A 57,016-nucleotide genomic window follows, 5' to 3' on the forward strand; every position below is an offset into this window, starting at 1 on the left:
TGAGTCCCATTTCTGGAACTCATCTGCGTCTTTCTTGTTTCGGTTTTTCTCTCACCAACACTATTTTTGAAAGAGCCAGAATATTATATCCTAACTTCTGATACTCTCGATGAGATACTAAGATTAACTGAACATCACCTGTATGATTTCTTCTCAATCTCAATATTTTATACTCATCTAATTCTATATCGAGTAGGATACTTTATTCCTACTTCTATAATACGAAAAGCGCTGTCCCATCCAGCAAGAAGTGTCAGCGCTCATCTGTCCAACGCCACCGTAAACGGTAGCTCATGACGGGTGCCGCCTTTCAGCAACACCTTACACCTTTAGTATAGACATTCCTGACGGAATTTCAACTCTTTTCTCTTCTTTCTGAGTTAATTGAGCTTCTGAGTCATCAATCCCAGAATCACAGCTCCATTTATTTTTCATTACGCCTGCCTTTAAAATCCGCCGCTTAAAATAAAAACGCGAAGAGAACTTTCCCTCCGCGCTGAAATCCAAATACGATGCGCCGATCAGGCGTCTTCATCCTCGTCCGCCGCCGGCTCCTGAACCGCAGGCGTCAGATCGTCCTCCGCCATGCTTTCCAGCTGATTCAGGTTTTCGACCATGATCGACAGATAATCCTTATTATCCTCGCGCTGATCCGCCGATAAACTCGACAGATTGCTCAAATCCACCCGCTGCAGGTTCAGCTCAGCCGAAAGCTGATCGAACAAAGCGAGCATATCCTCCGTCATGTTCGGTTCATATGCGATATACTTCACGTTGTCCTCCACGATCTTGGTCTTGATGATATCCAGCTGCTTTTCATTCGGCAGCACACCGTATTTTGACAGAATCACCGGATAGACCTGAATGCCGTACGTCTTCTGCCAGTTGCCGAAGCTGGCGGTCATCGAAACGAATTTAATCGTTTTCTTCTCATTTTTCAGCGTGCTGGACAGACTTTGATATTCGGCGTCCAGACGCACCAGCTCGCTTTCCAGCTGGCTGTAATTTTCTTCAAAGTAGCGGCTTTCCTCGACGTAATTCTCGCACAGCCAGTCGCGGATTTCCTTCGCCATGCTCGTCATCGCGATCGGATCCATCCACAACGCCAGATCCTTTTCATTCACGTCGATCGAATCGAAGGCGTCGCCCTTGTAATACGCGCTTTCGACAAACTGCTCGACATCGTTGGCGATGACGCGGGTATAACGTTTAAACGAATAAATCGAATTATTGACGGACAAATCCTTGACCGCCGCCGAACTGGCCGAACGGATTTCCGGCAGCACAAGCTGGAAATACGGCTCAAGCTGGCCGATGTGCAGCACTAAATCGGCGTCCTTGACGCGTTCTTTCAAATCGCCGGCCGCCGTCGCGCGCTGGACGATCATATCGTCCTGCAGACTTTGGATCTCAATCCGGTCCCCGCCGATCTTTTCCAGCAGATATCCTAACGGATAAACCGTATATACTACCTTTTTCTTATCGGTTGCGCAGCCGGTTAAAGAGGTCAGCAGCAAGCCCAGAAGAACTAGAAGAGTAATTTTCTTTCGCATGGATGTTCCTCGCTTCCTTTTAGGATTATAGCATATTCCGGCCTTGAAAAAAACCCTCTTTCCGACAGCCTTTCCTCGTCTGAACTCCCTGTTTAAATCAACCAGCTACGCGGTTGGGATGGAAGCGGCTCGACCTTGCCAAAGCGCCGCGCCAGCCATTGTTTTTCATCAAGCAGTCCCCCCGGCTCCAGGATGACGTTATGCCGCTGGCGGTATAAATCCTGCTTACGATGCAGCTTTAACGGATGGGAACAGGGATGGATCAGGCGGTACAGGTAGAAATGCTCAGCCTGATACGCCCGCTGGCGCCAGCTGATCAGGTTGACGGCAAACAGAAACCCGAACACCCCGAGCGTCATCGGATTGCAATTCATCAATCTGACAAATACCAGCGGAATCAGCAGCGCCGATAAACTATACGTCAGCGCCTGAGCCGTTTGATACGGCAGAACGCAATGCCACAGCGACTGCACGATCCGTCCGCCGTCCAGCGGATACAGCGGCAGCACGTTAAACAGAAAAACCGACCGATTGATATCCAGCACCCAGTCAAGCATGACCGGCGATATCCAGCCCAGTTTTGCCAATCCCCCATAAAGCAAGGGAATGACGCCATGCATCGCCAGCCCGCCGGCCAGAATCACCAGTTCCTCCCACGCATCCCTATCGCCGAAATGCTCCAGCGTCAGCGCCAGCCCGAATGGCAGGATCGACAGCTGGCGAATCGGATAATGGAAAAACCACGCCCAGAACGCATGACCGCTTTCATGCAGCGCCAGAATGAAGAAAATGTGGCCGAGCGGCACAACGGCGTGAGAAAAAAAAGCCAGGGCTGCCACCAGGATGGTAAAACCGCTGACTTTGATTTTAACCGGCATCGCCCATCGCCCGCTCCAGTGTAACCGGCTGGCCTTGTTCGCTGAATTCCAGATAGACCGCATCCTGCACCGCGCCCAGAACCGCGCCCTTTAAAATCCGGTCGTTGAGATGGATCTGGACCTGCTGCAGCGCGCCATAGGTCACCAGCACGCCGTTATCCTGCTTCACCATGACAATCGCTCCGCTCTCCTGTTCGCCGATGTATAAGACGACGCCCTCAGCGATGCTCTGCACCTGATTGCCGGAAGCGGGTTTATAATAATGATCCTGAATCAGCTCATAGCTGACCGCCGCCGCGACCGGCTGATCCTTGCCAAACCACTTTTCAAACGGCAGCCAGGCTGATAAAGACTTTAAATGCAGCTTTTCTGAAAGCACTTCGATCTGTTGAAGGACAGGTTCAGGATCCACCCAATGCTGCTTCTCGTTGATCATCCAGCCTAAACCCAGACTGGCCCCAACCATCGCCAGCATGGCCAGACCGTAAATAAGGGTAAATAACGGACTTCCCGGCCCTTCATAGGCGCGCGGACCCGGCGCTTTGCGGCGGGCGGATATGCGTTTTCTGATATGTTTGATCTCACTCATGGCTGATCTCCTCCCCTGATACTACTGTATGCGGACAGGCAAAAGAAAAAGAACGGCGAACCGTTCTTTATTCGTCTTCTGAAGGCAGCGGGTCATAGCGCTCATTGCGGAAACGCACGAGGTTGACGATCACCCGCAGGCTCATAAATACCGGGATCGAGATCATGATCCCGATTGGTCCCAGCAGCATCCCGCCCGCAAACACACACAGCAGCGTCCACAGCGGCGGTACTTGCGAACTGCGGGAATGCACGATCGGCGCGATGATGTAGGCATCGACCATCGACAGCACGCAGATCCCGCCGATTAAGATCAACACCTTCGGCAGCGGTAAGGTGAGCGAAGTCAAAATCCCGATAAAGTTGGCGACTGTCGCGCCGAAATACGGCACGATCAACCCGATGGAGGTCAGAAGCGCGACCGTGACCGCACTCTTATGCCCGATCAGCATGTACAGCAGCGAATATTCGATAAACTTGATCGCCATCAGCATCAGCAGCGAATGCAGATAACCGCTGATTTCCGCGTTCACCGCGCTCAGATAGATCGGCAGTTCCTTGTCAATCGTGCGCGCCAAGCTGAAAATCGTCTTGCGGATCTTCTCAAAGTCAAACAGCACATATACCGAAATGATAAACGCGAACACCGCGTTGGTCAGAAATGAAAGCACCTTGGAAATCAGCTGCGGCAGCAGCGCCGAAAAGTTCGGCAGCCAGCTTTTCGTATCGTTGAGCAGCGTCGTGATCTGCTGGAAAATCCCCGCGACTAAGATGTTCGGCGCGTTTTCATTCATTTCCACATATTGTTGATAGAGCCAGTTCAAGCCGGAAATCATCGAGTTGATCAGCTCGGTCGTCTTGTCGTAGACCATCGGCACGACCATCATCAAGATCCCGATCAACAAAGTAAGCATCCCCAGGCAGACCAGCGGAATCGCAATCCTGCGCGACACGCCCTTCTTCTGCAGAAATTCAATAAACGGATGAACGACATAGGCGATCCCAAACCCGACTAAAAACGGCGTCAGAATCAGCCGCAGCGTCGTCAGCCAGCTCATCCAGACATTCGAGGTCAGGGAAAGGAAGTACAGGATCAGCAGGATCAGCAGAACCTTCAACAAGTTCTTCAGCGACAGCTGTTCTTTAAAATAAGCGTTCATTTTATGCAGCCACCCCATCGGACATCCCTCCCCTGCGTATCTTTATTTTATCATTATCAGGTTCAAAAGAAAACCGAAACAACCGGCTGTGAATCCAAACAAGGATCCCCGAGAAAAAAGGAAAGGACAAAAGAAACAAGATCTTCTGTCCTGATCCGCAGAAATAAGTTAATGCGTTCGGTTTATACTAACGAGGTTCCCCCGTCGACGATAATACGCTGGCCAGTAACATAGCTGGATGCGTCGCTGGAGAAAAACAGGACCGGTCCGCTGACTTCTCCATGCCGGCCCGGACGTCCCATCGGACACTGGGCGCTGTAGCCTTGTAAGAAGGCTTCCGATTTGAACAGCGTGTTCTGCGTCATCTCCGACTCAAACAATCCCGGACAGACAGCGTTGACTGTGATGTTGAACTGCCCGTAGGAACAAGCCATGCCCAGTGTCAAACCGAGCACCGCCGCCTTGGAGGTATTGTAGGCATGACGGATAAACATGTCGTTTTTGTCGCCGATCAAAGCGTTGACCGAGCTGATGTTGACGATCTTGCCATAATTCTGTGCTTTCATGTGCGGAATCACATATTTGCTCATCATGTACATCCCCTTGACGTTGATGTTCATCGAGCGGTCCCAGTCTTCCTGACTCAGCGTTTCAACTCCGCCGCGGACGGCGACCCCGGCGTTATTGAGCAGGATGTCGATGCGGCCGAAATGTTCGATCACGGTCTTGACGGCTTTTTCAATACTGGCTTCGTCGGTGACGTCGCAGCCGACCGGCAACGCATCAATCCCTTTCGCCCGTAATTCCTCGGCTAAGGCTTCCAGCTTATCCTGACGGCGCGCCAATAACGCCACATTGGCTCCTGCTTCGGCATAAGCTCTGGCCGAATCCGCGCCCAAGCCGCTGGACGCGCCGGTGACGACGGCGATTTTTCCTGTTAAATCAAACATCAGTAAACCCTCCTTCCGGACTTTTCAGTCCTCTTGTAACTTCAGTATAACAGGAATTTCCGGATTTGATTCAGGCAGTTATTAAAATCTTTCGTAATTTCACAAGTTAATTGATGGACAATGTAAAAACCGGTATTTTTTGCAAATACCGGTGAATGAAATGCCTTATTGCCCGCTTTTCAGCGCCCGCATTGAGTTGAGAATCGCCAGCAGCGTCACGCCCACGTCGGCGAACACGCCCATTCCCATGTTGCTTTTCCCAAACAGCGTCAGAATCAGGACGCCGATTTTAATCGCCAGAGAGAACACGATATTCTGGCGCAGAATCGCGTGGGTCTTGCGGGATATCTGAATTGCTCTCGCCAGCGCTGCCGGATCGTCCTTCATCAGCACGATATCCGCCGCTTCGATCGCTGCATCGCTGCCGACGCCGCCCATCGCAACCCCCAGATCCGCCCGGGCCAGCACCGGCGCGTCGTTGATGCCATCGCCGACAAACGCCAGCTTTTTTCCTTCCGGCTGCGCCGCCAGAAGCTTTTCAACCTGTTCAACCTTATCCTGCGGCAACAGCTGCGCATAGACGGTATCAATTCCAATCTGGCCGGCAACTGCTTCGGCAACGCTGCGGTTGTCCCCTGTCAGCATGACGGTGTTGCGGATGCCCGCCTGTTTCAGTTGGCGGATTGCAGCCTTGCTTGTGCCCTTGATTACGTCGCTGATCCCCAGCCAGCCCAGATATTCGCTCTCCCGGGCTACATGGATGATCGTACCGATCTCATCGGCCGGCGGGCAATCGATTCCGTGCGCCTGCATCAATTTCTCGTTGCCAAGCGCCAGCTTCCGGCCGTTGACTTCCACCTCGACGCCCTGGCCTGAGATTTCCTGATAATGGCGGATTTTCTGATTGTCAATCGGTTTGCCATAGGCTGCGACAATCGAACGGGCGATCGGATGAGTGGAATAGGCTTCGCCATACGCCGCCAATTCCAATAACGCGTCCGCTTCGGCATGGACCGGCTGAATCCGGGTAACGCTGAACTTGCCCTCGGTCAGCGTTCCGGTCTTGTCAAAGACGACAGTATCGACGTCTTTTAAAATTTCTAAGAAATTGCCGCCCTTCACCAGAATTCCCTGCCGGCTGGCGCCGCCGATGCCGGCGAACAGGCCCAGCGGAATCGAGATGACCAGTGCACATGGACAGGATACGACCAGGAAAGTCAGCGCCCGGTACAGCCAGACGTCAAACGATCCCATCTGAAGCAGAAACGGCGGAATGATCGCGACCAGAATTGCCGCCACGACGACCGTCGGCGTATAAACCCGGGCAAACTTGGTGATGAAACGCTCGATCGGTGCTTTTTTGGAACTGGCGTTCTCAACCAGTTCCAGAATCCGCGATACCGTCGATTCGCCGAATTCTTTGGTGACTTTTACCTGCACGACGCCACTGAGGTTGACCATGCCGGCCAGAATTTCTTCGCCTTTCCGCGCATCCCGCGGCAGACTTTCGCCAGTCAGCGCGCTGGTATCCAGCGACGTTGTGCCTTCGGTCAGAATACCGTCCAGCGGCACCCGCTCGCCCGGCTTAATCAGAATGGTTTCCCCGATCGCTACGGATTCCGGATCCACCCGCAGTTCTTTTCCTTCCCGCAGTACCGTCGCATAGTCGGCGCGGATATTCATCAGCGAACCGATTGATTTGCGCGAGCGGTTGACGGCGTAGGACTGGAACAGCTCGCCGATCTGATAGAACAACATAACCGCGACGCCTTCCACGTAATCGCCGATCGCAAACGCTCCGATCGTCGCCACGCTCATCAAGAAGGTTTCGTCAAACCATTCACCCTGAAAAACGTTGCGGATCGCATTGTAAACGACTTCCCCGCCGATCAGCAGGAAGCTGATCAGGAAAATCAAAACGACATAGTTTTGTTCCTGCAAGAAAATCCCGGCGATCAAAAACACGATGCCCGCCAACAGCCTGGCGTTCTGCCGGAAGAAGCCCGGCTGAGCCGCTTCCGGTTCCGCATTTTTCGCGCCTGCCTTCATTTCCACGACGTCGACTTCCGGCTCCAGTTTCTTAACAACCTCCGCAATCGCAGCGATCAGCTCCGTCCGGTTCACGGACGGCTTGGCATCGACAAGCAGCGTCTGTGTAGAAAAGGTGACCGAGGCTTCCTGCACCTGCGGCAGGACATTCACCGCCCGCTCGATCTTCGCTGCACAGTTCGCGCAGTCCAGACCGGCTAAGCGCAGTTTCAGCCCACCTTTCATTGTCGAATGATCGACTTCCGGCAAGGCTTCATGATTGTGACCACAGCCGCATTCCTCTTCTCCATGATGATGTTCGCGGTCTTCGCCGCAGTCACTATGTTTGTGGTGATGTTCGTGATCATGACCACAGCCGCATTCTTCCTCTCCATGATGATGTTCGCGGTCTTCGCCACAGTCACAATGTTTGTGGTGATGTTCGTGATCATGACCACAGCCGCATTCTTCCTCTCCATGATGATGCTCGTGGTCTTCGCCGCAGTCACTATGTTTGTGGTGATGTTCGTGATCATGACCACAGCCGCATTCTTCCTCTCCATGATGATGCTCGTGGTCTTCACCGCAGTCACAATGTTTGTGGTGATGTTCATATTTCTGACTTTCAGACGGCAGCGAACTGTGCGGCGCCGCTTCTTTTTTATCCGTCACTTCCACGATGCGGATATCCGGCTCGACCTTCTTCACAGCCTGAATGATCTGTTCTTTTCTGGATTCGCCTTCAAATTCAACAATCATCTTTTTGTGAACAAAATCGACGGTGACCTCGTTCAATCCCTTGATTCTGCCGACCTGACGCTCCACCTTCATCGCACAGTTCGGGCAATCCAGTTCCGGCAGCGCATATACTTCTGTTTTCATAGTTTTTTCCTCCAGCTAAAATGTTGGATGTTCCGATCATGGGAACAGGGCTGATGAAAACCCAACAGAAATTCTGTTATATATGAATATATGTTCATATGTTTTCTGTTCACATTATAGACTACTCCTATTCTGTTGTAAATAGGAAAAATTATTTTTTGTTATTTTTTTGCTTTCTTTATTTCGCGATGCTTTTTATCTCTGAGACAAAGTAAAAAAGACCGCCGCGGCGATCTTTAACCAAACAATTTCTGGATGATGTTTTTCTCTTTGAATTTCGGCAGCGCCGCTTTCTCGCCCAACAGCCGCTGAGCGATCACGGTGTAGCATTGCGAAGTGATTGTGCTGCGCTTGAACGCCATCGGCACGCCGCGGTTGTTGCAGGCGATCAGATTTTCATCCTCATAAACTAACCCGATCACTTCCAACCCCAGCCAGTCCGCCGCTTCCTTGACACTTAGCGAAATGCCTTTTTCAATGTAACGGGGATTGACGCGGTTCATCACCAGCCGGATCGTCGTCTTGCCTTCTTTTAACAGAATTCCAATCACGCGGTCGCTGTCCTGCAGGGCTGCGATATCCAGCTGCACGACGACTAATGCTTCATCCGCACAGCACATCGCATATTGGAAGCCGCGCTCAATCCCGGCCGGCGAGTCCAACAGGATAAAATCGAACTGATCCTGCAGCTGATCGATCACCGTCGTCAGATCTTCCAGCTTTAACCGGCCGATATTGACCGTCCGGCAGGCCGCCATGAGAAAAAGATTTTCACAGCGCTTGTCCTGGATCATCGCCCGGCTCAGGGGACAGCGGCCTTCGACCGCATCCTTCAAGTCATAGAACACGCGGTTTTCCAAGCCCATCATCACGTCCAGATTTTTCAAGCCCAGATCCATGTCGATCATACATACTTTTTTGCCTAATGACGCCAGCGCGATGCCGAGGTTGGCGCAGACCGTCGTTTTGCCGACGCCGCCCTTGCCGCTGGTGATCATGATTACCCTTGCCACACTTCTTCCTCCTTCAAACTCAGACTCATGCATCTCTGATTCTCATAATACACACAGACTTTCGCGAAATTTGTCAGAATCTGCCAGTCGCTGTCTGAAATCTTGACGCGGGCATGATCCAGTCCCATCGCGATCAGCTGGCAGGCGGGATCGAGCAGGCGGATCTGCCCGGCGACTGTGCCCAGGACGATCAACGGCCCGCCGCCGCGCATTTCGATCTGAATCGGCTGGCGCACATCGTGAAGCAATACGGCCGCACCTTCCAACTGAATCACCTCGCCCGCCCGCAGCGGTTCGCGGATCACGGTCAAATCACCTGAGACTTCCGGTTTTTTCTGAACATAGAGTCCCCGACAGACGCAGCCGGTCGCCTGCAGGATCTCAAACAACTGTTTCAGCCGCTCCGCGCCCGGATCGCTGTCAAAAAAAACTTCGGCCGGATGACCGTCGCGGGTCTTCAGCAGCCGAAGCTTGGCCTCCAGCTCGACGGCCTGATCCTGCCATTGACGGCAGTCCATGCGAATCGTGAGTCCGGAGTTTTGTCCGATTATTTTAACTGTTCCCATCTGAGCTTCTCCCCTTTTCTGCGGATTGACTCCCGCCGAATCTGCAGGGTCTGCCGCTGATCATTCATCCAGATCACAAGCAGGATCGGCGCCAGATTGCCGACAAGCGTCGTTACCAGACGCTTGCTCAGCCATGTCATCAGCGACATCGCCGACAGATTGCTTGCGGTCATATAGAAGTATATCAGAAGCTCTTTGACGAAAATGATCGAAAGTAAGAGAATCATCAGCTCTAATAACGAAGAACTGATATGCTTGCTCCAAATGTGAATCAGAAACGCGCACGCCATGCACACCAGCGAGCTGAGCATGAAGTGATCGGCGTTGAGAAAATCAAAAACCATCCCTGCCACAAACGCCATGAACAGCGAATCCAGAAGATTTTTCTGCCGCACCGTCAGCATCAACGCACAAAAGCCCATGCACGGAATAAAAACCGAATGAATCAACGCGAAATCAAATGGGAACAGCGCGGTGAGAATCATGTCGGCGACTAAGCAAATTCCGATGAAAGCCGCTTCGTAAATCATTGCGAAGCCCCCTGGCGGCGGACGACGCAGACATAGTTAAACGATTGAAAATCCGCAGCCGGCCGGACGTAAATATTCATGCCGACCGCATTGCTCAGTTCCTCGACCTTACTGACCGTGCCGACAAGCAAGCCGGAAGGAAAGACGCCGCCCATGCCGCTGGTCACGACGCGCATCTCTTCCGTAACGGTCGCGCCGGAAGTCAACAGCTGCATCACAAAAGCCTGTTCGTTGCTGTCATATTTCACCAAAATGGCGTCAACACTTTTGCCTTCGCCGATCTCAATCTTTACGGAAACCTTATTCAGCCCATCTTCCGCTGTGATCAGCTTCACCGTCGAAGTGTGTTCGTTAACTTTCGTCACCTTGCCGACCAATCCCTTCGGCGTGATCACGGCATAGTTTAGCCCAACCCCGTCGGCGCTGCCGACGTCGATCGTCAACAGGTTGTTCCAGGCTTCCTGAGTGCGCGAAAGCACGGTCGAGGGAATCAGATCGTAATCCGAAACGATCGTTTTCAAGTCCGCGATCTGTTTCAGCTCCTCGATCTGCCGCTCGGCTTCCGCCAGCTGCCCCTGCAGCGAAGCGATCTGATCGACCTGGGTGCGAAGCAGGTCGTTTTCCTGACGGACCTGCCACAGCCGTGAGAATGAGGTAAAGAAATCCGTCACCGTCGTGACCGGATAATCAATCAACGAATATTTAAGCATGGAAAAGACGTTATACCCCTGCCGGCTGATTTCACTGAACGGGGTCGTTACGCTGACGACGTTTAAAATTAACGACAAGGACAGCGAAATGCCAATCAACCAAAGCAGTATTTTTTGAAAACGATTCAGTTTCATTTTATCACCTGCGTCTATTATACGGTGATTGCCCCCGAACTTCAATCTAATAATCCATGGGCGCGGAAGCTGAAATACTGCGTGGTTCCGACGATTAAATGATCCAGCAGCTCGATTCCGATCAGCTCGCCGGTTTCTTTTAAGCGCTGGGTAATGATCCGGTCGGCCATGCTTGGGGTCAGATCCTGCGATGGGTGGTTATGAACGACCAACACACGGCAGGCCGAGGCCAGCAGCGCTTCCTTAAACACCTCCCGGGGATGGACGATGCTGGCGTCCAGCGTCCCTTTGAACAACAGCCGGTGCTCTAAAATGTGGTTTTTCGCGTCGAGATAGATCGCTAAAAAGTGTTCCTGCTGCTTGCCGCCGATTTCCCGTCCCAGCCAGGCCATCAGCGCTTCCGGATTGGAAACGACGTCGATATCGCGGGTTTGTTCCTCGCTGATCCGCCGCGCCAGCTCAAAACACGCTAAAATCTCCAGACCGCGGACCTGGCTGATGCCTTTGATCTGCGTCAGCTCTTTGAGCGTCAGCCGCGACAGGCCGCTGACGCCCTGACTGCGCTGAAGCAGCTGGTCGGCGATCATCAGACTGGACGCTCCCGGCACGCCGCTGCGTAAAATCAGCGCCAGAATTTCCTTGTTGGAACAGTGTTCAATTCCCTGCTGCAGCGCTTTTTCGCGCGGCCGTTCCTCACAGGGCATTTCTCTTACGGTTGTGATGTACATCCCTCCAATACCGATGCGGTCTGACCTTGGCTTAGCTGCTGGCGTTGGGTTTCGTTCAGCGAACAGGCGCGTTCCATCCATTCGTAATCCAGATCGATCATCCGCTGGCGGCACTGGCGGGTGACTTCCGGATCCAGACTGACGCCGACGGCGACGATCTTGTATTCGCCGCGCGTATAGGTCACGGGCGTGAATCCATCCTGTTCTAAAAACGCTGTCAGCTCGCGCACGGAGCTTTCCTGCGCGAACACCCCGGCCTGAATCCAGCTCAGCGACGATGATCCCTGATCGTCAGAAATCACCGGCGCCGCCGATTCCGGCTGCGTGCCGGGCGTAACGGTGACCTCCAGCGAATCCGCGGGCGCCGAGCTTGTTTCACTGATCCGCGCAAACAAGCCGAAATACAGAACGCAGAAGCCCAGCGACAACAAGACGGCCATCATGGTTACAATCGAACTTTTTTTCATTTGGCTTCACCTCTGGTATCAGCCTATGAGAAACATGACCCGTTCAGTCAGACCGCTCACTTACAATATTCGCTGAAAATTCGATTTCGCCTGCCTCAAAAACGAAAAAAAGGAGATTTTTTCCTATTTTTCTCCTTTTTCCGTCTTTTCTTTCTGAAACAAGCTTGTTTTTAAGGCTTCCGGGTCGACGGATGCCGCCAGCGCCAGCGTGATAATCCGCGCCAGCAGCGGTTCGATTTTCTCCGGTTTGCCCCTGTGATCGTCAAACTGAACCTGTTCGATCAGCTCCGCGCTGGTCACCGCCAGCTGTTTGATCGCGTTATACCGATCCATGCGCACGCTCCTTTTCGTTTCGTTCTAAAATCATCGCCACAGCCTGGGCAAACGCGCCTTCCTCGCAGCTGCCCAATACGAAATCAACCTGTTTTTTAACCGCCTCCACGGCATTGGACGGCGCAAACGACAAGCCGGCTTCCGCTAACATTTCCCGATCATTGTTGCCATCGCCGATTGCCGCCAGCGCCTGCAGCGGAATACCGTGACGACCGCACAGCTGCTTCAGCGCCAGCGCCTTGTGCACGCCCTTTGGCGTAACGTCGAGAAAACCCGGGCCGGAGCGCGTCAGGGTCACGTCCTTCAGGACAGCGCGGGCCTGAAGCTCAATTTCATCCAGCTGCCTGGGATCGCCGGTCAATCCCGCCATGCACGCCGGCTTAGTCATGTAGGAAAAGAAATCGGAACCGACGACTAGAAAATCAATCCCGACGACGGTGCGGTCGCTGTCTAAAGAAGCGTCGTAGCCGTCGGCGATCATCAGATCTTCCTGCTGCACCGCCAGCGTCACGCCCGGATGCGCGTCGGAAAACTGCTTCAGCGTTTTGATTTGACCGAGGGTTAAGCTGTGCAGCACCGTACGGATACCGCGGCGGCAGTCGATCAGCTCCGCCCCGGCGGAGGCGATGATCATCCCGCCTTTTTCCCGCATGCCCAACTGCGCTTCCAGCTTACGCACCCCGGCGTAAATCCGCGCCGTTGCAAGAACCAGTTCGACGCCCTGGCTGCGCAGCGAATCCGCCGCTTTCAGATTTATCTCGGGAATCGCACAGGTTTGATGAGAAAATAAAGTATTGTCAATATCTGACGCTAACATTCGGATCATAGACTTCGCTCCTTGCTTTCCAGGTTTTGCCCGGCTGTCCTTGAGGGCAGGATCATTCAATCGTAACTCTGCTTTTCACTATATCATAAAATTTTGCCGGCGCGAAGTCCCGCACTTACCTCAAATGCAAAAAAATCCTGAAGCCTCGTTAGAAGCGGTCAGGATTTCTTGACTCTATTTTATACTTTTATGCGATTCCGCAGCTTTCTTTCCGTTTGGGAAGCGGCTCTAGGCAACGATCTCGCCGTTGATCAGAACCGTGCGGACCGTCGTGAACATTGCCAGCGGATCGCCGTCGGTGATGACGATATCCGCGTCCTTGCCGACCTCTAATGAACCCACCCGGTCAGCGATGCCCAGATGCTTCGCCGGATTGATCGTGATCGCCTTGAGCGCTTCGGTGTGATCCATCCCGGATTTAACCGCCAGTCCCGCTGACATCGCCAGATATTTCAGCGGCACGATCGGGGCGTCCGTCACGATCGAAACCTGCAGCCCGGCCTTGCTTAAAACGCCCGGAGTCGTAAACGTCATGTTGCGGATTTCAAACTTGCTGTTGGCGTGCAGGTTCGGCCCGACAGCCAGCGGTACGTTGGCCGCCTGCAGCTGCGGCAGGATAAACTGACCTTCCGTCACGTGTTCCAGCGTCAGCTTCAGATCAAATTCCTTCGCGATCCGGATCGCCGTGCAGATATCGTCCGCCCGGTGAGCGTGCGCTTTGAGCGGCAGCTGTTTGCGTACGACCGGCAGCATTGCGTCCAGCTTCATATCGAAGGCCGGGCGTTTGCTCGGATCCTGACGGGCCTCGCTGAGCTTCATTGAATATTCGTTCGCTTTAAACAGCAGCTCGCGCAGCTTGGCCGCCGTCGCCATCCGGGTGTTGTTGTTTTTGCCCTGGTAGCAGCGCTTCGGATTTTCGCCGAAAGCGCACTTCATCGCAACAGCTTCCTTGACGATCATCTCGTCGACGCAGGTGCCGACGGTCTTCACAGCCGCAAACGTCCCGCCGACCACATTCGCGCTGCCCGGTCCGGTGCCGATCGTCGTAACGCCGGCTGCGGCCGCCTCCTTAAACGACGGATCGAACGGATTGATCGCGTCAATCCCGCGCAGCTGAGGCGTGATCGGATCCGTCGATTCGTTGGTGTCGTTGCCCTCGAAGCCGATTCCGTCTTCATACAAACCGATGTGGCAATGACAGTCGATAAATCCCGGGTACACCTGCAAACCTGTCGCGTCGATGATCTCGCAGCCTTCCGGAACCGTTAGGTGTTCCCCGATCGCCGCGATTTTTCCATTATCAATTAAGATATCCGCAATGGCCGGACCTTCGCCGGCCATGGTGGTAACCAGTCCATTTTGAACTAACCGCATGTCTTACGCCACGACCTTTCCGTCGATGATAACGATTTCCGGCTGTGCCGAGACCTCAAAGCAGCTGCCTTCCATGATCAGGATGTCCGCATCCTTGCCGATTTCCAGCGAACCGACGCGATCCTCAATGCCAATATGCTTGGCGGCGTTGATTGTGATCGCTTTTAACGCGTCCCACTCCTTCATGCCGGATTTGATCGCCAGACCGGCGCACAGCGGCAGATACTGCTGCGGAATTACCGGCGAATCGGTGATGATCGAAACCTGACAGCCGGCATTCGCCAGAATTCCCGGAGTTTCAAACGTTTTGTTGCGCAACTCAAATTTGCTCGCATGGGTCAACGACGGTCCGACCGCCATCGGCACCGGTTCGTCCTTCAGCTCGTCGACAATCAGATGCCCTTCCGTTACATGTTCCAGCGTGATCTTCACATTGAATTCCTGCGCGATCCGCAGCGCCGTGAAAATATCGTTGGCCTGATGCGCGTGGGCCTTCAGCGGCAGCTCGCCATGCAGCACCGGCCGCAGCGCTTCCAGCTTCATATCGTAAGCCGGCAACTTGCTTTCATCGCTGCCCGCGGCCAGCACCTTCCGGTCGTATTCTCTGGCCTTCAAAAGCATTTCGCGCAGCTTGGATGCCGTCGACATCCGGGAATAGTTATTCTTATCTTTATAACAACGCTTCGGGTTCTCGCCAAACGCGCATTTCATCGCGACTTCCTTTTTGACGATCATCTTATCGACGCGCTTGCCGACTGTCTTGATCGCCGTAAACGTACCGCCCAGCACATTCGCGCTGCCCGGTCCGGTGCAGACGGTTGTGATGCCGGCCAGCGCCGCTTCACGGAACGTCGGATCCATCGGATTGATACCGTCGATCGCGCGCAGCTGCGGCGTCAGGATATCTGTCATCTCATTGCAGTCGTCGCCCTCAAAACCGATCCCGGAGCCATCCAGGCCGATATGGCAATGCGCCTCGACAAAGCCTGGATAAACATTTTTATCCGTCGCGTCGACGATCTCGCAGTCCTGCGGCACGATCAGATTTCGACCGATCGCCGTGATTTTGCCCTTGTCTGCCAAGATGTCCGCAATATACGGTTCTTCATGAACCGCGTCGTGCACCCATCCATTTTTAATACAAATCATAGTTCACCCTCATTTCTTTCAATAGGTTCATTATACAAAATTTTACAAAAAATGAAAGTGATAAAGGCAGAATTTCATCACTTTCATTTTATTTACATTCAATACAAAGAAACTCAAAGTTTACTTCCTTTCGATCTCACACCACGTTTGCAATTCCGGATTAACGATTTCCCAAAGATCGTTCCAACGCGTGGGTAAACAGCTCCAGAAAGCGCGGAACGTCAACGTCGATCGCCATCTGATGATCCTTCTGTGAGTCGTTGAGCCGCGTCAGATCAGCGACAGTCCGGCCCCGTCCGGCGGCCTCTTCCAGCTCAACCTTGAGGTTGACCGGCAGCGTTGTCATCAGATCCGGATGCAGCGCGGCGGCTGCGGCCAGCGGATCGTGGAGCGGACAGCCGGCCAGACGGCGCTTATCAGTTTTGTAATAGTCGAGATAAAACTGCATCAGCCCGCCGATTAATTCCGAAGCCGGCGTCTTCAAGGCGCGCAGATGATCAATATGCGCCTGATCATACAGCGTCTTCAGCGTCACGTCCAGTCCCACCAGCACCAACGGCAGCCCGCTGGCAAAAACCTCGGCCGCCGCTTCCGGATCGACGCGCACATTGGCTTCCGCAAACGGTGTTTCATTTCCGGCCACCGTCAGCGCCCCGGCCATGCAGACAACCCGGCCGATTCGGTTTTTGAATTCCGGATCCCGGCGCAGCACCTCCGCCAGCGTCGTCAGAGGACCGGCCGTCAACAGCGTCAGTTCCGCTCCATACTGCCGGGCGGCTTCCAGAATAAATTCCACAGCCGGCCGGGGCCGGACAAGATCCGGATCCGGTTCAATCAGCGCTTTGCCAAATCCATATTCGCCATGCACAACCCGGCACATCGGTGTCGGCGCAAAGTCGGTTTGGGTCAGGGGATGAACCGGTCCCGCATAGACCGGAATATCGGTTCGGCCCAGCGCTTTTAACAAGGTTTCCGTATTTTCCAATGCCTGCTTTTGAAACACATTGCCATAGGTGCAGGTCACGCCGATCACCTCCGCAGCCGGATCGCCCAGCGCATAACTCAGCGCCAGCGCGTCGTCGATGCCGGTATCCAAATCCAAAATTATTTTCATAACGGATCCTCCTTGTTTTCCTGATTTCATTTTAAGCCCGTTTGTACCTGACCGCAAGTTCAAGCTGAATTTCCTTTTCCGGCCAGATCGTTTTCCTTTCAGCCCAATCCGGATTCACCGCGTTCCCATCAAGAAAACGCCGGCTGCCGCCGGCGTTGATCATCTTCCTTGATTCCTGATTTTAGAACGAAAGCATCTTCATGCCGTTTTGTTTCTTCGGCTTGTGATCGTCATCTTCTTCATCCTGATCCTGCGGCAGGACGCTGACCTTCACCTCGATCACCTTCCGGGCGTCAGTCTGCGTCACTGTGACGACCAGATTTTTATATGTGAATGATTCGCCGACCTTCGGAATCCGTTCCAGCTCATGGATAACCCAGCCGCTGACGGTGATAAAGTCGTAATCTTCCTCATCTTCCAGGCCAAAGAATTCAAACATATCGTCCAGATCCATATCGCACTCGATCAGATACGTGTTCGGATCCAGTTCCTTGTAATACTCCTTGACCTGATCGTGTTCATCGTAAATTTCACCGACCAGTTCTTCCAGAATATCTTCCAGCGTGATGATGCCGGCGGTTCCGCCGTACTCGTCCAGCACGACCGCCATATGAGTTTTGGAGCTTTGCAGCTGTTTGAGCAGTGTGGAAATCTTGACGTGCGGACTGGTATATAACAACGTCTGGGTAATTGATTTGAACGTGCCCATGTGGTTGTAGTATAAATTGTAGAAATCCTTTTCGTGAATGACTCCGACGATATTGTCGATCGAGTTTTCATAGACCGGCAGACGCGAGAAATTGTTGTTGCGGAACATCAGCTCGATCTCATCCAGCGAATCCGTAACATCGACCGCAACCACGTCGACCCGCGGCGTTAAGATATCCTTGACGTCCAGATCGTTGAATTCAATCGCGGCGCAGATCAAATCGCTTTCATGGGCTTCCAGATCCCCTTCGTTCTGTGCTTCCTCAACGATGGTCAACAGTTCCTCCTGCGTCATCGAATCGTCGTTTTCAACTTTAAACAACATCGAAAGCAGCTTCTTCCACAAGCTGAACAGGAAGTTGATCGGGGTTAAGAGCGTCTGGATAAACCCGATCACCCCCGCAACCGCCATCGCAAACTTCTCCGGCGTTTCCTTCGCAATGCTTTTCGGTGAAATCTCGCCGAAAATTAAGATCACGACCGTCATGACCGCGGTCGAAAGACTGACTCCGGCGTCGCCGAAGCCCAAATTCTGCACGAACAAAACCGTCGCCAGCGACGAAGCCAGAATATTGACCACGTTGTTGCCGACCAGAATCGTGGATAACAACCGGTCGTAGCCGTCCGCCAGCTCCAGCGCTTTCTGCGCCTTGCGGCTGCCGGCCGAAGCCATATTTTTTAATTTTATTTTATTGATACTGGAATACGCCGTTTCAGTCGCCGAGAAAAAACTCGAGCAAAAGACCAGAATGGCTAAAATTCCAATCAGCGTCATCGTATTACTCATCTTACCTCTCTCCTTTTTATCCTTCTGATTTATTTCTGATTTCACTCTCAGAATCGGATAACATGATATCGGATGAACATTCTGATCCTTGACAGTTTCATCCAAATCGGAGATGGCAGGTGCCCTGACTTAACCGTGGGGTGGGGCAAATCGTCCAACGAAAACACATCCTTTCATTTCAATTCACACTATGAGCTTTGCGTCTCTCATAATGACACAGCAGGGTTGCCGCCTTGGATCCGCGAAAGGGATCCGATCAGTCTCATTTCAACAGCGGCGCTCTTCGTGCGTCGCTGCCGTTCAGTCTGCTTCAGCGCTTCATCCGCCCACTTATGGCAATGAAATTTTCCTCACTGATTTTTTGAATTATAGCATGAACTGTTTCTCGGCGCAATGGTCCTGGCATTCAAAATAATGAAAAAGCCTTTATCTGCGCGCTTTTCAAACAATTTACGAAGTTGTTTTCGAGTTAATCATCCATACGCAGAACAATCTGGAAGATCCAGTTTGCCCATTTCTTCATAAATCCTTTATTTTTCTTTACGAAGTCTTAAAGGATGAAACGCCGGAATTGGGGTACAATAAAGACAAGAACAGGAGGGATACGCGATGGCGAAACATCGGCCGTTGAATTTGAAAAATCTGATGCTGGTACTGATTCCCAGTTGTCTGATTTTATTCATCATCTGCTACCTTCTGGGAAATTCTTACGGCTTCCTGCACCAGCTGTTCCACTTCTAAATTAGAACCACGGTTTGTCCTCCATGCGCACCGCACAATTTTCACAAAACTTATAAAACGATGGGCTGCCCCATCGTTTTCAGTTTATTCCATGCGTTGGGCACGGTTGAACAAAAACAGGCCGATGACAAACATCACCGCAAGAATCGCAATCGCCCCATTGGCGCTGCCGGAGATCTGCGCTGTCAGACTGACCAAAGCTGTGCCCAGAAAGGCTGCGCCTTTGCCGCAGATGTCGAACAGGCCGAAGAATTCTCCGGCGTTTTCCGGCGGGATGATCTGCGCAAAATAGGAACGTGATAGCGCCTGGATGCCGCCCTGAAACAAGCCGACGCACACCGCCAGCACCCAGAATTCCCATTGCTTATCCAACTGAATCGCAAAGAGTGCAATGCCGGTATACGCGAAAATGCAGTGCTGGATCAATCTGGCGTTGTTGATCTTGCGGGCCAGCCAGGCAAACACCAGCGCGCTGGGAAACGCAACGATCTGCGTTACCAGTAACGCCACTAACAAGCCCTGAGTATCCAATCCCAAGGCGCTGCCATACGCGGTTGCCATGTCGATGATCGTATAGACGCCGTCGATGTAAAAGAAGAACGCGATCAGAAACAGAAAGATTTTCCGATGTCTGCGGATTTTGCGGAACGAATCGGCTAACCGCCGGAAGCTGCCGCGAAGCTTATCCTTCTGCACGTCTTCAACATAGTATTTCTGCTTGTAGTTTTTTAACAGCGGCAGCGTGCAGCCCAGCCACCACAGGGCGTTGATCACAAACGCCAGAATCATCGCCGTCATGATCGTCATCGAAAACTGTTCGTAAAACAGCACAAAGACCAGACTGATCACAAACGGAATGCAGCTGCCGATATAACCCCACGCATAACCATGCGAGGACACCCGATCCATCCGCTCGGGCGTCGTGACGTCCGAAAGCATCGAATCGTAAAAGATCAGGCTGGCGGAATAGCCGACCTTCGCCACGATATAGAGAATCAAAAACACTTTCCACGAAGTCGGAATCCACAAGGCCGCCAGCGCGCACACGCCAACCATCACGCACAGCGCAAATATTTTTTTCTTCAGTCCCTGATAATCGGCCAGCGTGCCCAGCACCGGCCCGCTCAGCGCCACGATCAGCGTGGAAATCGAAGCGGCATAACCCCAGTACGCCAGATAATCGACTTCCGCGATCCCCGCGCTCTGACAGAGCGAATTGAAGTAGATCGGCATAATCGTCGCGACTAACAAAATAAACGCGGAGTTGCCGACGTCGTATAAAATCCATTGTTTCTCCAAGGCCGTGAGTTTCTTATTTTCCATGTTGTCCCCCATTGTTCATCCTCTACTCGTAGTCTTCGTCATACCACGGATCCAGCGGTTTTTGAGTGTTCAGCGTCGCGACGTATTCGCGGATCAGACGCACGGACAGCACTGCGGCTTCGTCCATCCCCGCCATTCGCTGCTGGATAAAATCAGCGCAGCGCGGATTCGGCTCGCGGTTGATGATCAGGCCGCCTTCGCTCTTGCGGACTCCGACCAAGCCCATCACTCCGAGAATGAAATTGCGCTTTGCCGCGCCGGGAGCGACAAACAGATCCAGCAAGCCGGTCATCGTCTTGAGCGATTGTTCGATATCGCGCGGACAGACGTCAAAGAACGGCGCGATCACCTGGCAGCACGCGGGCGAAATCGTCAGATGCTCCGTCGAGCGGGTGCGCAGCGGATCCTTGCCCTGCGCGACCATCAGCGCCCGATCCCATTCCGACTCAATCTCGCTGTGGCTCAGCCCGGATTCTTCCTGAAACGCAAAGATCGCCGGATGATTCAGGCTGTCCAGCACAAAGTGATTGATAAAGCCCAGAATATAGGCCAGCGCCGCCTCCGGATCCACGCTCTGACGGATCAGGGTGCGGGCGTGTTCAAAGAACGGACGGCCGGGTTCATGGTGCATCGCATAGCCCTGTTTTTTTATTGGCGCCTGACTTAAAGGTTTATAAAAGAAAAGCAGATCCGGTCCGTGCAGACCGATGTTGTAACAATCTAAATGTGAAATGATCCGTTCACGCAGCGCAGGCTCCAGCTGATCCAGAACCTGACGGCCGTAAACGGCATGTGTATAAGTTGCCGGCATACTTCTCCCCCTGACATTTTTCGACCTTATTATATCATGGATCCCCTGCCGGCACTGTTTCTTTTCTGTCAATTATGGCAGAAATCGAACATCTGATTGAGATCTGACGACACAACAGCAGAATTTGCGTTTCCTTCAAGTTGACATTCAGCCTGATCTGTTTGTCGTACTCCCGAAGTTTTCCTGTTCCGCCGGCGGCAGAAATGCTACAATGAAGCCAAACAAAGAAAGGAGCGCAGAATGAGCATTTCGTTATTTGATTTTCTGCAGCAGCTGACCCACAGCCTGCCGTTATTGATCACCGTGATCTTAACGATCGGCGTAATTCTGGTCAACGGCTGGACGGACGCGCCCAATGCGATCGCAACCTGTGTATCGACCCGTTCGATGTCGGCCCGCAGCGCCGTGCTGATGGCGGCATTCTTCAATTTTCTGGGCGTGCTGTTTATGACGATGGTCAACGCTACGGTCGCCGAAACAATTTACAACATCGCGGATTTCGGCTCCGATCCCCAACAGGCGCTCATCGCGCTGTGCGCGGCGTTGTTCGCGATTGTCAGCTGGGCGGTGCTGGCGTGGAAATATGGCATTCCGACCAGCGAAAGCCACGCCTTAATCGCCGGGCTGTCAGGGGCGGCGATCGCCCTGCACGGCGGTTTGGGCGGGATTAATGGATCAGAATGGATCAAGGTTCTTTACGGGCTGGTGCTCTCGACAATCCTGGGTTTCACGCTGGGCTGGCTGTGCGTGAAGCTGGTTGAAGCGCTGTGCCGCAAATTGGACCGGCGGCGCACGAATTCGTTTTTCCGCTATGCGCAAATCGGCGGCGGGGCGGCGATGGCGTTCATGCACGGAGCGCAGGACGGCCAGAAATTCATGGGTGTTTTCCTGCTGGGCGTCTTTCTCGCCCAGGGGCAGGCGCATGTCGAATCCTTCGTGATCCCGCTGTGGCTGATGATTCTGTGTTCCGCCATCATGGGTTTAGGCACCAGCATCGGCGGTTACCGGATCATCAAATCCGTCGGCATGGACATGGTTCGTCTGGAAAAATATCAGGGCTTCGCAGCAGATACCGCGGCGGCGCTGTGCCTGTTGGTTTCCTCACTAACCGGTGTTCCGGTCAGCACGACCCACACCAAGACGACGGCGATCATGGGCGTCGGCGCGGCGCGGCGGCTGTCCAACGTCAACTGGGGCGTCGTCAGGGAAATGGTAATGACCTGGGTTCTGACCTTTCCAGGATGCGGATTGATCGGCTTTCTGATGGCGAAGTTGTTCTTTATTCTCTTTTAATGGAAGGAGTTGTTTATGGGCAAACAATTTGATTATTTCAACGCGTTTCTGGAAATGGGCCGGCATTCGTTAAGGGCTGGGGAGTTGTTGAAGGAAACGCTGGAAACGTATGACCCGGCTGTGCTCAAGGAGCGGATGGCACAAATTCATACTGTGGAACACAGTGCGGATACGCTGAAGCATCAGCTGACCGATCAGCTGATCCGCGAATTTCTGCCGCCGATCGAACGTGAGGACATCATGGAGCTGTCCGATGTGATCGACGATTTGACCGACGCGATCGAGGACGTTGTGATCCGGCTGTATATGTATAATATTCATCAAATCGATCCGCCGGCGCTGCAGTTCTGCGTCTTGATCATCGAGTGCATCCGCACGCTGCAGCAGGCGCTCGAAGAGTTCCGGCATTTCAAAAAATCCACAACGCTGGAAGATCTGATCCGCAGAGTTAACGAACTGGAGGAGAACGGCGACCGGCTGTATGCCGAAACGATGCACGAACTGTTCGCCACGCCGCAGGATCCGCTGGCAATCATGGTCTGGATGGAAATTTATGAACGGCTGGAAAAGTGCTGCGACCGATGCGAGGATGTGGCGAAGGCGTTAGGCCGCGCGGTGCTCAATAATTCATAGTCAAAAGACTCAGCTTCCATAACCTCTGGAAACTGAGCCTTTTTCTTTCTGTAATCTTATCCGTTATTATAAGGATCACCGGTGATGCGGCGTTTTTTCAATCGTGCACAGCCGGCGTAAAATCACAGATCTCAAACGATCCGGATTATTTCGCCTGCCACTGTATTTTTCCCTGACTGATCGTCATCCAGCTGCGGACATCCTTAAGCTTCTGCGGCGGCAGCGTAAACAAGTCCTGATCGCAGATCGTAAAGTCCGGCAGGGCCCCGACCTGAATTACGCCCTTGCGGCCTTCCTCAAAGCTTTGCCAGGCTGCGGTTTCAGTCATGCAGCGCAGCGCCGCTTCCAGAGAGAATGCCTCCTTTGGGCGGTAGCCGCTCGCTTCGGGATGGCGCAGATCCTTGCGCGTAACCGCACAGTACAGATTCGCAAATGGATTGAGATCCTCTACCGGACAATCCGTGCCGAACGAAACCGCCACGCCGCGCTCAGCTAATGAACGGAAGGCATAGGAAGTCTGCGCCAGTTCGTTTCCCACCCGCTGCGCGACGATATGTTGATCATAGTGAAGGAAGATCGGCTGAACCAGCGCCGCGGTATGCGTGGAGGCAAACCGGTCGATCAGCGCAGAATCGGTGATCTGGCAATGCACGATTCCATGCCGCAGCGGATTATCCGGACATGTCCGGTTCACGTGTTCAAACGTATCGAGCACCATTTCAATCGCCGCATCGCCGATCGCATGGCAGACGCATTGCAGTCCATGGGCATGCGCCAGTGACACCAGCGCGTCCAGCTGCACGCGGGTCATCGTCGCAATCCCCCGTGTCGATGGATCGTCGGCATACGGCTGACGCATCCAGGCTGTCCGCGCGCCCAACGAGCCGTCGGTCAACAATTTCAGCGGGCCGAACACCAGCACCTCGTCCGGCGGCGTTTGTTTCCTGATTTCCAGGTAACGCATTAATGATTCGGGATCGGTCAGCGTGCACTGCAGAACGACCCGCACCGGCATCCGGTCTTCCGCGCGCAGCTGGCAATAAGCCTCGAGCATCAGATCCAGGTTTTCACTGGTAATGTCGTTGGAATGCACGGTCGTCAGCCCCGCCCGGGCCGCCGCGTCCAGCGCCAGCGCCAGCCGCTCCTTGATCTGGTCCACCGTCAGCGGCGGATCCAGCGGCTTTAACAACAGCATTGCGTTTTCGCGGAAGATTCCGGTCGGACAGCCTTGCTCGTCAACGTCGATCTGACCGTCCTGCGGCTGAACGATCGCCCCGGTGAAGCCCAGCCGCTGCAAAGCGCATGTGTTTACACAGGCAATATGTCCGCAGGCCCGTGTCAAAACCACCGGCACGCGCGTGCTGATGCGATCCAGATCCGTACGGTTTAAGATCCGGCCTTCCGCAAAATAATCATGATTCCAGCCTCGGCCATGGATCACGCTGAAATCCGGATGTGCCAGAATATAATCCCGGCTGAGGGCAACAACCTCCTCAATCGAGGCAGCATTCTGCAAGTCGATGTTCTGCAGCGTGCAGCCCTTGTTGTAACAATGCAGATGCGTGTCGCACAATCCCGGCAGGACCAGCCGGCCCTGCACGTCGATGACCTGATCACTCTTTTGGCACCGGGCTTTTACCTGCGCGTCGGTGCCGACCGCCAGAATTTGAGATGAGTCAAAGAGCACGGCACTGGCAAATTGATCGCCGCCCAGCCAGATTTTCGCATTTCGTAAAATCGTTCGCATTTTCTTTCTCCTTTTCGCTATCGTGAGAGCAGGTCATCGCAGAAAAAAATCAGCGGTCCCCCAACCTCTGATTCCAATTTCTTTCCTTCAAACAGGAATGCAGTGAGCCCCACCAAGAGTTGTTGGCGATTCTAAATCACTGATTGATAAGCCGATGTTTATCAATGAAGTAATGATACACAATCCTGTAAAAAAAGTCAATCATTCGTGTAAGAAGAAAGCGTCATAAATCAGACGCTCATTTAATTTCTTTCATTTTCTTACATTTTGTTTCATTCCGTCAATTCGAAGTTTTCGGATCCAGAATCTTTTCCGCAAATAACTGGAATTGCAGCCCGACTTGGGGTATCCCTTCGCCCTAAGTAATCATTTGTAAAAGCGTTTTTCGCGTAACCTTGCGCACCGCAAACCGGCTTCCTCGCGCAGTTCGCGGCAAGCGCCTTTCCGGCTTATTTCACCAGCCAGCACCGGACTGCCGTTCATCTCCCATACTAATCCATAGGGTTTATCGGGATGAAGCTGTGTCCGCAGCAGCTCCTCCTGCTGTTCCTCAATTATGAGTCCCATTTTTGGAACTCATCTATGTCTTTCTTGTTTCGGTTTTTCTCTCACCAATACTATTAAAAAATACCTCTTAGGTGCCTTACGTGTCTAACAAATACTCATCACCTAAAATATCCCAAATAGGAACCATATACTTAATCGCTGTTTCAATCAACTCAACAAACAGGTCATAATCTAAAAAATTAGGGTCAAATTGAAAATTTCCATCAGGGTATATGCCAAATAAATCACAATGCTTTTCAAATATTTCTTTTAAATACTCATTTTTTCTTCCTTGCCAGATCCACATTATGTATTCAACCCTTTCAGCATTTTGTAGGCATCTTGCTTAAATCGCGGAAAGATATCAATTAACATATTAATTATTTCCTGATCATTCCTAAATTTTAAGTTTCCAAAGTCAGCCCATGCCTTCGAACTTAATATCAAAAATTCCTTCACTTCCTAGCAAGTTGATTTTCACCTTGTTTTTTCGCTTTATACAACGCCTCATCTGCATGCCGGAAGCACTGCAAGGCGGATTCGCCGCCCTGTTGGTGATGAATCCCGAGGCTGATCGTCATTGGAAACTTCGGAAATAGCTCCCTCATCCGTTGGCTGAACTGTTCCTGCAGCTGCCGCATACACCTCTCCGCTTCATCGCTTTGCGGCTGTTTCAGCACCACGCAGAATTCGTCGCCGCCGAACCGGTAAGCGCGCATGCATTCTGAATCGTTGTTCAGCAGCTGCCCGACCTGACGCAATACTTCATCGCCGATAAGATGGCCGAGCTGATCGTTGATCTGCTTGAAATCGTCAAGATCCAGCAAGACTAATGCGTAGTCCTGGGCTGTTTCCAATTCCTCAAAACACCGGTTCAGCGCGATCCGACTGCCGACTCCGGTCAGAGCGTCATGACTGACTTCCCGCTCTAACGAAATCCGCTCCGCATCCCTGCGCCAGCTGATCTGTTGACGGCGGCGCTGGAATTCCAGCAGCTCCCAACAGGCTGCCAGCGTACCTGCCTGCACCATCAGGCAGATCAGAATATCGCTGAAGTAATACGCGGTGACGATCTTGTCAGGATCCCAGGAAGGCATAAACGCGCTGAGAACACATAACGCCATCCCCGTTACCGCAATCACGACCGTCAGCCGCTTGCGCTCATATAAGGTTGTCAGCAACGTCGGCAGCACAAACATCATATAAACAGAACTGAACGCCCCGTGGATGACCGTGATGACAAAACACAGTAGGGTCATCGTCAGCGACACAAGTCCATCCTTTTTCGTTTCATCCCAATGCCGGGTATTGATCAGCCGCCGGCAGCCCAGCACCAGCGTTGCGTTGATCAATGTTGGAACTGCGATATAGCGAAGCAGATATTCCGGCACAGTGCAGCTGATCAATGCCGCGGCATTCAAGACAAAAAACAATAGAATCTCCGCCGCAGCCGTTCCCGCCGCCAGCACCGCGCACACCCGCCAATGCAGATTCCGCCAGTACGTTGAAAGCTGGCGTTCCTGTTTCTCAATTTCCGACAGTATCTGTTTCTCTTCCACGCACAGCTTCCTCCTGTCTTTTGCTCTAAGTTTATCACACTCCACAGCCTGTTCTCAAGGAATTTCCAGCTTCCATCCTGCTTGCCCTTCCGCTTCGATCCGCCGCTTCAGCTTTTTAGGCTTCGCCATGCGCTGCTTTCTCTGAAACGCCAGCCTTTTTCAGCATGACGGATCGAACAAGAACCCGCTGTCGGACTTTACTGTCTCTTTCAACTCCTTTGGATCGGATGCCTGTCCGGTTATGTCTGCGCTTCTTGCCTGCGCAAGGAAATGTATTGCATTGCCATAGTGGGTCTCTCTGCCGGTGCTGACAAAACTTTCTCATGAAAAAAAGCCGCCGGACACGCCGGACGGCTCATGGCTTATTCGACGGGAACCACCAGTCCGTTGTAATGCTCGCGGATATAGCCGCGGACTTCATCACTGGTCAGAACGTCGATCAGGGCCTTTGTCTTATCGCTGTTTTCCTCGCCTTCGCGAACGGCGATAATATTTGCATACGTCTTCGCGCCTTCGGAATCAGCCTGTTCCGAGGTCAGAAGCAGATCGGTGATCTTGGCGTCCAGCGCATAGTTGCCGTTGACGATCGCAAAGTCCACGTCGTCTTTGGTCTGAGCCACCAGCGAAGCGTCGATCTCTACAATGCTGACGTTATACGGATTCTCAACGATATCCACCGGCGTCGCCTTTAAGCCCACGCCGTCTTTCAGTTTGATATAACCCAGGCTTTCCAACAGCTGCAACGCCCGCGCTTCATTGGTGCCGTCGTTGGGCACGGCAAAGCTGCAGCCGCCCTGTTCGATCGCGGATAAGGCTTTTGACTTGCCGGCATAAATGCCTAACGGTTCAAAATGGATGCCCCCGGCCGTGACCAGATGCGTGCCGTGATCCTCATTGAACTGCTCCAGATAAGGATCATGCTGGAAATAATTCGCGTCCAGATCGCCCTGTTCCAGCGCGGTGTTCGGCGTAACATAATCCGAGAATTCCACGATTTTCAGCGTGTAGCCCTTTTCTTCCAAATACGGCTGGGCATACTCCAGGATTTCAGCGTGCGGGGAGGTCGAGGCCCCGATCGTGATCACAGTTTTTTCCGTTCCGGTTTGATCCTGCGGCGCGGCGGACGGCTGCGCAGTCGGTTTTGTGGAGCAGCCGGCGATCAATCCGGCGCAGGCCAACAGAACACTGACATGTTTTAACGTTGTTTTCATCTTCATTTTCTCCTTCTCATTTATAACAAAAGGCTCCCATCCTCGAAAAAGGACGGAAGCCTCCGTGTTACCACCTTTCTTTACCAAGCCATCGCTGACTCAGCCTCATCCGGTCGTTCTCTGTCCTATAGGGAAGAACCGTGTTCGCGGTAACGGGCGAACCCGTCGGCCGCTCACCTGGACTGTCCAGCTCACAGCCGCGGCTTGCAGATCATCTTCCCACGGACTTCCCTTCGGCCTTTCACCCTCTGCCGATCGCTTTTTCAGTTGGTTCCGCGGTACTCTTCTGCGCACTGCCTTTTTAATTGAATTTTAATTGGAATCTGATTTTACTGAAGTCGATTGCTTTATTTCCAAGCCGGAATCAGCGCGCCGTCATACTGATCGTTAATGATCTGAGCAACGGCGTCAGTCTGGAATAACTCGCAGATCTTCTTGTAAACCGCATCGTCCTTGTCCGCAGTACGCGCGGCGATGATGTTGATATACGGGTTATCGGAGCCTTCCTGAACCGATTCCATGAAGATCGAATCCTTGTTCGGGGACAGACCGGAGTCAATCGCGATTGTGCCGTTGATGAAGCCTGCGGTCACATCCGGCAGAATGCTTGGGATCGTATTCGCTTCAATTTCAATAATTTCAATGTTGACGTTGTATTTCGTAATGTCGGTGACGGACGGGGTATAACCCTTTTCCGGATCAACTTCGATGAAGCCCAGGCTTTCCAGCAGCTTGATCGCACGGCCGCCGTTGGTTACGTCGGAAGCGATCGCAATCTTATCGCCGTCTTTGATTTCGTCGATGCCGGCAATCTTCTTGGAATACAGGCTTAATGGTGCCAGCACCGTTTCACCAATCGCCGTCAGGTCGTAGCCGTTGGCTTCACAGTCCTTATCAAAGTAGGCGTAGTGCTGGAAGCTGTCGATGTCGATATCGCCGGCGGCCAAGGCTTTGTTGACCATCGCGTAATCGCTGAAGGTGACAAATTCGATTGTGACGTTGTCCTTCGCCATTTCATCAATGATTGGCTGCCAGTATTCGTTGTTTTCGCCGATGACGCCGACCTTGACGGTGCGGGCCTCAGAACCTTCCGGTGTCGTGTTGTTTTCTTTCGGTGCGGCGCTGCAGCCGGTTAAGACCAGCGCAGCCAGGATGCAGCAGAGTAGTTTTTTCATTTTCAGTTCCCCCTTAATGTGTTGTTTTCTTTATGATCACGTCGCCGATCGCCTGCGCGATCGTTACGAGAATCAAAATAATCAGGATCGTGACCCAGATGACGTCCGGTTCGCTGCGCTGATGTCCATAGCGGATCGCGAAATCGCCTAACCCGCCGGCGCCGACAACACCGGCCATCGCGGTCAGGCCGATCAGCGAGATGAACGTGATCGTGGTTGCCCGGGCAATCGCAGGAATCGACTCTTTCAGATAGACCCGGAAGATGATTTGTAACGGCGAATCGCCCATCGCCTGCGCCGCTTCGATCAGGCCGCCGTCAACCTCCGCCAGCGCCAGTTCAATCTGGCGGGAGAAGAACGGCACCGTGCCGATGATCAGCGGGATGATCGCGCCTTTGACGCCGATGCCCGTGCCCATAATCGCCCGCGAGAGAAATAAGGTCGCCGGGACTAAGATGATAAACGGAATCGAACGCAGGATGTTGATAATTTTATCAAGAACCCAATAGACCGGATGACATTCCATGATGCCTTCCTTGCGGGTGACGATCAGCACGACGCCGAAGAACAGCCCGAGCACAAACGAGATCGATCCCGACCAGCCCATCATCTGGAAGGTTTCCAGTATGCTCTGGATCAGCTTGGGGATCTTCACCATCACGTTGGGAATTAATTGTTCCAGCATTTCAGCACCTCCACTTCAATGTTGTAATGCTTTAATTCAGCTTCCGCCTTGCGCATCGCGTCTTCGCTGCCCTCCAGCATGACGATCAGACTGCCCAGCGCGGCCTGCTGGATCACCTCGACGTTGCCGAACACAATGTTGCACACAACGTCGTATTTCTTGGACAGCTGCGAAATCAGCGCTTCCTTGGTTTCCTCAGCGCCATACGTCAGCTTCAATAACCGCTGGCCCTTATGCAGCTGCACGATTTCCGCACCGTTGTCGATCAGCTCGTAAATCTTGGTGATCGGATTGGTGGAATTGATGAAATCGATCGTCATCTGCGCTTTCGGATGCGAGAAGATATCCAGGATGTTGCCGGTTTCGACGACCTTGCCCAGCTCCATAACCGCAACGCGATTACAGATTTCCTTGATGACTGCCATTTCGTGCGTGATCAGGACGATCGTGATGCCCAGCTTCTGATTGACTTCCTTCAGCAGCTTGAGAATGCTGGAGGTTGTCTGCGGATCAAGCGCGCTGGTCGCCTCGTCGCACAGCAGCACTTTCGGATCGTTAGCCAGCGCCCGCGCGATCGCGACACGCTGCTTCTGTCCGCCGGACAGCTCCGAGGGGTAAGCGTTCAGCTTCTCGCTCAGCCCGACCAGTTCCAGCAGATCCTTGACCTTTTTGTCAATCTGGGCTTTAGTGAGCTTGCTTCCTTTTAACGGATAAGCGATATTCTGATAAACCGTACGCGAACGCATCAGATTGAAATGCTGGAAGATCATTCCGATCTTCTTGCGGATCTTGCGCAGCTCTGCTTCCTTCAGCTGGGTGATATCGACACCGTCGATCAGCACCTTGCCGGAGGTCGGCCGCTCCAGCAGGTTGATGCAGCGGACCAGCGTCGATTTCCCTGCGCCGGAAAATCCGATGATGCCGAAGATATCCCCGTCTTCGATTTTCAGGTTAACATCCTTGCACGCCTCAACGTTCAGGTCCTTCGTCGTAAAGGTTTTATTGACTCCGACCAGTTCTATCATGTTCCTCTTCCTTCCTTAAAATAAAAACTCCCGTCCCCAACAAGGACGAGAGTTGATTTCCCGTGTTACCACCTTAATTCGCAGTCCGCTTTCACGTTCTGCCTCTTCCGGTACGCGTTGAATAACGTTATACCGTATCACGTTAACGGGTGAATCCGTCATAGCCTAAGTTTCCCTCGGTATGCAGCTCCAAGACCATTTTCACAACGATTTTCACTGCCCTTTTTCAGCGCCCGGGCTCTCTGTCAAGTTTCCATCGGAGTTACTATTCTTTTCAAAGCCTTTGTTTATGTACCTGATTATAGTTCACTCTTTTTTCAGAGTCAACCCCTTTTTCAAAATTTCCCGCAAAAACGCCCTGATTTAAGCTTTATAGGCCTGCTCGTAAAGCTCCTGGAGAAGATGCATCTCCAGCGGAAATTCCTCGCGGTCATCCATGTCAAACTGAGTAATGCCTTCTTCCTTCGCAATCTTTCCGACCTGACGGTAACGGCCTTCCCAATCCTGCACTTTAATTTTTGGATCTTGTATCAAGTACTCCAGATACTCGCGGTTATCTTCCCACAAATTATAGCCTTTCCCGCTGATCAGCTCCGGCTCTGACAGAGGCTCACCCTCATTTATAACCTTGGTGACCACACAGTTAAAGCTCCAGCCTTCACCCAGATCATAGTCAATCTGGATCTTCGATTTTTCTTTGAGTTCCAGATGGCAAAGCGAAACCCGGCTGGAATCTTCATAATCCCCCAGCTCAAATTCAGATGGAGAATATTGTTTATTCTTCAACTTGAGCGTAAATAAATGTCCGCCCATTCCATGAAAGGCGGCGATCGCCGCACAGGCCAGCTCCGTTAAATTGAGAAGTGCCGGAAGGCGAACTTTGCGCCAGCTTTTTGTTCCCTCGAGCGTAATTTTAAATTCGATAACCTGCCTGCCGAATTGCTCATAATCGGGGAACGAGTTTAAAATATAGAAAAATTCCTCATCGGAAATCGACTCGTTTCTCATTACCAAGGATCTTAAAACGGCCTGCATATCCGCCTCGACCTGATCCGCATCCATCCCTAAGCCGATAAGCCGCTCTGTAAAGCTTTCAATTTCAGACGGGTACTTTGTCCGGATTTGAGCGGTTATCGCGCTGAGATGCTGTTCAATAAGTTGTTGGATCATATACTTTCTCCTTTTTTTAATATTCAGGCTCTTTTTACTTTAAGGTTAACACAGGCAATCAGAAAAATAATAGACCGGCGTTCTGATTCAGCAGTAGGTTATTGCCCCTCTATACAGGATTTGACCTCATGTGAGTGGAAACCCTCCGCTTTCTTCGTTAAGTCTCTCTTTGTTTCGCACTGCTGCCGGATGAACAGACTCACTGATAATCTTTATTGCAATTTGCTCCTCCGTGTAATCCGGATGTTGTGCTTTGATTTTCAGAATGGTTTGAATACATGCTTCTTCTTCCTCTAGAATATCCGCTATTTCAGCAGCTTGCATTCCTTTCTTCGCTTTTTTCAGTGTAATTGTAATAAGCTTCAACAGAGAACCTTGATCTTTACCTTGCTTTAAGGCCAGCTCCCGCGCCTGTTTCACAGCTCTTTCCCGTTCCTTGCGGATCTCTGAATTCCGCATCATTTCTCTGTCCAGCCGCTTTGTTTCCCACATGTACTCGATCGTGCTCATCGGAATCTCCATCATTTTCTCCACCGCCCTTCTGCATCCTTCATCCATCGCTATGATCTGTTGAATCCACGCCGCTTTGTCCGGATCGCCTGCAAATTTTAATACCACGCGCCACCGGTCCAACGGCGTTAAATCCTTGACTGGAATCCGCTGTAAGCGTTCCACTTCTGCTAATTCAATAATACTCACTTGAATGTGTTTTGTCAAGGTTCTTCCCGTTTTCTCACCGGCTAAATAAAACACATCGCTGCTCACATCCGGATCGTCAAAAAAGCAGAAATTCGTGATCATGATCACGCGCACTGGTTTCAGTTCCCGATAATCTTTTCCCTTTGTCTTCTGGCCGGAAAGCAGACGCGATAAATAGAAAACAATGCGGATTCCCTGCTCCTCGGGATTCCCGTTTTGCTGGATTTCCAGATCAAAATAAATCTCCTCGTTGATCACCCCGCAGATATCATAACGAATTGCTTTGTCGTCAGGATGTCCTGCTTTTTTCTCATTCGGCAACAACCGCACCTTTTTAAAATCAGGATCAATCGCATGGAAAAGACTCGTCAGACATATCAAATCCTCAGGATCACCGATCACAGTTTTAAAGACCCAGTCGTCCAACAAAGAAATCCTTCTCTTCTTTTGCTTCTTCCGTTCAAGTAGATTGATGGACATTCCCCCACCTCCTCTACAAGTTAATATTGCGGTAATTTCAAAAAAGCCTTCCTCTTTTTCATGAAAATTCAATTATTTTCGACAAAATCGCAAACTTATTTGTAACCATTTTCAAATTAAATTCCGAACACTGGAAATGGTCTTGCGAATCGACGAAGTAATTGAATCAGACATTCATTTCTTTTTGCTTTCAAACTTCTGATTATCCTTAACTTCACTTCAACGACTTTATTGAACCAAGAAAAGATAAGCATAAGCCCGAAAATCTTCAACATGTCTGACTTTATCCTGGCTGCGAAAAGATAAATTTGCCAACCCCTGAAAGCAAATGGGATTCAACAGAAAAAATCGACCCCGTCTTGAAGGGAATCGATTTCTTAACTATATTTTTCCTTTATTCTGTTAAACGCTTATCTTACTCGCATTACCGACTGTTTATTCGACTTTTAGATGAAAATATTCAAAAATCAGTTCCGGATTGGAATTCACGATCAGCGATGCTGGAAACTCCGCGGCGGCGCAGACTTCCTCACACCGCTGGAACCGGCCGATCGCGTCGCAGTAATGCGCGTCGCTGCCAAACAGGACCGGCACGCCGTGCTGCTTGCAATACCGCAGCATCCCAAGCATATTTTCCCGGCCGCCGACCCGCGAGCTTTTCGGATTCATCGAGGAATTGTTGACCTCGACTAACGTATGGGTCGCCTTGCATGCCAGAACGACCGCTTCCTGATCGATCGGATAGCGGGAATCGTCCGGATGGCCAAGAATCTTGACATAAGGATTCTGCACGGCATTGATCATCGCCTGCGTGTTTTCCGCTTCCGTATGCGCGGTGCCGAAGCATGGAACGTGCAGGGATGCGATCGCGTAATCAAGCATTTTCAGCGTGCTTTCGTCCAGATCGACATGTCCTTCAACATCCATCACATTCAGCTCCGCGCCTTTGAGCACGCGGATTCCCTGCACGAATTCCGGGACGACATGAAGGTTGCGGAAGTAGAACAGATGCGTAGAACCCGGCATCTTCGGCGTATGATCGCTGACGCCGTAAATCGTTAGACCGTGTTCCCTGGCTGCAGCGATGTTCTCGTTCAGCGTGCTGTACGCGTGTCCGCTGACGACGGTATGCGTATGCAGATCAAGGTAAATCATGCGTTTTCCTCCAGATACTGCAGGCTGATCTTACTGTTCAGTTCGCCGAAGAAACCGATCCGTTTGCCGCGCAGCGAAGTTGGCAGACCGCTGGACAGCTGGCTGTCAAATTCCACCTGACCGTTTTCGTCCAGGACGACGACGCGGGCAATCCCATCAATTTTCAGCGTGTCAATCGGCGCGGCACCGATATACCAGTGAATCAGTGGATCGCGCAGCGTCATTTCCCGCACGTCCAACGGCGGCAGGTTCTCACAGAGAACATAGTGGTACTGACCGTTTTGAATCGAACCATCCGCCAGCCACAAAACGCTCGACATTTCGCGCGAATAATTGCCCGGAATCTCAATCGCCGGCACCGCCTCATAATCGTTGAGGATGCGCAGCGGATACGGGGCTAAAAGCAGGTCGTCGTAGCCCTTTTCCATCTGCACGGTAAAGGTCATCGGGACATTGCCCAGCGTGCGCTGCTGCAGATATTCGTTATCCATGATCCACGTCTTATCCGTCAGATTCTTCCAGCCGCTTACTTTACCGGACGGCTTGAGCTTCTGCAGAAAAACCTGGCGTTCAGCCTGTTCCGCCACGACGCTGCCCGGCATCTGATAAACAAGATACAGCTTTTCGCCCTGCGGCACAAACCCGATTCTTAAATCGGCCATGCCGAAGACCGACGTGCCGGGCTGTCCCGCAAACCAGCCGTGATCTTCCTGCAAGCCGGAAACTTCCAGCCGCCAGCCGCCCTTGGCTTCGCGAACCTCCAGCGTCAGATCGCCATGTTCAAAGCGTGCCCGCACGATCTGATCCTTATTGCCGTACAAACCAGTAATTTCCACCGGATGCACGACGGTTTTCAACGCCGGCAGCGGCGTCGCTTCAAACGCGCAGCCCTGAGCCTTGAGAATTTCATAAACCAGTGCCTGATTGAGCTTTGAAGCGCTGCCCTTATCCGTACACAGGACAACCGCGGCGCTCAGCTGACAATCCGGGATAATCAGGGAATGGGAGTTGAACCCGAACGTCGAGCCGGACTTGCACAGCGCCTGTTTGCCAAAGCCCTCAAACAGCCGCATCGACACGCAGTCCCAACCCAGACCATAACGTTCCGTGGTATTGTCCGCAACGATCAGCTCTTTCGGTTGTTGATCGCGATTCATTTCCGTCAGACCCGCTTCATCAACCAGTTTGCCTTCACGCAGCGCGTCTAAGAAACGGCATAAATCCGCGGCCGTGCTGTAAATCCCGCCGGAACCAATGCCGTTGACATATTCCTGCGGGAAGTCGAGACCAAACGGTGATTTCGCTTTGATGTATTTGCCATCCATGATTTCATGGATTGGGAAATCGGTATGCTCCATGCCTAACGGCTCGAGAATCTTCTCGTAAATATAGGAGGAATAGCTCTGCCCGCTGACCACCTCGACTAACAGCTCCGCCAGGGAAAACCCGTCGTTGCAGTAAACGCTGAACTTTCCCGGCTGATCCTTCAGCCGGCTCTGCGCCGCGTATTCAATTTCTTCCTTCAGGTGATTACGGTTGCGGGCGTTGGTGTATTTCCCCTTGAAGCAGTTGCCCGGCAGTCCGCTGCTGTGATTCAGCAGCATCCGGACCGTAATATTTTTATACCGGGCATCCGGCATCTTGAACATCGGCAGTTTTTTCACGATCGGCTCGTCAAGCGACAGCTTGCCTTCCTGCGCCAGCATCATCACGGCCGCCGTGGTGAACATCTTGCTGATGGAGCCGATTGAAAACATCGTTTTCTCCGTGATCTTCGCGCCCTTCGACGCCGTCCGGCCGCTGCGGTAATGATAAATTTCTGCTCCCTGCTGAAAGATCGCGACATCCATCGCACGGACCTGATGCTCGGTGAAAAAGGCTTCGCACAAAGCGTCCAGCTTTTGATTTTCCATTGAGTTCCTCCTCTTTTTCTATTTTCAGTATTCCTGCGCGGCAGCGCATCAATACAATAAAGTCTAAAGACCCATACATTATACTGGATTTACCCTTAAATCACAACCGGACGAAAGCGTTTCCGCGGCAATTTCAGGATGATTTTTCATCGCGTTGTGAGTATAATGAAAACCATGAGGTGAACGGAATGAAGGAATTTCAAATGTTTTTCTTTGACGTCGACGGAACGCTGCTGGATAATCGCAATCACCGGATTTCGCCGGCGGTCATGGAGGCGTTAACACGCTTGCAGAAAAATGGAAAAAAGATTGTGATCAGCTCGGGACGGGATGTGAATACAATCCTGATGATGCCGCAGCTGGCGGCGATTGCGTGGGACGGCTATATCTGCCGCAATGGCAGCGTCATTGCCGACGCACAGAAAACGGAGCTGTTCCGGGTTTTCTTTGATCAGGCAACGATGGCGGGGTTAGAAGCGGTCTCCGCGCAGCTCCGCTCACCGATCCAGTATATGGGTCATGACGACTGGCTGAATTGTCCGCCGACGCCGGATTTCATCGCGGCCTGCGAATTCTTTCACCGCGATCCGGCCGCGATCGACGTCCGGGCGACGCGGTCAGACGATCAGGCGACGATGGCGCTGGCCTTTGACGCAGCGGACAGCGATTATGCGGCTTACCGGACGATTCCCGGTTTGACGGTGTTGCCGACGCCGTTTCACTATGCCGATCTGGTTCTCCGGGGTATAGACAAGGGCGTCGGGATCACCCGGCTTTGCCAGCACTTCCATATTGATCCCCAGGCCACAATGGCGTTTGGCGATGGGATCAACGATCTGGAAATGCTGCAGGCGGCAGGAGTCGGCGTAGCGATGGGCCAGGGCCGGGAAGAAATTAAAGCGATTGCCGACTACGTCACCGATTCCGTCGAACAGGACGGCATCGTTACTGCGCTGCAAGCTTTCGGTCAGCTCTGAGCGGAAATTTTCGCTTTTCTTTGATTATTTTATTTGACTTAGTCAAATTTATGCTTATACTGAAGAAGTCAGGAGGTGTTTTATGTCCTATCCTTTCTCATATTTAATCTGCCAGCTGCGCCGGGAATATACGTCCACGCTGCAAACGCGGCTGGATGCCTTCGGGTTAACCGTAGGGTTGTTCCCTTATCTCATCTATCTTGAGCATACCGGCGCCTGTACGCCGTCCGCCATGGCCCGAAAGCTGCGTCAGGATAACGGCCACATCACCCGCTGTTTAGACAAGCTGGAAAAGCTCGGCTGTTTGATCCGCACGCGCAGCGCGCAGGACGGCCGGGCGTTCACCGTTTCGTTAACCGAAAAAGGCGAACAGATCTGCCAGGAAATCACTGTCGCCAACCAGCAATGGGAGCAGGGGGCGCTGGCCTGTCTTTCACCGGATCAAGCGAAACAGTTAACTGCGCTTTTAAGTCAGGTTGTCCTGAGCTTAAGGAGTGAAAAATGACGCACGCCTGCGTTAAGCCGATCACCATCGGCAAATGTGAACTGAAAAACCGGATCATCTTTGCCCCCACCACCCTGGGCTTAAAGCCGGAAGAAAAAGCCGCGAAGCTAAGCGCGATCGCTCAGGGCCAGACCGCCCTGATCATCCTGCCGGATATCCCGGTTCTCGGTTCCCAAAGTTTACAAAACCCCCGCACTTTCGCCGCTTACCGGCAGCTGATCAGCGAGCTGCATCAACAAGGCGCAAAAGTATCCGCCCAGCTGCATCTTTCAGACGCCAATTTCAAAGCGATGCTGAAATTAATTCCCGCGCTGCTGACACACAGACTCACCGCGGATCAGCTGCGTCAGAAACTGAACGACTCCGCCGCGGTCACGGTCAATCAAATGCGTGAAAAACGGATTCGCGAAATCCTTGCGGCTTTCGGTCTCAGCGCCCAGCAGGCTCAGGCCGCGGGCTTCGATATGATTCAGGTACACGGCGATCGTTTGATCGGCAGCTTCAGTTCGTCACTGATCAACAAGCGGACCGACGAATACGGCGGTTGTCTGGAAAATCGGATGTGGTTTGCTTTGGAAGCAGTGCGGCAGGTCCGGCAGCACTGCTCGCTGCCCATCGACTACAAGCTGGCCGTCCGGCAGATCAATCCGGATTATGGCAAAGCGGGCGTGCTGGAACAGGATCTGGATCCGGTCGTCGGCTGGCTGGAACAGGCAGGGGTCGATTGTTTCCACGTCACCCTGGCGAATCACGGCGCGCTGACCGACACGATTCCGCCCGCGAATCACCCGGCGTTTTCCGCAGAAGGTTGTTTTCTGAAATTTGCCGATCAAGTCAAAGCGCTGACCTGCAAACCGGTGATCGGCGTCGGGAATCTGCGCCATCCGGAATTCATTGACCAGGCGATTGAAAGCGGCCGGATCGACGCAACCGCAATGAGCCGGCAGCTGATCGCTGATCCCGACTGGACCGCGAAACTGTTGGCTGGTCATCCGGAAACGATCCTGTATTGTGCCGGCTGCAATCAAAAATGTCTGCAAGGCTTGATGAGCCATCAGGGAATTCATTGTATTTATGATCAGAAAAGGAGTGATATTCAATGAAAATCGCAATCGTAGTTCAAAGTAATACCGGCAATACCCGTCAGCTGGCAGAAGCAATTCAATCCGCCCTGCTGGACGAAATGCTTATTTATTCCGGAGCCCCTGCGCCTGAAGCGCTGCAGGCTGACTTGATTTTTGTCGGTTCCTGGACAGACAAAGGCGTCTTCGCCAAGCCGGTCCTGGATTTTTTGGCCCAGTGTCATCAGAAGCAGCTGGCCTTGTTTGCGACCTGCGGCTTTGGCCAGTCGGAGGAATATTTCCAGGCGATCCTGAAGCGAAGCGCCGATCAAGTTCCTGCCGACAACACGATCTTGGGCTGCTACGCTTGCCAGGGAAGAATGCCGGAAACTGTTAAACAGCGGTATTTGGCCTTGCAGGCAAAAGAGCCGGAGAATCCGCGCTGGGCTTCCCTGCTGGAGAATTTTGACGCTGCCTTATCGCATCCGGACAGCACGGATCTCGAAGGTGGCCGGCAATTTGCCCAGCGTATTTTGACAGAACTCCAATAAACCGCAAACCTGAAATCAGCGAGGAAAGATGAACCTTCCCCCGCTGATTTTTTATTTTGGATCGTCGCTTAGAATTCTCTTCCTTCCCGCTCAGCAAAAAACATATCGGTAATAAATTCCGGCGATTCCGCCCAAAGCGCACTTTCCGTCTGCCGCAACGTTTTGTACGTTTATGAACGGTAGAACTCCAGCATCGCGTCTTCAAAAGATAAATTGAGCTGTTCCTGAATGATATTCACAACGGCTCGATCTGTAAACATACATTCATCGTTATGTCCTTTCCGTTAAACGTGTAAATAGCCTCCATCATAGACCTGTCTCCTTTCTAAAGTTAGACTTGTTAACCATATTCTTTATTCTGTTATTTAATTATGCTTTCTTAGTTTGCAACCCATGCTGAAGCTTGATTATTTCTTCTTCATTCTCCTTCGTTAATTCGCTTATTTGATAAGAACGTATTCTTTCATTGACTAATACCGGAATAAGAAATCCGTGCTGAACAAGACCGGCAACTCTGTTGATAACCGTTTTATTGGTAACTCCTAATTTTTTTCCAAGTTCGATTGGAGTAAATTCTCTAATTCCATTTTCAAGCAAATAACTAAGCAGCTCCTTCTCCCTTTTTTTCAAATAGGTCAAGCTCGAAACAACATTACTTTCCTTTGTTTTATATGACAAATCATAAACTTTCTTTGAATAAAGCTCCATCATTCTTAAGAAATAAGTAAGCCAAATTTCTGGATGCGGCGGATTATTTCTGCCTGAATAATATAAAGCAGGCAACCCCATTTGCAGGGAATTGTAGTATTCTTCTGCATCATAAGCAAAATATTCTTCTAACGAACCAATCCCCTGAAATCCATATCCAAAATAATCGAGCAGATATCCAGAAATCAATCTTGCCGTTCGACCATTCCCATCTTCAAATGGATGAATTGTAACTAATTGATAATGGGCAATCGCCGCAATCAACAACGGATGATCATCAGTATGATCAAGATAGTCTACCAATTCATCAAGCAGTATCGGAACATCAATATACTCAGGCGGAATATAATCCGCGTTCCCGCTCAAAGAATCATAAACCGCAAATAAAACGCCTGCCGGCATGGGCCCCCGCAATCCTATTTTTTCTTTAGAAGCTCCCTTTTCCACGATCGCCTGAACTTCCAAAATCATTCTTTTTGTAACTTTTTCCTTTTTTTTCAACTTATTCTCTAAATATAAAAGTGCCAGATAATAATTTCTAACTTCCTGTTCTGGTTTTAGGAAATGCTTGTGAGGGCCGCTTTCCACTATTTTTCACTAAAATTACACTATTTTTCATTATTATCTTCTTGAAAATAGGATGAAAAAAAGCGGGATTTCCACTTTTCATTTCTTATGCACTAATTTATACGTTCAATTTTTTACCCTGTGTTCTTAACCGCAATGATCAATCTTCGCCCATCCCCGCAGCTGCAAGCAGCGCTAACTGGACCTTGGGATCAGCTGAAGCAATTCACAGAAGTTAACTCCACAGGAGGAACCGAAGAATCAATACATTCTCTCCAATAAGCCAGATGTACTTGATCAATCGGATGCGCAGAATCTTGGACATCCGTCCCCTCACCCTGCAGATCCACCCAGATCAAAGCCATTCCCTTCGCGTCTTCTTCCATGAAAATTGCTTCCAAAGCCATTTTTTCATCGCTCAGCGTTTCCTGAACCTCCGCCTGTCTTTGGTTCAATACAGCCATCCATTCGCGGGTCAGCTGCTCTTTCCCCGGGCGTACCGCATAGCGGGTCAATGTGAGTTTCATGATAAGATTTCCTTTAATAAATCAGATGTCAGGACTGAACAAGCGATGAATTGACCTGTTCGCATCAATTCGTCGATTTCGTTCACAGACGCCCAGCAGGCTTCTGTCACTTCTTCGCTTTGCAGAACAAGCTCGTAAATACTTCCATTGAACCGGACATGAAACAGGGAAATTTTCCGGCTTTGATGGAATACACTTCGTACAGAAAGACAAGTTTCAGAATTAACCAAAATTCCAAGTTCTTCCTTCAGCTCACGCTGTACTGCGTCAAGACTGGATACGTGAAATTTCACCATCCCGACGGGGCATTCCCAGTGTCCCCATCGTTTTTCCCAGCTGCCCGGCGGGTGATCAAAACTTGATGCTGATCATTTTCAATCACTGCGACCACGCCCAGAAAGTATCCGTTTTTAAGCACCGCATCCCGCAAAACAGGATAAGAAAAGCGCCGGCCGTGTTCATCGCAAGCCGCTAATAGCTCCTGTTGAAATTGATGTGTTGTATCCATATCCCCGTCTCGCTTTCCTCAGAAATTCTCTTTTAGTCTTCCTTAACAGATCATTGCTTTAACGGCGCAAATTTCTCGTCATATTCATCCTTGGAGATCGCCGGCGCCTCATAGACCCAGTCAATGCTGAACGACAGCGCCTTCGGCGCGTCGATCTCGCTGTTCAAATTAAACACCCGATGGATTGCTTTCTTGTTGTCTTCGATTGAGCCCTGATACAACCGGACAATCGACATCCGATTCGGCGCCCGGTCGTTGACGCCGGAAATCCGCGCGCCGATCACGTTGAATACATTCTGATTCTGCACATAGCTGCGGTTCATCTTCTTCATCGTTAAATTAAACAAGCCGATCATCTGTTCCATGCTTAGATTGGTCGACACGTTCTCGCCCGCCGCATCCAGCACCTTCAGCGCCTTATTGACATCCTTCAGCCGCACCGCTTCCGTTAAAATTGCCTGAATCACCTGCTGCTGATTGCTCTGACGCTGAAAATCTCCGGAATTGTAGGAATGCCGTTCCCGGGCAAACGCCAGCGTCTGTTCGCCATTCAGCCGGTTGACGCCCTGCGGCACCCACACTGTCTGATGTCCACGTTCATCGGAGGAATCCTGACCGACAAATTCCTTCGGATTGTCGATGATCACGCCGCCTAAAGCGTCGACGATTTCAATGATACCGTGGAAGTTGCTTTCAAAGTAGAAGTCCACATCGACGTCCAGCAGCTGTTTCACCGTATCAATCGTGCATTGGCGGCCGCGCACGCGGGAATTGTTGATCTTATCCGACTTCTGATTGGTATAGCAGGCGATCGGCACGTAGCTGTCGCGCGGGATGGACGTCAGCAGCACCGTCATGCTGCTCGGATTGACGGTCGCCAACATCAGCGCGTCGCTCCGGTCGTCGTCCACGCCGATGATCAGCACGGTGAACGGCTCCTTCGTCACATCCTTATCGCTGCCCTGCTCGGTATGAATCGTCAGCGTGCGGTTGAAGTTATGCACATCGCGCAGCCCCGCCAGCTCCGGCGCGATTTCCTCGTTTGTTTCAAACATTCCCTTATAGTTTTCCGGCAGGGCAGCCACGTCGATTTCCCTGTTCAGCAGCCCTTTTAAAAGCCGTGTATAATCGGAATATTCACGATATGTTACCTTTAACTTTAATTTTTCGATCTCGTTCTTCGGCATTTGATAGCCCTGCTGCGCCTGTTCGTCATTCAGAATCCCGAACACCTTGCCATTCAGATCCTGAGCACTCTGCAGCGCGGCATGCTCATCGTCCCCCAGCACGACAAAAGAAACGCCGACGGTTTCCTGCGACGATCCCTGATCCATCATCTTGTCCAGATTGACGTTCAGCCGGCCTTCGACATACACGCCAAACGCGCTGATCAAGCCGATCACGACCGCCGCCGTCATCGCGGTCTTCAACAGGCTGACGCTGCGCCGGCCAACGGCCAGCATCGCCAGGAAATTCAAAATCAGCGCCGCCGCCAGAACGATCAGATTCAGACGGATAAACAGCGTCCGGCTTAACGAGCTGAACTGCGTCAGCCCGAGCATCGCCAGCACCAGAAACAAATCGGCGGTCAGCACGAAAAAAGCCATGATCTGATTGATCAAGGTTAAATCACGCCGGACCTTCTTTTTCTTGTGCGGCTGGGTTTTACGTTTGTCCATGTCGGCAGTCCTCCAGAGGTTTAGCATTTGAACATCGCTGATTGCGATGCGTTTATCCGATTTACACTGGATTTATTTTAACATAGAGTCCTGCGCCCTGCAGAAGTTTCTGCGCTTTGTAAGAAATTTGAAAAACTCCCGGATCAGGATTTCCGGGAGTGAGGACGCGATGAATGGTTGACAGGATTGAATAATTTGGATATCTCGTTGATCAGAATCAAGCTTGCGGACAAACCGAACACGACAGCCCAGCAGGTCCAGTCCAGCGCTGCGGTTTTCAGAATCATCTGGAAGATCGGCAGATTCACCACCATCACCTGCAGCGCCACGCCGATCACAAACGTCGCTAACAACAGCTTATTGCGGAGAATCCCAACCTTGAAAATCGAGTGGTCCAGACTGCGCAGATTCAAGCTGTGGAACAGCTGCGCGATCGACAGGACCATGAACGTCATCGTATGTGCTGTACGGGGATCATAGTTTGAGCCGAATTTGAACGCGACTAACGAGATCGTGCCGATATACAGACCATTGAGCACCATGAACGCCCAGCCGCCGTTGGCGAACAGACTTTCCGTCGCCACGCGGGGTTTCTGATCCATGATATAGGGATCCTGCGGTTCGGCAGCCAGCGACAGCGCCGGGAATGCGTCGGTGACCAGGTTGATCCACAGAATCTGAATCGCCGAGAGCGGCGCCGGGGCGATCGGCATCAGCACGATTGCCAGAAACAGCGTCGTGATTTCCCCCAGATTGCAGGAAAGCAGATACAGCACAGCCTTCTGGATATTGAGATAAATGTTGCGGCCTTCCTCGACCGCGCTGATGATCGTCGCGAAATTATCGTCCGTCAGAATCAGATCGGACGTCTGCCGCGATACCTCCGTTCCGCTGCCCATCGCGATGCCGACGTCGGCCTGCTTCAATGAAGGCGCGTCGTTCACCCCGTCGCCGGTCATCGCCACGATCTTTTCATCCAACCGGTAGGCTTTCACAATCCGGACCTTATCCTGCGGCGTGGCGCGCGCGACAATCCGGATGCGCTGGCAGGCCTGAGCCAGCTGATCATCGCTCAGATCCTGCATCTGCACCGAGGTCAGCACCTGCGACAGCGATTGGGCGATACCTAACTGGCGGCCGATGGCCAGCGCGGTATCCGGATGATCGCCGGTGATCATCACGACGTCGATGCCCGCTTTATGCGCCAAGGCAATCGCTTCTTTGACACCTTCCTTCGGGGGATCGATCATCCCTGCCATTCCGATAAAACATAACCGGGTTTCAAACTGACTCTCGTCCAGCGAAGCGACCGTGCGCGTCGCCAGCACCAGCACGCGCAGCGCTTCCCCGGCCATCTGCGCGGCAGCTTCCTCAATCTGCCGCCGCATCGGCGTCGTCAGCTCCACCCGCCGGCCATCCTGCCACAAATGCGTACATAACGGCAGCACGCTTTCCAACGCGCCCTTGACATACACGATTTTTTCCAAACCGGTCTGATGCACAGTGCTCATCCGTTTGCGCCGGGAGTCAAACGGAATCTCGGCAACGCGCGGGAACTGCCGGATGATCTGCGCGGCATCGACGCCGTTATCCAGCGCCCAGCGCATCAGCGCTACCTCGGTCGGATCACCGATAACGCCCTCAGCGTCAAGCTTGGCGTTGCCGCATAAATAGAAGCCTTCCTTCAGCCGCCGTTCCGTCACTTTCTGCGATGCGGACTGGATTTTGCCATTCAGATAGTACGCGACAACCGTCATCCGGTTCTGCGTCAGCGTCCCGGTTTTATCCGTACAGATGACCGAGACCTGGCCGAGCGTTTCCACGGCGTGCAGCTTGCGCGCAATCGCGTGATGATCGCTCATTTTCTGAACACCCAGCGCCAGTGAAATCGTCACGACCGCCGGCAGTCCCTCAGGAATCGCCGCCACCGCCAGTGAAATCGACGTCAGCAGCATTTCAAACAGATCGCGTTTCTGAATGACGGCGATCACAAAAATTGCCGCGCAGATGATGACCGACAGCGCCCCCAGCACTTTTGACAACTCAGCCAAACGCCGCTGCAAGGGTGTCAGCAGCTTTTCCTCATGCTGCAAAAGCTTCGCGATCTTGCCGATCTCGCTGTCCATGCCCGTTGCCACGACCAACCCCGCGGCGTTGCCGTCCAAGACGATCGTCGAGGAAAACGCCATGTTTTTCTGATCCGCCAGCGGCAGCGTCTGATCTTTAGGGTAACGTGCCGAGGCATCCTTATCGACCGGCACCGATTCGCCAGTCAGACTGGATTCCTCCACTTTCAGATGTACGGTTTCAATTAAGCGCAGATCCGCCGGCACGAAGTTGCCGGCTTCCAGAAACACCAGATCACCCAAAACCAGCTCGGCCGCGTCGATCTGCTTCAGCTGTCCGTCACGCTTGACCACAGCTTTCATCGCGGTCATCTTTTCCAGCGCATGCAGCGCTTTTTCTGCCTTCCATTCCTGGAATACGCCGATCAGCGCGTTGATCGTAATCACCGTGACAATGATGACGGAATCCATCACCTCATGCAGAAAAATGGAGATCACGGCCCCGAGGATCAGAATCAGGATCATCGGATCGTTGAATTGTTCCGCGACTTTTTTCAGCAGTGATTCTTCTTTTTTCTTTTCCAGCTCGTTGCCGCCGAAGCGCTGCAGCCGGGCGGCCGCTTCTTTTTCACTCAGGCCCTCGTGGGCGTTAGTCAGTGTTGCTGCTTCCAGTTCCTGTATAGTTTGACGATAGGGCATAGCACTTCTCCTTTACCTATTCCCATCTATATCGCAAATCCCCTCGGATTAGAACGCGGCGCAGCGCCGGATCGTCCGCAAAACGTGCCAAAAAAAGCCGGATTCCTCCGGCTTTGGACTTTCTTTGACAAATGTTTATGAATTGCGGCGGCTGCCGCCCCATTCCACAACAGTCAATCCGGTTCTGGCTGGGGCCGGGTCTAACGTCTGCGGCTCCATTACAACCGCCTCGTCCAGACCTTCCGAGAGCATATAGACGCGGATCAGTGTATCCGGCTGCGGCTGGCATTGAAGCGGAACGAGCCGGGCATAATCGGCGCAGGGAAACGTGATCCGATTATAGTCGGATTGGGAGAGGATCGGCAGCCAGTAGGTAATGAAGTCGGCGCTCTCCCTTTCATTTAAGCCCAGAATCGCCAGCTTTTCCTCTAAGAAACTGACGGTATCCTCACGGGCTACGACAAATCCTTGATCAAAGTCGAAGTCATCCGGGATCTGCGCTTCGTAATAGAGATACGGATAGCGGCGATCCTGAATAATCAAACCCTCTGCCGTCACCGTGCCTGACCACCCCTGCCGATACTGCGGATAGCTGAGCGTCGGCGGCGTCCCCAAGGTCAGCGTGAAGTCGGTTTCCGTATCCTTATAAAGATAAATCACCGGTTTATCCGCACCGATTTCAGACTTTTCCGGTTCCCCTTCAAAGCAGGCCTGAATTTCTTTTAAATCACACAGGTTCATCAGCGCAGCCCGGTCAACGTCTGTCAGCGGAGCATCCCAGCCCTGAAAGTAAATCTGTTGATAGGAATTCGCTTCTTCATTCAGCATCGGCCAGAGCTGTTCCCACGTCAGCTTCTGCGCTTTGGCCGCTTCCCATTGCGCCGGAGTGAACGCATAGACGTCGGGAGTACAATACAAAAGCCAGTAGGGATGATCTGGATCTTCTGACTTCATCAGCGAATAAGTTCTTAACAGTGCATATTCCTCCATGATCCTTACCGGATCATATTCGCCATTATAAGCGTAATCGCAGTCATAGCGAAGCATCAGGTTCTCGATGTACGCTTTTTCCTGATCCCCCAGCTCCAGCTTTGTGTCTACAAAGCTGTAAAAGAGCTTCTTGCCATAGCGATATTGATTGTCAAGCAGCTCATCCTCCAGCGGGAGAATCCCCCGGCGCCGTTTCTGTTTTCTGCGAATCAAAATCATATTTTGTCACGCTCGCGGCGTCCTCGCTGGCAAACGTCACCGCCGCTACCGGATCGATATCCTTGCGATATTCCCCCGCAATGAAATAACAGCCCATTTCCTGCGGTCCCAGTGTGCGGTTGATCGGAATTTCGCGGATTCCGCCTCGGTTGCCTTTAAGATCCAGAGAAAGGATCTGAATTTCCTGATCGGTATGATTGGTGATCGCAACTTGATTTAAGGGTTGAGTAATATCGCGGCCTGTTTCATCCGCAGGTGAAAGTGTAATGGTAAACGCCGTCTCTGCCGAGATGACAGCCGGCGAAACGACGGGAGTCGGTTCTATCGGCGAAGAAGCTGGTACGCATCCGCCAAACAGGACAGCCAGCACGGCCACGATCCTGAGGCTTCGCTTTTTCCGCTGCATAATTTTCCCCCATTCCCACGTCTTGAATTCTTAGTCAGCCTGCGTTTATTGACATTGCCGAAGCAGTTCTTCCGCCTGACGGCGCTGTTTCGGATAGTAGAAATATTGATCCTCATGCAGGGAGTAGCCGTGCACCGCCAGCACTAAAAACCGCCGCGCCTGCCGTAAATCTGCTTCGGTCCCTTTCCCTTCCAAATAACATCGACCTAAGCGCAGGCAGACCTCCGGATAATCCATAAGCTCTCCCGTTTCCCGCAGATGCTGAAACAGCTTGCGGTAAAACTGAAACGCCCTGATTTCATCCTTTTTAACAAATTGACCACATTGGTAAGCGTCGGCAACCTTCATAATCGCTTCGGGATTTCCCAGCTTCGCCGCCTGCACAAAATAGCGGAATCCTTCGGCCGGATTCTTCGTCACGCCCCGCCCATAGGTATAACAATAACCCAAATTCGTCATCGCCTGACCGTTGCCCAGACTGGCGGATTCCAGATAATACCGCACAGCCGTCCTGAAGCCTTCCGGCGTTTCGCTTTGATACGCTTTTGCACCTTGATTCAATAATTCGTCGCTGCGTTCTTTTTGCATAATATAGTCCTCTTTATCTGCTTTAATCATACCGCAAAACAAGATGATGTTCATTTACAAATTGTTTATTATTCATATGAAATAAAGATGGAAACCTATTTTCGCAGCATTCCCATCTTTTTAACTTTTTGTGCTTTTTCCAGCCTTTGTTTACTGACCTTCTATATCTCACATTAAATTCCGTTTTTCTTACTCTGCGCTGAGTTCACGCAGCTGTTCCAGAAGCAGAACCCCGCAAAGCAGCACCGTCACCGAGGACAACGGACAACGCCGCTGACCGTCGATCGTCAGACAGGCATCCTTGTTGACACAGCAGTTGTCGATCACGATATCCGCCGTTTCAAACAAGCGCCGGCCGCTGGGATGATCGGACTTGATCACCGGCGACTGCTTCATGTTCGTGATCGCCGCAACTGTCGTTTTATTCGACCACAACAACCGCGCCAGCTCGACGTTCATCACACTTTTTCCGGTGTTGGACGGCATCAGGAATACGTCCTGGGGTTGAATTTTATATTTATCAATCAACATCTGGGCATAGTCGCGCTGCTTCTGCGTCCAGCCGCTCTGGACTGGATCGAATACCATCAATTCCTGTTCCAGAATCGGAACGACGTTATCCAGCGTCTTCTCCTGCGCCATCAAATCCTGAAGCATGTGCGAATGACCGCTGCCCATGACGATCAGCCGGCCTTGCTTCCGCTCCAGCTCCTCGGTGACTTTGGTTATCGAAGGCAGTTGGGTCTGTTCAAATTGTTCCAGAATTTCCAGCATGCTTTTATTCAGCTCATGCACAGCGCTGGCGGGATCGATCCCGGCCGCCGCCGCAAAACTGACGGCATTGACCGCCTGGGCGCCATAGACCTGCAGCATAGGCAGAAAACGTTCTTCTACGCTGAACAATCCCGGCGCTTCCGTCTGCCGGTCCGCCTGCAGCATCTGCCACTGAATCCCCAATCGCCGGCAGTGCTTTTCCATCGCGGCATACAGCGGCGTATCCTGACTGTGGAAGGACAAAACCAAATCATTCCGCTCTATTTTCCAGGCTTCGATCAGCACCCTGGCATATTCCGGACACCGGATTAACGAGGCATAGCGGCGATCGTAGGTCATCAGCTCACGGGGAAACAGACCGATGATTTCAGGATGTCCCTGCAGCCGGGCCGTCAGCTCTTCCGCAAACCAATGATCCTCGCCGATCCCATAGGCATACACCTTCCTGCCTTCCGCCAGCGCCTGCGCTAACTGTGTCCCGATCCGGACAAACTGATCCATCTGCGATTCTGTCCAGCCCAGCCAGACCTTCTGGAACAAACGGCACTCTTCTTTCAGCATATTCAACACCTCTTCTCTAATTATACGGACAACGACGCAAAAAGGAAGCCTTCGCTTCCTTAAAATTGAATGACTATTCGACGACGATCCGAACTTTGTCGCCTTCCGCCGAAACCACGTCGACCAGTTCGCCGACCTGACCGTCTTCAACCAGTTTCATGATCAAGTCAAGATCCACGCCTTTCAGATCCACGTCCATTCCGCTGAGCTTCATCTGTTTGGTGAAATCCAGACCTGCGCGGATTAGCGACACCGGCACATTGACGCGCACCCGATCGTTATTGGCCGACTCAACCTGAATCCGCAGCATTTTCGGATGGGAAGGCGCGCTGTAAATCAGCGGACGCACCTCCGATTCAGCCGGTTTGGACGTCTTCTCCGTGCGTTTTTCACTTTCTTCGATCGCGTCCAGCAGCCGCAGCCCTTCTTCCACGCTCAGCGTGCCATCTTTGACCATTTCCATAATTTTTTCTCGGGAGTTCATGTTGTTCCTCCTACTTTTTTAACAGCGCAATCGCTTCTTCGGCGCTGATCTCGCCCTGCTGCAGCCGTGAGAGCACATCGTCGGCACGGACGGCAGGTTCTGCTTCCTGTTTGACCGGAAAGCCCATCTTGGTAATGATCGTATCCAGCATTTTCTTCACAGTCGGATAGGAAATATTGAATTCCTTTTCCATTTCCTTGATGTTGCCCTGAACCCGGATAAAGGTCTCGACGAACTGCAGTTCATCTCGATTCAGATAACTGAAACGGGATAAGGCAAACTCGCCGGTAATCTCCGTATGACAGCGGGTACAGGTTAACCGTGTCGCAAGCAGCTGATTGCCGCAGACCGGACACGTTCCGAACACTTCATTTCGCATCGTGTTTCCTCCTTATCCTAAAATATCAATGAGCACCCGATTCGGGCCGGATTCCACCTCGACCAGCCGGAATGGCTCGCAGGCTTTCAATTCCCTGACCGACGTCTGCACCAGTTCCAGAATCGCGTCGCGGTTATCCAGCAGGAGCTGCACGCTTTCATCGCGCGACTGAGCCGGAACATACTGCGATCCCCACAGCACAACTTTCAAGATTGCCGCGGCGGCGCTCAGCGGAATTGCCGGAATCACGACATTTTGTTCAGGCGACTCCACAATGATTTTAATCTTTTTGGCCATCCTCGTGTCCTCCTGAGAACATTATAAATTATATTTGAATTATTTCAAGAACTTTTTAATATTTTTAATATATTTATTAATTATTTAAATATCATTAATTCAAAATTTTATGAATTCCGTTTCGAATTCGAATGTAGACATAGGCCGAATGCAGGTCGGAAAACGTCTTCATGTGGTGATAATAGGAAAACGCCGGATCGCTTAACATATCCAATACGATGTAGCGCCAGCTGACGCCGGTTTCCGCCTGAATCCAGGCAGCCGCGCCCCGTTCCGGTTTGATCTGCCAACTTCCGCATTGCAGACACTGCTCCTGAAGCTCAACCACCATCCCGTCAAGCTGCTCGCACGGATGTTGATCGTCAAGAAAATAACGCACAAAAGAACATGCCTGTTTCAGGCTGTTCCAGACTTCTCTTTCCGCTTCGCCAACCCGCGCAACGGCGATTAATACCGGCGGATGATCCTGCGCATAACGAATAAAACGTTTCCGGCAAAGCTGCGCGTCATAACTGTCGCCGAGAATATCAGAATCCAGGTAAACCAGATCCATGACTGGGACCTCCTTCCGCATTGCTTCTATTCTTATTTTACCACGATCAAGCGCTTTCAACCAGAACAAGAAAAAAGACGGAACCAAAGCTCCGTCTTCATTCACATTCATTTATTTGCGGGAGAGAAAGAAACTTGGGATACCGCTGTTGTCTTCCTCGTCTTCTTCCGTTTCCTTTTTGATTTCTTCCGTGATCTTATTCGCGACCTTGACCGACGGTTTCGCCTGGGAAGGCACCTTGATCTTCGGCAGATCAAAGCCGGTGGCGATGACTGTCACGATGATCGATTCGCCGATCTTCTCGTTAATCGCTACGCCGAAGATGATGTCGATGTCATTGCCGGCCGCTTCGCGGATGTATTCGACCGCGTCGTTCGCGTCGTAAATCGAAATGTTCGCGCCGCCGGTGACGTTGACGATCGCCTTCTTGGCGCCGTTGATCTGAGCTTCCAATAACGGCGACTGAATCGCTTTCTGCGCCGCTTCCTGAGCCTTGTTATCGCCTTGGGAAATACCGATGCCGATCAGCGCGCTGCCCTGACCTTCCATGACCGAGCGCACGTCCGCAAAGTCGAGGTTAATCATGGCAGGAACCGCGATCAGATCGGTGATCGTCTGCACGCCCTGACGCAAAACGTTATCCGCTTCTTTAAACGCTTCAACAAACGGAATCCGGCCGATGACCTGAAGCAGCTGGTTGTTGGAAACGATGATCAGAGAATCAATGAATTCGCTCAACTGACTTAAACCGGCTTCGGCCTGCGCCATCCGCCGCGGTCCTTCAAAGGAGAACGGCTTGGTGACGATGCCGACGGTCAGCGCGCCCATTTCCTTGGCGATCTTCGCAAACAGCGGAGAAGCGCCGGTGCCGGTGCCGCCGCCCATGCCGGCGGTGATAAAGACCATATCGGAACCCTGCATCGCTTCACGGATTTCTTCTTCATTTTCCAAGGCCGCCTTGCGTCCCATTTCCGGGTTCGCGCCGGCGCCTAAGCCGCGGGTCGTTTCCCGGCCCAGTATAATTTTGTTTTCTACCGGAGACTTGTTGAGATCCTGCATGTCGGTATTGGCGACATAGAATTCAACGCCCTGAACGCCTTCCTCGACCATGCGGTTCACGGCGTTGCAGCCGGCGCCGCCGATGCCGAAGACTTTAATTTTCGCAACCTGATTGTATTCTAAATCCATCTTCATTCATCCTCTCGTTTCCTATTTCTGTTTGGCTTCAAAAAGCATGTCTTTTAATCGTTTTGTAATCGAATCGTCAACGCTGGTTTTTTCTTTCTTCAACCCGCCGATCGTCACCGCTTTTTCAAACTGTGCGGCGTTCACGCCGACCTGATCGGTATTTAACAGCGGCTGCTGATCCTTGTAGGCATAGAACAATCCCAGACACCCGGTTAACGCACTGTCGCGCACACCCAGGGTTTCCGGATAATACACCTTCGCCGGCGCTCCCAGATGATCCTGGACATATTCCGCGATTTCCTGCAGCTCGCCGCCTTCGCCGACGATCACAATCTGCGTCTTGCCCGCTTTGAGGATCGGACGGCACATTTGTTCAATCTGTTCCATCCAGGATTCCAGCGGTTCCCGAATCGCTTCGCACAGTTCCTTTTCGGAAAGCGTGTACGTTTTTGTATTTTTTGACCAGATATAGATCGGCGTCTGCACCGGACGACGCTGATTCAATCGCGTGTTGTATTTGACCAAGCGGACGGCTTCCGCCAGCGGCAGTTCGTACCGTTCCACCAGCGCCTGGCTCCACTGATCGATTCCCTGTTCGATAATCTCACAGCTCGCCAGCTTGCCCTTGGACAACAGCGACAGAGTCGTCGTCTGTTCTTCCAGCCGGATTAAAATTAAATTCTGATCCATCGTCTGCTCGAACAACGCCGCTTCCTTCGCGATCGCAAAGCTGTCCAGACTGATATCCAGCACTTCCAGCCCCGCCTGTTCGACACAGCTGACATATTCAAACGCGATCTTACGGTTCGCGCATAACAAATCGACGTCCACCGTCAGCTCGTCGCACAGCTCGCCGATCGGCATCCGCCGCGTCGAGATCCCATTGCACGTATACCGCACGCACACCGCGCTGATCAGCGCCAGTCCGTTCTCAATTTTCGTTTTCATGGCGTTTTTAACCGCTTCCCGAACATCAAGAACGGTTACCCGGCGGTCAAAAGAAGAAACCGGCACCGTAATCTTCAGCGATTTGCGCATCATATCCCGCGAGGGAATGGATAACAAAACCCGTTCGATCCGTGCACCGATCATGCGGGAAGCGTTTTCCGCCGCCCTCCGGATCGCTTTGACAATTTCATTGGGTTCCGTCAGCTGATGAAACTGAACGCCTGCCACAGGAACCCGTTCGACTTTGATTATATTAAAGCGAGTATTGAAGAACTCGCCTACCAGCAATCTAACTTCGTGATCCGCTATCTCCAGCGCCGCGAAAATCTGCTTGTCCATGCCTTTTTCGACCCCCTGAGCTACACATATATACTATATCATAAAACACTATTCAACAAAAGAATTTTTCCAACAATTCGCTTTGCCTTCCACGCCGGATAAAAATGGTGTCAGCTTCCTGCGAACGCTGGCGATTTTGGCAGAAATCTGGCGGTTTTTCGTATTTCCAAGCCGCCGTTGTAAAAAAATCCTTTTTCTTTATCACCTTTTTCGGATAACGCCTTGCATTTTTTGGATGATCATGTTATAGTTTACAAGCGAAATTAAGACAGAAAGGGGGGTTACGGTTAATGTCTAGAGTATGTGCCGTATCCGGTAAAAAAGCCTTATCAGGAAATAAGCGTTCTCATTCCCTGCACGCATCCCGCCGCAAGTGGAACGTTAATTTACAAAAAGTTAAAGTGATGGTTGATGGTAAGCCACAGCGAATCCGTATTTCCGCCCGTGCTTTAAAAACACTGAAGGCTCAGCAGAAAAACGGTTAATTAAAAAGGAGTTCACGCTCCTTTTTTTCTTGGCTCAAGTTTCTCTCTGGCTGGTCTCTGTCAGGTTAAAGCCGGAAGACGCTGCTGCAAGCAGGCTAATTGTTTTAATCTCGGTATTTAGAAAAAAATTATTTAACAGGACCGCAGCCCAGGAAAATTGTTCTTTTTCCGATCGTCTGCGGTCTTTTTTTCCAGATACTGCCAGGCGTTTTTCACTCAACTTTTGCTTTATTTTAAGATTGTACGATTACTCCGGCTGGGCATCGTTTTCCGCTTCCCGGATCGGGATCGTGTACTCCCCTTCGCTTTGCCATAGGCCGTCGCAATGCAGCCAGTCCGGTCCTTTGCAGCGGACAAGCCAGAAACGATAGTGAAGCCGGTCTTCCGCGATCCCATCGTAAAGCAGCCACAGCGTCTGACCGCCGTCGCTTTCCAGCAGCGCCTGCTGCCCATCGGTGCTGAGCGAGGCTTCCTTTTGCGCAAAGGCTTCATCCAGCAGGATCTGCATTGCCTGTGCGGGGGAACGGCGGTTAATATACATATAGGTTGTATCATACATACCGCTGACAAAATAATGCGATAATTCCGCCTCCGTTGGAAACTCAGGTTCCAGCTCCACGGGCTCCAGTCCGCTCATTCCTTCCTCCAGGGAAGGCATCAGCGCTGCCAACACGGCGTTCTCCGCCCGCATCAAACGGAGCTTATAGGTCATCGTAAACGCTTCGCCGCTGGGTCCGGCGCCCTGGTTGCCTGGGGAAACCGCCCATCCGTTCGTTTTGACCTCCACGAGCTGATCGGCATCGGTCCCCGCCAGCACTTGTACAGAAGCCAGTTCCACGCGGATATCGACGCCGTTAACCCGATAGCCTTCATCCCGCTGGCGCAAAGCCAACAAACTCAGCCAGAGCGGATCGGTGCTGGCGGTGTCCAGCTTCATTGCGCCGTTGGGCAGCGGCTGCGATAACGTCGGATCCGCAAGGATCGTCTGACGCATCACTTCAACCAGCGGCGTTTCGTCTTCCTCCGGAAGGTCCGGGGTCTGAAATAAACCGGCATCCGGCAGGGGCGAGGTGCGGACAAAGTTCAGCGGCGCGGTCGGGTTCATCGCGACCGGACAGAGAATCAGCGAACCGTCGATGAACAGATCCTGTTCGTTCAGCGTCCCCTCCTCGCTTAACACCAGCGTCCACTGCGGCAGCCCGTCCCGGCACAACGCCAGCGCCAGCGTCCCAAACGGCACCGCGTCGCTATACGCATAATCTTCCTGAAGTGTTCCGTTTTCCAGATGAATTCCCGTACTGTCGGCTACGATTTTCCATCCGGCGGCGTTGGTTTCCATCAGCGACCATTCGCCTGTAATTGCCGCAGCCATGTTGTGATAGCTGATCGGATCGCCGCGGTCGCCGAACGTCGCGATCATCTGATGGACGCTCCGGTTTATCGTTTGATAGGTGATCGCACAGACATCCTCGGCCAGCCACTGCAGCTTCATTGCGCCTTCCACCGTGTAGGGAAACGTGTCTTTTTCACGTCGGTAAAGGCCATAACGGCTGCGGCAAAGCACGGTCTTCCCGGTTGTTTTATCCTGCTTGATCACGACCTGATGACGGCCGTCAGCCGAAAAGCTGATCGTCGTCGGCCGCTGCTGGATCGCCTGCTGCAGCTGCCAGCCAAACCCCACCATCAGCACCAGCGCGATGCCCAAGCCGCTTTTGCGCCAGCCGGGCGTGCGGATCAGAACACTGCCGGATAAGGTTAACGCCAGAACCAACATTAAATTTAACAGCGGTGAAATCCAGTCCGCAATGTATTCCCAGCCTCGGGCGCGGACGATCGTGTACGTCACAATCTGAAGCGCAAGAATTCCGGCCGCCACAATCAGGCATACGATGGCCGCCGCAGTCCAGCCATGGCGGCGCTGCCGGGTTTGCCGCGCCTGATCCAGCTCGACCAGTGAAGGCGATCCGGCTTGAAGCGTTTCCGTCTGCGCAGCGGCAGGGTCATCCTGAACGAGCTCGTCGACTGAAATTCCAAAGCAATTCGCTAACTGACGCAGTTTATCCAGACTGGGAACTGATTGTCCGGCCTCCCACTTTGATACCGCCTGCCGGGAAACCGCGCATTTTTGAGCCAGCTGTTCTTGTGTCCAGCCGGCCGCTTTGCGCCGCCGCTGAATATTTTCCGCTAATTTCACAATCGTCCACTCCTTCCGACAGAAACCAGTGTAGCACGATCAAAACGGCATTTCCAGTCCAGAAACCAACAAAAAAAAAAGGCAACCGACAGTTGCCCGGATCCTTCATCCTTCAGAT

58 protein-coding genes and 2 other annotated features are annotated in these 57,016 nt (G+C 52.2%); of the genes, 8 read left to right on the plus strand and 50 right to left on the minus strand.

Features of this window, described 5'->3' with window-relative positions; all coding sequences use genetic code 11:
* Window positions 1-521: 521 nt before the first annotated feature.
* From I2D94_RS11905 to I2D94_RS11990, 19 genes are all read right to left on the minus strand, one after another.
* Window positions 522-1,553, minus strand: a complete 1,032-nt coding sequence (locus I2D94_RS11905) for a metal ABC transporter solute-binding protein, Zn/Mn family (RefSeq protein WP_072684238.1) — start codon at window positions 1,551-1,553, stop codon at window positions 522-524.
* 92 nt (window positions 1,554-1,645) lie between these two features.
* Window positions 1,646-2,431 carry a site-2 protease family protein gene (locus I2D94_RS11910; RefSeq protein ID WP_072684237.1) on the minus strand — a complete coding sequence of 262 codons (786 nt, stop codon included), beginning with the start codon at window positions 2,429-2,431 and terminating at the stop codon, window positions 1,646-1,648.
* Window positions 2,421-3,020: a peptidoglycan DD-metalloendopeptidase family protein gene (locus I2D94_RS11915; protein WP_072684236.1), complete on the minus strand. Its 600-nt coding sequence runs from the start codon at window positions 3,018-3,020 to the stop codon at window positions 2,421-2,423. Before I2D94_RS11915 ends, I2D94_RS11910 begins: the two co-directional genes overlap by 11 nt.
* A gap of 67 nt (window positions 3,021-3,087) precedes the next feature.
* Window positions 3,088-4,197, minus strand: a complete 1,110-nt coding sequence (locus I2D94_RS11920) for an AI-2E family transporter (RefSeq protein WP_083538492.1) — start codon at window positions 4,195-4,197, stop codon at window positions 3,088-3,090.
* A gap of 164 nt (window positions 4,198-4,361) precedes the next feature.
* A complete protein-coding gene (locus I2D94_RS11925) occupies window positions 4,362-5,129 on the minus strand; it encodes an SDR family NAD(P)-dependent oxidoreductase (RefSeq protein WP_072684235.1) in 768 nt (255 codons plus the stop codon).
* 165 nt (window positions 5,130-5,294) lie between these two features.
* Complete coding sequence (locus I2D94_RS11930) at window positions 5,295-8,039, minus strand: heavy metal translocating P-type ATPase (RefSeq protein WP_195397022.1); 2,745 nt, start codon at window positions 8,037-8,039, stop codon at window positions 5,295-5,297.
* Window positions 8,040-8,275: 236 nt separating this feature from the next.
* The gene (minD, locus tag I2D94_RS11935; RefSeq protein WP_072684233.1) at window positions 8,276-9,052 is read right to left on the minus strand and encodes a septum site-determining protein MinD; all 777 of its coding nucleotides are present in this window, start codon (window positions 9,050-9,052) and stop codon (window positions 8,276-8,278) included.
* Window positions 9,040-9,618, minus strand: a complete 579-nt coding sequence (locus I2D94_RS11940; RefSeq protein ID WP_072684232.1) for a hypothetical protein — start codon at window positions 9,616-9,618, stop codon at window positions 9,040-9,042. The genes minD and I2D94_RS11940 overlap by 13 nt, the downstream gene beginning before the upstream one ends.
* Window positions 9,600-10,148, minus strand: a complete 549-nt coding sequence (locus I2D94_RS11945) for a hypothetical protein (RefSeq protein ID WP_072684231.1) — start codon at window positions 10,146-10,148, stop codon at window positions 9,600-9,602. The genes I2D94_RS11940 and I2D94_RS11945 overlap by 19 nt, the downstream gene beginning before the upstream one ends.
* Window positions 10,145-10,993, minus strand: a complete 849-nt coding sequence (mreC, locus tag I2D94_RS11950; RefSeq protein ID WP_195397025.1) for a rod shape-determining protein MreC — start codon at window positions 10,991-10,993, stop codon at window positions 10,145-10,147. Before mreC ends, I2D94_RS11945 begins: the two co-directional genes overlap by 4 nt.
* A 41-nt stretch (window positions 10,994-11,034) precedes the next feature.
* Entirely contained in the window at window positions 11,035-11,721 is a 687-nt protein-coding gene (gene radC / locus I2D94_RS11955; protein ID WP_072684229.1) for a DNA repair protein RadC, read from the minus strand.
* Window positions 11,703-12,188, minus strand: a complete 486-nt coding sequence (locus I2D94_RS11960) for a hypothetical protein (protein ID WP_195397026.1) — start codon at window positions 12,186-12,188, stop codon at window positions 11,703-11,705. The genes radC and I2D94_RS11960 overlap by 19 nt, the downstream gene beginning before the upstream one ends.
* Window positions 12,189-12,311: 123 nt before the next feature.
* Window positions 12,312-12,521 (minus strand): hypothetical protein, encoded by a 210-nt coding sequence (locus tag I2D94_RS11965; protein WP_195397027.1) that lies wholly within the window; start codon window positions 12,519-12,521, stop codon window positions 12,312-12,314.
* Window positions 12,508-13,347, minus strand: a complete 840-nt coding sequence (locus I2D94_RS11970; RefSeq protein WP_195397028.1) for an HAD family hydrolase — start codon at window positions 13,345-13,347, stop codon at window positions 12,508-12,510. The genes I2D94_RS11965 and I2D94_RS11970 overlap by 14 nt, the downstream gene beginning before the upstream one ends.
* A gap of 228 nt (window positions 13,348-13,575) precedes the next feature.
* Window positions 13,576-14,721: an amidohydrolase gene (locus I2D94_RS11975; RefSeq protein WP_195397029.1), complete on the minus strand. Its 1,146-nt coding sequence runs from the start codon at window positions 14,719-14,721 to the stop codon at window positions 13,576-13,578.
* Between the two features lie 3 nt (window positions 14,722-14,724).
* A complete protein-coding gene (locus I2D94_RS11980) occupies window positions 14,725-15,870 on the minus strand; it encodes an amidohydrolase (RefSeq protein WP_195397030.1) in 1,146 nt (381 codons plus the stop codon).
* 160 nt (window positions 15,871-16,030) lie between these two features.
* Window positions 16,031-16,984 (minus strand): nucleoside hydrolase, encoded by a 954-nt coding sequence (locus I2D94_RS11985; RefSeq protein ID WP_195397031.1) that lies wholly within the window; start codon window positions 16,982-16,984, stop codon window positions 16,031-16,033.
* Window positions 16,985-17,015: 31 nt separating this feature from the next.
* Complete coding sequence (locus I2D94_RS18495; protein WP_255524745.1) at window positions 17,016-17,147, minus strand: hypothetical protein; 132 nt, start codon at window positions 17,145-17,147, stop codon at window positions 17,016-17,018.
* Window positions 17,148-17,165: 18 nt separating this feature from the next.
* On the minus strand, window positions 17,166-18,479 hold the full coding sequence (locus tag I2D94_RS11990) for an HlyC/CorC family transporter (protein ID WP_195397032.1): 1,314 nt from the start codon (window positions 18,477-18,479) through the stop codon (window positions 17,166-17,168).
* Window positions 18,480-19,088: 609 nt separating this feature from the next.
* On the opposite strand from I2D94_RS11990, the gene I2D94_RS18500 reads away from it, so the two are divergent.
* Window positions 19,089-19,220 carry a hypothetical protein gene (locus I2D94_RS18500; RefSeq protein ID WP_255370395.1) on the plus strand — a complete coding sequence of 44 codons (132 nt, stop codon included), beginning with the start codon at window positions 19,089-19,091 and terminating at the stop codon, window positions 19,218-19,220.
* Between the two features lie 84 nt (window positions 19,221-19,304).
* On the opposite strand, the gene I2D94_RS11995 is transcribed toward I2D94_RS18500, so the two are convergent.
* The gene (locus tag I2D94_RS11995; protein WP_195397033.1) at window positions 19,305-20,543 is read right to left on the minus strand and encodes an MFS transporter; all 1,239 of its coding nucleotides are present in this window, start codon (window positions 20,541-20,543) and stop codon (window positions 19,305-19,307) included.
* A gap of 22 nt (window positions 20,544-20,565) precedes the next feature.
* Window positions 20,566-21,354, minus strand: a complete 789-nt coding sequence (locus I2D94_RS12000; protein WP_195397035.1) for a zinc dependent phospholipase C family protein — start codon at window positions 21,352-21,354, stop codon at window positions 20,566-20,568.
* Window positions 21,355-21,594: 240 nt separating this feature from the next.
* Between I2D94_RS12000 and I2D94_RS12005 the strand changes: the two genes are divergently transcribed.
* Window positions 21,595-22,647 (plus strand): inorganic phosphate transporter, encoded by a 1,053-nt coding sequence (locus I2D94_RS12005; RefSeq protein WP_195397036.1) that lies wholly within the window; start codon window positions 21,595-21,597, stop codon window positions 22,645-22,647.
* Window positions 22,648-22,662: 15 nt separating this feature from the next.
* Window positions 22,663-23,280, plus strand: coding sequence for a DUF47 domain-containing protein (locus tag I2D94_RS12010; RefSeq protein ID WP_195397037.1), 618 nt, complete (start codon window positions 22,663-22,665; stop codon window positions 23,278-23,280).
* Between the two features lie 145 nt (window positions 23,281-23,425).
* Here I2D94_RS12010 and I2D94_RS12015 read toward each other — a convergent pair whose 3' ends face one another.
* From I2D94_RS12015 to I2D94_RS12070, 12 genes are all read right to left on the minus strand, one after another.
* Entirely contained in the window at window positions 23,426-25,027 is a 1,602-nt protein-coding gene (locus tag I2D94_RS12015) for an amidohydrolase (protein ID WP_195397038.1), read from the minus strand.
* Window positions 25,028-25,393: 366 nt separating this feature from the next.
* On the minus strand, window positions 25,394-25,594 hold the full coding sequence (locus I2D94_RS12020) for an NUDIX domain-containing protein (RefSeq protein ID WP_195397039.1): 201 nt from the start codon (window positions 25,592-25,594) through the stop codon (window positions 25,394-25,396).
* A gap of 76 nt (window positions 25,595-25,670) precedes the next feature.
* A complete protein-coding gene (locus I2D94_RS12025) occupies window positions 25,671-25,880 on the minus strand; it encodes a hypothetical protein (RefSeq protein ID WP_195397040.1) in 210 nt (69 codons plus the stop codon).
* Window positions 25,881-26,028: 148 nt separating this feature from the next.
* Window positions 26,029-27,132 (minus strand): GGDEF domain-containing protein, encoded by a 1,104-nt coding sequence (locus tag I2D94_RS18695; RefSeq protein WP_195397042.1) that lies wholly within the window; start codon window positions 27,130-27,132, stop codon window positions 26,029-26,031.
* A 362-nt stretch (window positions 27,133-27,494) separates the two neighbouring features.
* A complete protein-coding gene (locus tag I2D94_RS12035) occupies window positions 27,495-28,343 on the minus strand; it encodes a MetQ/NlpA family ABC transporter substrate-binding protein (protein WP_229056872.1) in 849 nt (282 codons plus the stop codon).
* A gap of 45 nt (window positions 28,344-28,388) precedes the next feature.
* Window positions 28,389-28,646 (minus strand) — a binding site (T-box leader).
* A 44-nt stretch (window positions 28,647-28,690) separates the two neighbouring features.
* Window positions 28,691-29,518, minus strand: a complete 828-nt coding sequence (locus I2D94_RS12040) for a MetQ/NlpA family ABC transporter substrate-binding protein (RefSeq protein ID WP_006058988.1) — start codon at window positions 29,516-29,518, stop codon at window positions 28,691-28,693.
* A 13-nt stretch (window positions 29,519-29,531) separates the two neighbouring features.
* Window positions 29,532-30,203: a methionine ABC transporter permease gene (locus I2D94_RS12045; RefSeq protein ID WP_006058987.1), complete on the minus strand. Its 672-nt coding sequence runs from the start codon at window positions 30,201-30,203 to the stop codon at window positions 29,532-29,534.
* Window positions 30,188-31,228: a methionine ABC transporter ATP-binding protein gene (locus tag I2D94_RS12050; protein WP_195397046.1), complete on the minus strand. Its 1,041-nt coding sequence runs from the start codon at window positions 31,226-31,228 to the stop codon at window positions 30,188-30,190. The genes I2D94_RS12045 and I2D94_RS12050 overlap by 16 nt, the downstream gene beginning before the upstream one ends.
* Before the next feature lie 38 nt (window positions 31,229-31,266).
* Window positions 31,267-31,515 (minus strand) — a binding site (T-box leader).
* A gap of 76 nt (window positions 31,516-31,591) precedes the next feature.
* Complete coding sequence (locus I2D94_RS12055) at window positions 31,592-32,398, minus strand: hypothetical protein (RefSeq protein WP_072684214.1); 807 nt, start codon at window positions 32,396-32,398, stop codon at window positions 31,592-31,594.
* A 126-nt stretch (window positions 32,399-32,524) separates the two neighbouring features.
* Window positions 32,525-33,577, minus strand: a complete 1,053-nt coding sequence (locus tag I2D94_RS12060; RefSeq protein WP_072684213.1) for an Rpn family recombination-promoting nuclease/putative transposase — start codon at window positions 33,575-33,577, stop codon at window positions 32,525-32,527.
* Between the two features lie 435 nt (window positions 33,578-34,012).
* Window positions 34,013-34,732: a phosphatase gene (locus tag I2D94_RS12065; protein WP_072684212.1), complete on the minus strand. Its 720-nt coding sequence runs from the start codon at window positions 34,730-34,732 to the stop codon at window positions 34,013-34,015.
* Window positions 34,729-36,645 (minus strand): serine hydrolase, encoded by a 1,917-nt coding sequence (locus I2D94_RS12070; protein WP_072684211.1) that lies wholly within the window; start codon window positions 36,643-36,645, stop codon window positions 34,729-34,731. Before I2D94_RS12070 ends, I2D94_RS12065 begins: the two co-directional genes overlap by 4 nt.
* Before the next feature lie 188 nt (window positions 36,646-36,833).
* On the opposite strand from I2D94_RS12070, the gene I2D94_RS12075 reads away from it, so the two are divergent.
* From I2D94_RS12075 to bilS, 4 genes are all read left to right on the plus strand, one after another.
* Window positions 36,834-37,622, plus strand: coding sequence for an HAD family hydrolase (locus I2D94_RS12075; RefSeq protein ID WP_072684210.1), 789 nt, complete (start codon window positions 36,834-36,836; stop codon window positions 37,620-37,622).
* 82 nt (window positions 37,623-37,704) lie between these two features.
* A complete protein-coding gene (gene bilQ / locus I2D94_RS12080; RefSeq protein WP_072684209.1) occupies window positions 37,705-38,127 on the plus strand; it encodes a bilirubin utilization transcriptional regulator BilQ in 423 nt (140 codons plus the stop codon).
* A complete protein-coding gene (gene bilR, locus I2D94_RS12085; RefSeq protein WP_195397047.1) occupies window positions 38,124-39,230 on the plus strand; it encodes a bilirubin reductase in 1,107 nt (368 codons plus the stop codon). The genes bilQ and bilR overlap by 4 nt, the downstream gene beginning before the upstream one ends.
* Window positions 39,227-39,739, plus strand: a complete 513-nt coding sequence (gene bilS, locus I2D94_RS12090; protein WP_195397048.1) for a flavodoxin family protein BilS — start codon at window positions 39,227-39,229, stop codon at window positions 39,737-39,739. Before bilR ends, bilS begins: the two co-directional genes overlap by 4 nt.
* A gap of 369 nt (window positions 39,740-40,108) precedes the next feature.
* Here bilS and I2D94_RS12100 read toward each other — a convergent pair whose 3' ends face one another.
* The 16 genes from I2D94_RS12100 to I2D94_RS12175 form a co-directional block, all read right to left on the minus strand.
* On the minus strand, window positions 40,109-41,035 hold the full coding sequence (locus I2D94_RS12100) for a Fic family protein (RefSeq protein WP_370544619.1): 927 nt from the start codon (window positions 41,033-41,035) through the stop codon (window positions 40,109-40,111).
* A 191-nt stretch (window positions 41,036-41,226) separates the two neighbouring features.
* Window positions 41,227-41,541 (minus strand): DUF6176 family protein, encoded by a 315-nt coding sequence (locus I2D94_RS12105; RefSeq protein ID WP_195397049.1) that lies wholly within the window; start codon window positions 41,539-41,541, stop codon window positions 41,227-41,229.
* The gene (locus tag I2D94_RS18700) at window positions 41,538-41,837 is read right to left on the minus strand and encodes an NUDIX domain-containing protein (RefSeq protein WP_195397051.1); all 300 of its coding nucleotides are present in this window, start codon (window positions 41,835-41,837) and stop codon (window positions 41,538-41,540) included. The genes I2D94_RS12105 and I2D94_RS18700 overlap by 4 nt, the downstream gene beginning before the upstream one ends.
* On the minus strand, window positions 41,831-42,049 hold the full coding sequence (locus I2D94_RS12115; protein WP_195397052.1) for a hypothetical protein: 219 nt from the start codon (window positions 42,047-42,049) through the stop codon (window positions 41,831-41,833). The genes I2D94_RS18700 and I2D94_RS12115 overlap by 7 nt, the downstream gene beginning before the upstream one ends.
* A 50-nt stretch (window positions 42,050-42,099) precedes the next feature.
* A complete protein-coding gene (locus I2D94_RS12120) occupies window positions 42,100-43,728 on the minus strand; it encodes an LCP family protein (protein ID WP_195397053.1) in 1,629 nt (542 codons plus the stop codon).
* 143 nt (window positions 43,729-43,871) lie between these two features.
* Entirely contained in the window at window positions 43,872-46,493 is a 2,622-nt protein-coding gene (locus I2D94_RS12125) for a cation-translocating P-type ATPase (RefSeq protein ID WP_195397054.1), read from the minus strand.
* Between the two features lie 135 nt (window positions 46,494-46,628).
* Window positions 46,629-47,702: a hypothetical protein gene (locus I2D94_RS12130; RefSeq protein WP_195397055.1), complete on the minus strand. Its 1,074-nt coding sequence runs from the start codon at window positions 47,700-47,702 to the stop codon at window positions 46,629-46,631.
* The gene (locus tag I2D94_RS12135) at window positions 47,644-48,108 is read right to left on the minus strand and encodes a hypothetical protein (RefSeq protein WP_195397057.1); all 465 of its coding nucleotides are present in this window, start codon (window positions 48,106-48,108) and stop codon (window positions 47,644-47,646) included. The genes I2D94_RS12130 and I2D94_RS12135 overlap by 59 nt, the downstream gene beginning before the upstream one ends.
* Window positions 48,109-48,153: 45 nt before the next feature.
* Window positions 48,154-48,696 (minus strand): tetratricopeptide repeat protein, encoded by a 543-nt coding sequence (locus tag I2D94_RS12140; protein ID WP_195397058.1) that lies wholly within the window; start codon window positions 48,694-48,696, stop codon window positions 48,154-48,156.
* A 189-nt stretch (window positions 48,697-48,885) separates the two neighbouring features.
* Window positions 48,886-50,031: an SIS domain-containing protein gene (locus tag I2D94_RS12145; RefSeq protein WP_195397059.1), complete on the minus strand. Its 1,146-nt coding sequence runs from the start codon at window positions 50,029-50,031 to the stop codon at window positions 48,886-48,888.
* Window positions 50,032-50,104: 73 nt separating this feature from the next.
* The gene (locus tag I2D94_RS12150) at window positions 50,105-50,515 is read right to left on the minus strand and encodes a hypothetical protein (protein WP_072684198.1); all 411 of its coding nucleotides are present in this window, start codon (window positions 50,513-50,515) and stop codon (window positions 50,105-50,107) included.
* A gap of 10 nt (window positions 50,516-50,525) precedes the next feature.
* Window positions 50,526-50,894, minus strand: coding sequence for a DUF2089 domain-containing protein (locus tag I2D94_RS12155; RefSeq protein ID WP_006058960.1), 369 nt, complete (start codon window positions 50,892-50,894; stop codon window positions 50,526-50,528).
* Between the two features lie 12 nt (window positions 50,895-50,906).
* A complete protein-coding gene (locus tag I2D94_RS12160) occupies window positions 50,907-51,191 on the minus strand; it encodes a hypothetical protein (RefSeq protein ID WP_195397060.1) in 285 nt (94 codons plus the stop codon).
* A gap of 94 nt (window positions 51,192-51,285) precedes the next feature.
* Window positions 51,286-51,744, minus strand: coding sequence for a hypothetical protein (locus I2D94_RS12165; protein WP_195397061.1), 459 nt, complete (start codon window positions 51,742-51,744; stop codon window positions 51,286-51,288).
* 111 nt (window positions 51,745-51,855) lie between these two features.
* Window positions 51,856-52,932 (minus strand): cell division protein FtsZ, encoded by a 1,077-nt coding sequence (gene ftsZ, locus I2D94_RS12170; protein ID WP_083538534.1) that lies wholly within the window; start codon window positions 52,930-52,932, stop codon window positions 51,856-51,858.
* A gap of 21 nt (window positions 52,933-52,953) precedes the next feature.
* Window positions 52,954-54,219 (minus strand): hypothetical protein, encoded by a 1,266-nt coding sequence (locus tag I2D94_RS12175; protein ID WP_072684194.1) that lies wholly within the window; start codon window positions 54,217-54,219, stop codon window positions 52,954-52,956.
* 290 nt (window positions 54,220-54,509) lie between these two features.
* Between I2D94_RS12175 and rpmB the strand changes: the two genes are divergently transcribed.
* Window positions 54,510-54,704, plus strand: coding sequence for a 50S ribosomal protein L28 (gene rpmB / locus I2D94_RS12180; RefSeq protein WP_006058954.1), 195 nt, complete (start codon window positions 54,510-54,512; stop codon window positions 54,702-54,704).
* Window positions 54,705-54,951: 247 nt separating this feature from the next.
* On the opposite strand, the gene I2D94_RS12185 is transcribed toward rpmB, so the two are convergent.
* The gene (locus I2D94_RS12185; RefSeq protein WP_195397063.1) at window positions 54,952-56,898 is read right to left on the minus strand and encodes a helix-turn-helix transcriptional regulator; all 1,947 of its coding nucleotides are present in this window, start codon (window positions 56,896-56,898) and stop codon (window positions 54,952-54,954) included.
* Window positions 56,899-57,016 lie beyond the last annotated feature (118 nt).

The sequence above is a fragment of the Holdemania sp. 1001302B_160321_E10 genome, from assembly GCF_015552275.1.
In the GTDB taxonomy this organism is placed as follows: domain Bacteria; phylum Bacillota_I; class Bacilli_A; order Erysipelotrichales; family Erysipelotrichaceae; genus Holdemania.

Excerpts from the sequence above, each read along its gene's own strand:
- I2D94_RS11905 (WP_072684238.1), bottom strand. The coding sequence starts at position 1,553 with ATGCGAAAGAAAATTACTCTTCTAGTTCTTCTGGGCTTGCTGCTGACC.
- I2D94_RS11910 (WP_072684237.1), bottom strand. The coding sequence starts at position 2,431 with ATGCCGGTTAAAATCAAAGTCAGCGGTTTTACCATCCTGGTGGCAGCC.
- I2D94_RS11915 (WP_072684236.1), bottom strand. The coding sequence starts at position 3,020 with ATGAGTGAGATCAAACATATCAGAAAACGCATATCCGCCCGCCGCAAA.
- I2D94_RS11920 (WP_083538492.1), bottom strand. The coding sequence starts at position 4,197 with ATGGGGTGGCTGCATAAAATGAACGCTTATTTTAAAGAACAGCTGTCG.
- I2D94_RS11925 (WP_072684235.1), bottom strand. The coding sequence starts at position 5,129 with ATGTTTGATTTAACAGGAAAAATCGCCGTCGTCACCGGCGCGTCCAGC.
- I2D94_RS11930 (WP_195397022.1), bottom strand. The coding sequence starts at position 8,039 with ATGAAAACAGAAGTATATGCGCTGCCGGAACTGGATTGCCCGAACTGT.
- I2D94_RS11940 (WP_072684232.1), bottom strand. The coding sequence starts at position 9,618 with ATGGGAACAGTTAAAATAATCGGACAAAACTCCGGACTCACGATTCGC.
- I2D94_RS11945 (WP_072684231.1), bottom strand. The coding sequence starts at position 10,148 with ATGATTTACGAAGCGGCTTTCATCGGAATTTGCTTAGTCGCCGACATG.
- mreC (WP_195397025.1), bottom strand. The coding sequence starts at position 10,993 with ATGAAACTGAATCGTTTTCAAAAAATACTGCTTTGGTTGATTGGCATT.
- radC (WP_072684229.1), bottom strand. The coding sequence starts at position 11,721 with ATGTACATCACAACCGTAAGAGAAATGCCCTGTGAGGAACGGCCGCGC.
- I2D94_RS11960 (WP_195397026.1), bottom strand. The coding sequence starts at position 12,188 with ATGAAAAAAAGTTCGATTGTAACCATGATGGCCGTCTTGTTGTCGCTG.
- I2D94_RS11965 (WP_195397027.1), bottom strand. The coding sequence starts at position 12,521 with ATGGATCGGTATAACGCGATCAAACAGCTGGCGGTGACCAGCGCGGAG.
- I2D94_RS11970 (WP_195397028.1), bottom strand. The coding sequence starts at position 13,347 with ATGATCCGAATGTTAGCGTCAGATATTGACAATACTTTATTTTCTCAT.
- I2D94_RS11975 (WP_195397029.1), bottom strand. The coding sequence starts at position 14,721 with ATGCGGTTAGTTCAAAATGGACTGGTTACCACCATGGCCGGCGAAGGT.
- I2D94_RS11980 (WP_195397030.1), bottom strand. The coding sequence starts at position 15,870 with ATGATTTGTATTAAAAATGGATGGGTGCACGACGCGGTTCATGAAGAA.
- I2D94_RS11985 (WP_195397031.1), bottom strand. The coding sequence starts at position 16,984 with ATGAAAATAATTTTGGATTTGGATACCGGCATCGACGACGCGCTGGCG.
- I2D94_RS18495 (WP_255524745.1), bottom strand. The coding sequence starts at position 17,147 with ATGATCAACGCCGGCGGCAGCCGGCGTTTTCTTGATGGGAACGCGGTG.
- I2D94_RS11990 (WP_195397032.1), bottom strand. The coding sequence starts at position 18,479 with ATGAGTAATACGATGACGCTGATTGGAATTTTAGCCATTCTGGTCTTT.
- I2D94_RS18500 (WP_255370395.1), top strand. The coding sequence starts at position 19,089 with ATGGCGAAACATCGGCCGTTGAATTTGAAAAATCTGATGCTGGTACTG.
- I2D94_RS11995 (WP_195397033.1), bottom strand. The coding sequence starts at position 20,543 with ATGGAAAATAAGAAACTCACGGCCTTGGAGAAACAATGGATTTTATAC.
- I2D94_RS12000 (WP_195397035.1), bottom strand. The coding sequence starts at position 21,354 with ATGCCGGCAACTTATACACATGCCGTTTACGGCCGTCAGGTTCTGGAT.
- I2D94_RS12005 (WP_195397036.1), top strand. The coding sequence starts at position 21,595 with ATGAGCATTTCGTTATTTGATTTTCTGCAGCAGCTGACCCACAGCCTG.
- I2D94_RS12010 (WP_195397037.1), top strand. The coding sequence starts at position 22,663 with ATGGGCAAACAATTTGATTATTTCAACGCGTTTCTGGAAATGGGCCGG.
- I2D94_RS12015 (WP_195397038.1), bottom strand. The coding sequence starts at position 25,027 with ATGCGAACGATTTTACGAAATGCGAAAATCTGGCTGGGCGGCGATCAA.
- I2D94_RS12020 (WP_195397039.1), bottom strand. The coding sequence starts at position 25,594 with ATGGGACTCATAATTGAGGAACAGCAGGAGGAGCTGCTGCGGACACAG.
- I2D94_RS12025 (WP_195397040.1), bottom strand. The coding sequence starts at position 25,880 with ATGTGGATCTGGCAAGGAAGAAAAAATGAGTATTTAAAAGAAATATTT.
- I2D94_RS12035 (WP_229056872.1), bottom strand. The coding sequence starts at position 28,343 with ATGAAAACAACGTTAAAACATGTCAGTGTTCTGTTGGCCTGCGCCGGA.
- I2D94_RS12040 (WP_006058988.1), bottom strand. The coding sequence starts at position 29,518 with ATGAAAAAACTACTCTGCTGCATCCTGGCTGCGCTGGTCTTAACCGGC.
- I2D94_RS12045 (WP_006058987.1), bottom strand. The coding sequence starts at position 30,203 with ATGCTGGAACAATTAATTCCCAACGTGATGGTGAAGATCCCCAAGCTG.
- I2D94_RS12050 (WP_195397046.1), bottom strand. The coding sequence starts at position 31,228 with ATGATAGAACTGGTCGGAGTCAATAAAACCTTTACGACGAAGGACCTG.
- I2D94_RS12055 (WP_072684214.1), bottom strand. The coding sequence starts at position 32,398 with ATGATCCAACAACTTATTGAACAGCATCTCAGCGCGATAACCGCTCAA.
- I2D94_RS12060 (WP_072684213.1), bottom strand. The coding sequence starts at position 33,577 with ATGTCCATCAATCTACTTGAACGGAAGAAGCAAAAGAAGAGAAGGATT.
- I2D94_RS12065 (WP_072684212.1), bottom strand. The coding sequence starts at position 34,732 with ATGATTTACCTTGATCTGCATACGCATACCGTCGTCAGCGGACACGCG.
- I2D94_RS12070 (WP_072684211.1), bottom strand. The coding sequence starts at position 36,645 with ATGGAAAATCAAAAGCTGGACGCTTTGTGCGAAGCCTTTTTCACCGAG.
- I2D94_RS12075 (WP_072684210.1), top strand. The coding sequence starts at position 36,834 with ATGAAGGAATTTCAAATGTTTTTCTTTGACGTCGACGGAACGCTGCTG.
- bilQ (WP_072684209.1), top strand. The coding sequence starts at position 37,705 with ATGTCCTATCCTTTCTCATATTTAATCTGCCAGCTGCGCCGGGAATAT.
- bilR (WP_195397047.1), top strand. The coding sequence starts at position 38,124 with ATGACGCACGCCTGCGTTAAGCCGATCACCATCGGCAAATGTGAACTG.
- bilS (WP_195397048.1), top strand. The coding sequence starts at position 39,227 with ATGAAAATCGCAATCGTAGTTCAAAGTAATACCGGCAATACCCGTCAG.
- I2D94_RS12105 (WP_195397049.1), bottom strand. The coding sequence starts at position 41,541 with ATGAAACTCACATTGACCCGCTATGCGGTACGCCCGGGGAAAGAGCAG.
- I2D94_RS18700 (WP_195397051.1), bottom strand. The coding sequence starts at position 41,837 with ATGGTGAAATTTCACGTATCCAGTCTTGACGCAGTACAGCGTGAGCTG.
- I2D94_RS12115 (WP_195397052.1), bottom strand. The coding sequence starts at position 42,049 with ATGGATACAACACATCAATTTCAACAGGAGCTATTAGCGGCTTGCGAT.
- I2D94_RS12120 (WP_195397053.1), bottom strand. The coding sequence starts at position 43,728 with ATGGACAAACGTAAAACCCAGCCGCACAAGAAAAAGAAGGTCCGGCGT.
- I2D94_RS12125 (WP_195397054.1), bottom strand. The coding sequence starts at position 46,493 with ATGCCCTATCGTCAAACTATACAGGAACTGGAAGCAGCAACACTGACT.
- I2D94_RS12130 (WP_195397055.1), bottom strand. The coding sequence starts at position 47,702 with ATGATTTTGATTCGCAGAAAACAGAAACGGCGCCGGGGGATTCTCCCG.
- I2D94_RS12135 (WP_195397057.1), bottom strand. The coding sequence starts at position 48,108 with ATGCAGCGGAAAAAGCGAAGCCTCAGGATCGTGGCCGTGCTGGCTGTC.
- I2D94_RS12140 (WP_195397058.1), bottom strand. The coding sequence starts at position 48,696 with ATGCAAAAAGAACGCAGCGACGAATTATTGAATCAAGGTGCAAAAGCG.
- I2D94_RS12145 (WP_195397059.1), bottom strand. The coding sequence starts at position 50,031 with ATGCTGAAAGAAGAGTGCCGTTTGTTCCAGAAGGTCTGGCTGGGCTGG.
- I2D94_RS12150 (WP_072684198.1), bottom strand. The coding sequence starts at position 50,515 with ATGAACTCCCGAGAAAAAATTATGGAAATGGTCAAAGATGGCACGCTG.
- I2D94_RS12155 (WP_006058960.1), bottom strand. The coding sequence starts at position 50,894 with ATGCGAAATGAAGTGTTCGGAACGTGTCCGGTCTGCGGCAATCAGCTG.
- I2D94_RS12160 (WP_195397060.1), bottom strand. The coding sequence starts at position 51,191 with ATGGCCAAAAAGATTAAAATCATTGTGGAGTCGCCTGAACAAAATGTC.
- I2D94_RS12165 (WP_195397061.1), bottom strand. The coding sequence starts at position 51,744 with ATGGATCTGGTTTACCTGGATTCTGATATTCTCGGCGACAGTTATGAC.
- ftsZ (WP_083538534.1), bottom strand. The coding sequence starts at position 52,932 with ATGGATTTAGAATACAATCAGGTTGCGAAAATTAAAGTCTTCGGCATC.
- I2D94_RS12175 (WP_072684194.1), bottom strand. The coding sequence starts at position 54,219 with ATGGACAAGCAGATTTTCGCGGCGCTGGAGATAGCGGATCACGAAGTT.
- rpmB (WP_006058954.1), top strand. The coding sequence starts at position 54,510 with ATGTCTAGAGTATGTGCCGTATCCGGTAAAAAAGCCTTATCAGGAAAT.